Origin of the sequence: Sphingomonas astragali, from assembly GCF_051400615.1 — a bacterium.
Lineage (GTDB): Bacteria > Pseudomonadota > Alphaproteobacteria > Sphingomonadales > Sphingomonadaceae > Sphingomonas.
Genome location: NZ_JBLFFH010000002.1, coordinates 781,058 through 838,728 on the forward strand (window position 1 = coordinate 781,058; position 57,671 = coordinate 838,728).

A 57,671-nucleotide genomic window follows, 5' to 3' on the forward strand; every position below is an offset into this window, starting at 1 on the left:
GTCGGCGTCGGGGTCGGCGTCGGGGTCGGCGTCGGGGTCGGCGTCGGGGTCGGCGTCGGGGTCGGCGTCGGGGTCGGGGTCGGCGTCGGGGTCGGCGTCGGGGTCGGCGTCGGGGTCGGCGTCGGGGTCGGGGTCGGGGTCGGGGTCGGCGTCGGGGTCGGCGTCGGGGTCGGCGTCGGGGTCGGCGGGGCGTTCAGCGTGATTTTCAAATCGACTTGGTTCGTCTGGTGGTCAAGGCCCACGTTGAGGAACGCGGACTTGGATACCGCTTGCGCAAAAGTGCCGCTGATGCCGCCAGGTGCGGTCAGGATCGTATAGGTCTTGCCGTCCTGATAGCTGGTCGCAGGGTCGAGCGCGGTCACTTCGACGTTGACACCGTTGCCGATCAGCACGCCGCCCTGCAACGCGCCGGGCGTGCTGGTACCGACCGGAAGCACTCGGATGAGATCGCTGGCGCCGTTGCCGAGGACATCGACCTCGTAGATGGAATTGTCGCCGAACTCGAGCTGGCCCATCACGGTCAGCGTGCCGACCGAATTGTCGCCGGGCGAGATGACGGCATGCTTGCCGTTGCTGGAGTTGAATCCGTAGAGCCGCACCGTTCCCACGGTTCCGGTTCCGGCCAGGCGCCCGAAGGCGTTGGGATCCGTATCGCTCTGGCCGCGGACATAGACCCGGCTTGTATAGGACTGGTTGCCCAGGAAGTTGGTGAAGACATGGCCGGTCTCGCCGTTGACGACGAGCGTGCCGTTATCGACGATGATGAGCGCGTTTGGCCCGGAGCTCCCATATTCACTATCGCCGCTGGCATCAGTTCCGAAATTGCTGTTGAGGACCAATCGGCTGCCGCCCTTCACCGCCACACCGCCGGTTATGCTGTCGGTGCCGATGAATTTCGTCATGTCGCCCGACAGGATCGTCTCGCCCGCCAGGCTAACGATCGTTCCATCGCCCGAGATGGCGTTCTTGAACGCATAACCGGTGCCGGTGTGATTGAAGATGAGCTGGCCATCCTCCCCGGTGAAGGTGATGCGCGCGTCCTCGTTGAGCGTCCCGGCAGCCTCGGCAGCGACCGAGGTCGCTTCGTCGAAGACGTTGAAGTTCACCTTGCCGCCGAAGGTGAGCGCGCCGAGATTGGGGCTCGTGTTGCCGCCGAGCACGATCTCCTGCGCCGACAGGCTGGCGCCGTTCGCCACGACGAGATTGTGGTTGCTGTTGTCGCCGATCCGGATCTTGCCGGTCGCCGTGAACGCCGAACCGGCGCCGGTGACATAGGTCGTTGCCAGCGACGTGGACATGCCACGCAGCACCGCGTCCGCGGTGGTCAGCCTGCCGCCGTCCTGGACGGTCATGCTGCGGGAGTTGGTGAGCGTACCGCTGTTCGCCCACAGCGAGCCCTGCCCGGTGATCAGCGTCTGGTTCGCGGTGCTCGAATTGTCCGCCGGCGCCCCGTCCAGCTCGACGGTGATCGTGGCGATCTTGCCGCCGTTCTCGATCGTGATCGCGCCCGCGTCGTTGACGTCGTTGTCCCATGTGCGATTGCGCAGCGTATCGGCCGTGATCACGGACCCAGCGCCACTCACCTTGATGACACCGCCGCTGTTGTCGACCGTCGGGGTGCTCCCCATGACGATGTTGCGCACCGAGACCTGTCCGCCGCTCTCCACGTTCAGCGTGCCGAAGCCGCCTCCGCCGATCTCGAGCAGATTGTTGAGGATACTGTTGGTGCGCGTCACCTCCAGTTTCGAGCCGGCGCCCGAGACGGTGATCGTCCCCGACGATCCGCCGCGCTGGCCGATCGTCACCTGCTCGGCCACCACCACATCGGCGCCGTCGTTGATCGTGAGCGAGACGTTGGGCATCGTCTGCCCCACGATCAGTGCTTCGGTGATGGAGTGATCCGTAGACCAGGTCGTATTGCCGCTGTCGAGCACGGTATCCTGCGCGAGCGCGCTGCCGGGAGTCGCTATCAGAATAGCCGGTAGCGGCAGCAGCGCGGCGAGCGCCCGTCCATTACCAAGCGCCGTCGAAGCGCCAAGAGCCCGCCTGAAGCTCGCGATCGTCCTGATCATTCGAAAATCACCCCTAGCTGTTTAAGAAGAAGTCCATGATCCGAGCGCGGTGGGAACATGCCCGGGTCGGACCGAACAGGCGCGGGGTGGCATTTATCGAAAGTTATTTCACTAGAACATATGTACTATATCCTGAACACATCCCGGTCGATACCATACGAGATGCCATTATTGACTGCATTATAGTATCAACATGAAGTTTCGTGCGCACATGATCAATTATGCGCAAATTAACTTCGCACAATTTCGGAATATCGATGCGAATCGATCCCGTTTCCTTTTCGACATTCGATGATGCTTGGCGCGGCTGGATCGCGGAGAACCTGGCATTGGGCACGGCGCGAGACAGTCTTTTCCGGACACTGATCGACAACGGCTTTCACCCGGAAGAAGCGCGGCAGGAGCTCGATGCCGCCGATCGCAGCCCTTATCTACACGCCGCGAGACTGCTGGCGGGACGCGTCGCCAAACGCGACTGGAGCCTGGATGTGCAGCTGAGGACGAAGCGGCTGCGTGACGCCGGTCCGCGCGGGATCGACCGTCGCCACAGGCTGGGCCGCGAAGCGTTTCTGCGCGATTACTACAGCGCCAATCGCCCAGTCGTCATTACCGGCCGCATAGAGGATTGGCCGGCGATGCGCTGGACGCCCGAAGATCTCGCGGCGCGTTTCGCCGACCGGCTGGTCCAGGTGCAAACGAAACGCACCGGCCCCCTACCCTACGAGAGCGAAGTTCGACGCCATCACGAGGTGATGCGTTTCGCCGACTTCATGCGCCATGTGCTCGACGAAGGCGAGAGCAACGAAACCTACATGACCGCCAACAACGGAAGCGCGAACATGTCCGTGCTTCCCGAGCTATGGGACGATATCGTCCAGATCCCCGAGTATCTGGATAGTCGCGATCCGGCGAACCGCGGCTTCTTCTGGATCGGGCCCACCGGTACGATCACGCCGACTCATCACGATCTAACCAACAACTTCATGGCGCAGATTCTCGGTCGCAAGCGTGTCCACCTGGTCGATGGGCTCGACATCGCCCGCATGTACAATCGGCTGCACGTCTACAGCGAGGTCGATCTCGAGACCATCGACTATGCCCGGTTCCCGCTGATGCGCGATGTCGAGGTGCTGCAATATGACCTGCAGCCGGGCGAATTGCTGTTCCTGCCGGTGGGATGGTGGCATCAGGTCCGCGCGCTGGACGTGAGCGTGACGGTCACCTTCACCAACTTCCTGTTCGATAACGACTTTCATTCGGTCTATTCGACCTATCGGGAAGTCTGATGACCGCCGGTCGTTATCTGCTCCGGAGAGATCATTGGAACCGCGGCGACAGGCCGATGCTGATCGCCCTGGCTACGGCGGCCGCGCGTGTCTCGACACCCAGGTAGCGCAGAACGGCCGAAACATGAATCCGGACCGTAAACGGTGAGATATTGAGCGCGCGACCGATTTCCTTGTTCGACCTGCCCTCCGCGATCAGATCGAGAATCTCGCGCTGGCGCGGCGTCAATCCCTCGCCATGATCGGGCGGTGGCGAGGCCTGCTGACGATGAAGACCGCAATCCTGGCCCCGCAAGGCCACGCGCATCTCATCCGGCGTGGCCGATTTGCTGATGAACCCGTCAGCTCCGTTTGTCAGGACATTGGCGATTGTTCTGCGATCGCTCAGGGTGGAGACGAAGATGATCGACGCATTCGGAAACTCTCCGCGCAGCCAGCGCGCCGAGAAGACGGGATCGTAATCGGGACATAGGAAATCCAGCACGATCAGGTCGGGATCCACCCGACGCCGCGCCATCAAGCTGTCCAGATCGCTCGCGTCATACAACGATGCCTTGGGAAACACCTCCTCCGCAATGCGGAGCATCGCCTCCCTGAATATCGGCTGGCCGTCAGCAACGATGATTCTCTTCGGCGGAGAATCCGCAGCAGTCATGCTTGTCCCTTCCACGCCCGGCTGTCCTGTACACATGAGCTAAGCCAATTGACCTAGGAGCAAACTACCAGATGCTTGGCGATGCGCGAGACATTCTCAGCCAGTAATACATGTGCACTATGCGCATGACGCTTCGTGCCCGTTGTCGCGTGCGACGCAGGCAATGGCGTGACGGCCAAATGGCGGACGTCGGCAGCAAAGTCGCATAAACAGCATAATCCAAAGGCAGGCATCTGTCTCGGTCGACCTCGTCATGGAAGGAAAGGCATAGTGTGATTCAATATATCCGCGCCACGACGAGATATATCTCAGGAAAAATTAGATCGACTGATCGTAAATATGACACCGAACGCGGACAAGCGCTCGTTCGCCTTGTATTAATTCCTATCTATAGCCTGCACTTCTTAGTCGTCTCTATAATTAGCAGTTTTCTCCTATTTGACAATTTTTTATTTGTGTCGCTCTATATAATTTATCTAGCAACGTCTACCTGGATATTCATTTGGGTAACAAGAAATCCAGGATTCAACTTTCCTCGACGCCTGATCGCGTTTGGGGCTGACTACGTCATCATCACCGCCTCGCTCGCAGTGGGGGAGCATGTTCTGCTTCCGGTCTACGCCGTGCTGCTCTGGGTTACGGTCGGCTATGGCATTCGATACGGTTCCCGATACCTGGTTGCTGCCACCATCATTGCGCTTGGGTCGCTGACGATCACCGCTGTCTTGAATCCTTATTGGCGGGCGAACATCTACGTCCCGCTTACCCTGGCGCTGACCACGATACTCGTGCCGTCTTACATCCTGTCTCTGCTGAGCCGCCTGCAGGCCGCCTATGACGCCGCCCTCGAGGCGAATCTGGCGAAATCCCGCTTCTTGGCCCAGGCAAGCCATGATCTTCGTCAGCCGATCCACGCGATGAGCTTGTTCACCGCCATTCTTCGTGATGCTGGACTGAATGACGAGCAGCAGTCGCTCGTTGACAGCATCGACCGCTCGGTCGACAGCCTGGGTCGCCTGTTCAGGTCTCTGCTCGATATATCGACTCTGGATAGCGGGTCCGTGCAACCCAAACCGCAGGCGGTCGCGATCGGAGATATTCTCCGAGAGGTCGTTCACCAGAATGCACAGATGGCGCAATGGGCCGGCGTGGACCTGAGGCTTGTCCCGAACGGCTATCACGTTCAGACGGACCCGACGCTGGTGACCACGATCGTCCAGAACATTGTGTCCAACGCACTGAAATATGCCCCTGGAAGGCCCGTCCTGATCGGCTGCCGACGAAAGGGCGCGTCTCTGGCCATACAGGTCCATGATCGGGGTGATGGAATCGCGGCTCATCACCTCCCTCTGCTGTTCAATGAATTCTATCGTGTCCGGGAGAGGGGCGACAGGGACGTCGACGGAGTCGGACTCGGGCTGGCCATCGTCAAGCGCATGGCCGGTCTCATGGACCTGAACGTGACAATCGAATCGATACAGGGACGCGGCACGTCGGTCACGATCTCCGGCCTGCCGCTCGCCGAATCCGTCCATTCCGGGGAGATCGCGACGCGTGATCTGCCCGAGCGTCAGAAATCCCTCCTGGAAGGGATGCGTATCGTTCTGGTGGAGGATGACGTCGACGTTCTGGACGCGACATGTACGCTGCTGCAGAAATGGGGTTGCATCGTGCAGGCCGAGAAGGCGCTTCCCGCGACTGTGATGCCCTGCGATCTCATCATTACTGACTATGATCTGGGGAGCGGCATCACCGGCAGCGACTGCATCGCGCACCTGCGGTCGTTGGTCGGACACGAGGCGCCTGCGATCGTCCTGACGGGGCATGACGTCAGCCGTATCCGCGAAGACCTGAGCGATCAGGCAATACCGATCCTCTCCAAGCCGGTTCGCCCGACCGAGCTGCGCTTGAGCCTGATCGGAACGCGGCTGAAGGTCTCGCGACTTACGAGCCTAACGCGTCGGATCTCGCAGGCAGACTGACACGCGAGGACGGCGTTCGAGCATTGCGCTCGCGATCAAAGGCCGAACTCGGCCGCTTTCGCAGCCGCGCCCGAGCGCGTGGCGACGTTGAGGTTCTGGAGCAGCGCAGAGACGTGGATTCTCACGGTAAACGGAGAGATGTCGAGCTCTCGAGCAATTTCCTTGTTGGTCTTTCCGACGGCGATGAGGCGCAGAACGTCCAGCTGGCGCGACGTCAGCTCACCGAGCGGATCGGGCGGCTTGGTCGCGGAAATACCCGCGCCCGCAGTCCGCTGGATGACGAACTCGCCGTTCCTGATCGCCTGAAAGGCCGCCATCATCTCCTGAGGCGGAACCGCTTTGCCGATGAAACCGTTCGCTCCAGCAGCAATGATGTCCTCGATGTCATCCTCGCGATCGATCATGGAGATGACGATGATCGATGCCTGCCCGAACTCGTCGCGCAGGACCTCGATGGAGCTTGGTCCGGCACATCCGGGAAAGAGCAGGTCGAGGACGAAGATCGTTGGCGGCACGCCAGCCTTCGCGTTGACCAGAACTTCGTCCCAGGTGCTGGCTTCGATGATCTCGGCGTCGCGACAAAGGCGCTGAATGAGGCGCCGAACACCTTCGCGGAAGACCGGATGATCGTCGGCGATGATGATACGCTCGACCTCACGAGACACGATTGCCATCGGCGCCCATCCATGCACGAGCCGTCACGTTCGTTGACGGCCATATCCCGGAGCACATGCAGCGCCCGGCATCGGACGGCAATCGGCAACCGACTAGTACATATGCACTAGGAGCTGTGGGGGATTCATCGTGAGTTGATGACGGCGGCGGCGAGGTAGATGATGGCTTCGAAGCTGCGGTCGGTTTCAATGCCGCACGCCACGCCCGGTTGTTCGCGTTCCTGAGCGGCCTGCCGCGGAACGTGAACACATGGGTCACATGTCTGCCCCGTTGCCGGCCCAGCGCCGCCAGAGCCACGTCGTTCAGGGGTATGCCGAGCGCCTCCCCGTTCTTCGTGTCGCCATGCTCGATCGTCGTGATGCGGCGGTCATGTCGACCCTGTCCCATGAGAGACCGAGAATGTTGCCCTGGCGCAGCCCCGTCGCGAGCGCGAAGCGTACGACCTCCGCCTGGTGCGCCGGGAGACGTTCCAGGAGCGCCTTGGCCTGATCGTGCGTCAGATGCCGCACCCTGACCTTGTCGCCCCTCGAATAGGTCTTTGAACGCCGGAATATGCTCGAGCCATTCCCATTCGCGCATCGCCTTCCGGAAGATGGCGCGGATGAGCGCCACGTAGAGATCCTTCGTGCGATCGCTTCGACGGGCGAGATGACGCGATATGACCCACGCCGCGCGGTTTCCCGATGCGACCTCGCTCATCGAGATGGCCATGAAGGACGGTGACGTGCAGCCGGTGCTCGACATGGTGCGCGATCTCCAGCAGCGCAGCGATGTCGTCACCGAGACCTATGTCGATTTCCCGGTTCCGCTTTTTCGGCGGTCACGGCGATGGCAAAGAAGCCCATCCTCGGGGTTGCTGAGCACTTGACATCGTCCGGGATCAACCTGCGCACCTGCCTCGGCGCGCAGGAGGAGCGGGAGGAAGCCGCCGGTTTCGTTCGGGCCGCGCACGGCAAGGGCGTAGTGCTAGACACGCTGACGATCTGGCAACTGCGTGAGTTGGACCACTTGGCCGCTGCCAAGACTATTTCGGCCGTCTCTGCATCCCACGCTCTACCTTTGATGACTTTCTCGAAATGCGCGCGACGATCGAGGCCAACCGGGGCCGAGAGTTCATGACGATGGGATTCGACGGCGACCAGGCGTGGCGCCAGATCCACACTCCGGAGGATACCGAGGCGCTTCGCCGCCATCAATCGCCGACTTAGACACATATTGCGAGGTGCTGCCCGTCGAGGGCTCTGACGATGTCCGGCTTCACGCGGGAACGACTGTTCTCCGATATCTCGATGGCGGTGGACGCCTTTATGGATAATATCACAGACTGAGCGCCAAGAGGTTTAATTACCCAATAGTTGCCGATTAACGGCACGCCAGTTTAATGACTGCTTTTGGGGAGTTGCAGCCGCGCCGGAATGGCCGCAATGCGGGCGCTAAGCTGCCGGGCAGACGGGCCGCTCGTTATGACTTCCAACCGAAAGCGGCCATCATGATTTCGAAAAGACGCGTGTTGGAAAGAAAACCGCGCAACCTCTCGGCGCCGGGACCAGATGCGGCGGCGACCACTTCCTCGCCGGTGTGCGTGTCCTCAACGCTAATCAAGGGGCGGCTCTCGCCCGCTGTGCCAGCCTTCGACACCGCGGTATACTGTTCGGCGAACGGCGCGGTGCGCATCCCACCTTCCATTCTCAGGCCGAAGCTATGGTCGGCGACGAACAGGATCAGCGTGTCCTTGCCGGCGATGGCGCTCACGCGGCGGATCATATCGTCCATCTCGATCGCGTGCCGCAGTCCCTTCTCGGGCTGGTCGGTATGCATGTCCCACTCGACCATCAGGAAATAGCCCTTCCGGTTGCGATCGAGGCGGGCAATCGTCGCTTCCACGGCGGGAATGGCGGCGAAGTCGTCATTGCGAAGAATGGCGGAGCGCCCCAACCCACCGGTCAGCGCCGAAGGATCATCGCCGAACGAGTATCCGGCCTTGGCGAAGGCCTGCGCGGCGGTCATGCCGTTCTTAGCGAACGAAGCTTCCGCCTCCTTGCGGCCCTTGCCGATCAGGATGTCGACGCCGTCGCCGAAGCGCGGCGCCAGCATTTGCCGGAAGATCTCGTCCTTGTTGGAGCGGGCAGGCACGTGCGCGTAGCAGGCAGCCGGCGTCGCATCCCAGATCGGCATATTGGTGACGACGCCGGTGGAGAGGCCACGCTCCTCGGCATATTCGAGGATCGTCTTAACCGGCGTGACCCCCGCGCCATTGGCGGAGGGCACCACCGAAAGCCACGCATTGTTGGTCTTGTTGCCGGTGACGATCGCGGTCATCCCGGCCGCAGAATCCGTGACCCAGCGATTGAGCGACGAGGTGTCGGACAGCGCGATGTTGGGCATCGACTGGATGAACAGCGACTGCGGACGATCGTGCGCCAGGATGCCCGCGGCGCTCAGGGTCGGGAGGCCGCCCGCATCGCCCAGAAAGAGGATCACGTTGCGCGCGTGCCGTGCCTCGGCCGGCGCGCTGCCACAGATGGCGAGCGCGCCCGCCAGCAGGATGGCGGCGCGCAGCTCAGCCTTGGACTTGTGGGCAGCACAAGCGGGCTGGTGAGCGCGCTTCCCCATGCGTCCGCGCAGGGTCGTCTTCAGCCTGAACATCGAGTTGGTTCCTTCATGCGAGCGTGCATTCGAGCGAATTCCACGCGGCTTGCTCGAGCCGCGTCGTCGCCCGCTACCCGGGCCGCGTGCAATCGTAATGACATGCCCGACAACCCGGCACGAACCTCGAGCCGGCCGGCAACGAGCGCTCCGGCCGGCTCGAGGGTGCGGTTATCGGCTGATCGATTCACTTCTCTCCGGAACCGTCGGCCGCTGGCCCGGCTGCTGCGCCGGCGGCACCTGATTCGAGGTCGGCGCGATCGGCGGCGGCAGTGTCGCCACCTGCTGCTCGGCCAGCGCGAGCGCCGCATCCGCATCGGGCAATTGTGACGGCGCGGAAGCCGGATCCTGGAACCGAAACGCCGAGGTCAGATCGCCGAACGTCTGGCGGCGCCACGGCGTGACGTTCGATGCCCGCACGCCGGTCACCACCTCGAGGAACTGCAGGCACGAGGTATGGTCGAACGGCTCGCTGCACACCCATCCGCCCGCCGTCCAGGGCGAAACGATGATGCACGGCACGCGGAAGCCACCGCCGATCGGATAGCCCATGCCCGGAATGCCGGTCGGCGAATCGATGTAGACGAATTCACGGTCCGTGCCGGCAGGCGGCGTCGGCGGCGGGACATGGTCGAACAGCCCGTCATTCTCGTCATAGACGAGGATGAACACGGTCTTGGCCCAGACCTCGGGGTTGGCGGCGATCGCATCGATGGTGTCGGAGATGAACTTCGCGCCGGCGGCAGGCATCGACTCGTTGGGATGCTCGTTCTGCCCCGGGCCGGGCCACAGCCAGCTCACCGTAGCCAGCCTGTCGGCCATCGCGTCACGGGCGAACTGGTCGACCGCGACCTGGCGCGAATTCTTGTAGAGCGGCGATGAGGTGGAGGGGTTCTGGAAAGCGCTGAAATAGCGCGTGGCGCTCTGCATACCGCCGGGCACCTGGTAGAATTTCCAGCTCACGCCGGCGTCGGTCAGATCCTCGGCATAGGCGCGCCAACGGCGAACGCCGGGTTCGTTGCCGAGCAGCGGGCCTCCGCGGCCACCGGGCGGATTGATGGTGCCCGATTCCCAATAGATTCGGTTGGGCGAGGTCGGCCCCATCATCGAGCAGTGATAGCGGTCGCAGATGGTGAAGGCGTCGGCCAGCGCGCGGTGGAACGGCAGGTCCGTCTCGTCGTAATAGCCCATGATGAACGGCACGTTCTGCTTGTTCCGGTCATATTGGTAATGCGCCGGAAGCCAGCTATCCATCTTGCCGCCGTTCCATGCGGCATGCTGCACCAGCCAGCCGTGACCGGTCGACGGGATCTTCTGGGCAGAGGTGGTCTGGCTGTCCAAATGGAATGGAAGCAAATAGCCGTCGGGATTGGTGTCGGTGGGCTGGTAGAACACGCTCCGGCCCGTCGAGAGGGTGATCGCATTGGGGTCGGAGAAGCCGGCGACGCCCGACATCGTCCCGAAATAATGGTCGAACGAGCGGTTCTCCTGCATCAGCAGCACGACATGCTTGATGTCGCTGATCGAGGACTGCGCGCTCGGCGGCGGCGCCGCCAGCGCCTTGCGGACGTTCGGCGGCAGCACGATCAGTCCGGCGCCGCCGCCGCCCGAGCCGCCGGCGTCCAGCAACCCCGATGCCGCTGCCCAGGCGCCGGTCGCCAGGGCGGCACCACCTGTGGCGGCGGCACCCAGCAAACGGCGGCGCGTGTAGTTCTGCTTCGGCGTGCGCGTAGTCGTATCCGTCATCGATCCGATCCTTTCGTTTCCGGCACCTGGGACAGAGCGACGCCTGCCGGCGGGCGTTCTCGTTCGCGAAGATCAGGAGCGGCCATGCAGGCGCGCGGATCGCGCCCGCATGACCGGCGGCACCTCATCGGCGGACGCCGGCATCTCCTTCCCTGGGCACGCTCGGCCGCTTGCCCGGCGCCTGTTCCGGCGTCACTTGATGCGAAGTCGGGAAGACCACCGGCGACTGGGTCGCGACCGCCCGCTCGACCATATCCAGCGCCACGCTGGTGTCCGGCAGCTTCGGCGGACGTGCCGCTGGCTGGTCGAAGCGGAGCGCGGACGTGAAGTCGCCGAAGGTGTCGCGACGCCAGGCGCTGATGTTGGGCGCCTTCACCCCCGTCACCAACTCCAGCAGACGAAGGTTGGAGGTATGGTCGAACGGCTCGCTGCACACCCATCCGCCCACCGTCCAGGGCGAGACGATGATGCACGGCACGCGGAAACCCGCGCCGATCGGCCAACCGGCGGGATCGATCCCCTTCGGGGAGCGCTTGGTGGGAAATTCGTCCGGCGTTCCGGCCGGCGGCACCGGCGGCGGGACGTGGTCGAACAGTCCGTCATTTTCATCATAGACGATGACGAAGACGGTCTTGGCCCAAACCTCCGGGTTCGCGGCGATCGCATCGAGCTTGGAGGCGATAAAGCGTGCACCGGCGGCCGGCGTGGCGCTGGCGGGATGCTCGTTCTGGCCGGGGCCGGGATAGAGCCAGCTCACCGTGGGCAGGCGATCGTTCCGGGCGTCCACCTCGAACTGGTCGGCCGGCCCGACCTGCGAGTTGAGGAACAGCGGCGACCTGGAGTCGGCCTGCATGAACGACTGAAAGTATAGCGTCGAGGAGCGCATACCGCCTTCGACCCGGTAATGCTTCCAGCTGACGCCGGCATCGGTCAACTCCTCCGCATAGGCGCGCCACCTGCGGATCGCGACCTCGTTGGTGAGCAGAGGTCCGCCCTTCTCGCCATTGGGATCGATCGTGCCGGTCTCCCAATAGATGCGATTGGGCGAGGTCGGCCCCATCATCGAGCAGTGATAGCGGTCGCAGATGGTGAAGGCGTTGGCGAGCGCCCGATGGAACGGCAGGTCGGCCTCGTCGTAATAGCCCATCACATAGGGCACGTTCTCCTTGTGCCGGTCGTATTTGGCATGGGCGGTGAGCCAGCTGTCCATGGTGCCGTGGTTCCACGATGCATGCTGCACCACCCAGCCGTGGCCGGTGGACACGGTCCGCTGCGCCGAGGTCTTCCGGCTGTCCAGGCGGAACGGCAGCATATAGCCGTCTGAGGTAAGGTCGGTCGGCTGGTGGAACACGCTGCGTCCGGTCGGCAGCATGATCGCGTTCGGGTCCGAGAAGCCCATCACGCCCGACATCGTCCCGAAATAATGGTCGAACGAGCGATTCTCCTGCATCAGCAGCACGACGTGCTTGATGTCGCGCACCGACGGCTGGCTGCTGGGCGGCGGCGCGGCCAGCACCTTCTGCAAGTTGGGCGGCAACGCCGCTGCCATCATCGCGGTGGCGGCGCTGCCGAGGAAGCGGCGCCGGGTGGGCACGGCTGCAGTCGGGCGCGCATTACCGTCGGTCATCATTGCTCTCCTCGATCAGGAAATCAGAAGCGTCCGCGGACGCCGAACAGGAAGCGGCGGCCGGAGTCCTCGTAGATGTTGGGAGCATAGGTGCCGTAGAGCGACGTCAGGATCCGGGCCTGGTTCAGCAGGTTGCTGCCCTCGATCACCGCGGAGACATTCTTCGTCAGCCGAAACGTGATGTTGCCGTTCAACGCGCCATAGGCCAGCGATTGCGAGCCGTCGCCATATTGCCCGGTATCCGATCGCGCGAAAGCGTCCCGGAACGTGTAGGCTAGTCGCACGCTGAGCCGCCGGTCCTCATAATAGCCGGACAGGTTGAAGCTGTGCTTCGAAGAGTATGGAAGCCTCGCCCGGTTATTGTTCAGAACGAATGTGTAATTACCGATGAACCCGAAGCGGTCAAATGGCGTCGGAAGGAATGTGAACGGCTGCTGATAGCCGACTTCGACCCCCTTGATCGTCGCGCTCTCGCCGTTGATCGGCATCGTAACGGAGAAGTCCATTTGCGTAGGCGTCGTGCTGCCGTCGGCATTGATTTGATTGACCGTTACCGATTGGATTTTCGTCTGGTTGTAAATGAGGGAGTCGACATATTTGTAGAAGGCATTGACCGAAAGAAGCGAGCGCTTGCCGAAATACCATTCGAGGCCGACGTCGACATTGTTCGAAGTCCATGGATTGATGTACGGATTGGATCTCGTGATGGTCTGCATGTCGCCATTGGCGGACGAGGTCGGCGATATGACGTTGAGCGGCGGACGCGTTATCGTTCGCGAGGCGGACGCGCGGGCGACGAGGCCGTCCCCCAGGCTCCAGCGCAGATTCGCGCTGGGCAGGAAGTCCCAATAGCCGCGATTGATCTCCATCGTCCCGGCGGCGGGCACGGTGGTCTTTCCGGTTTCGGGATCATAGGTGATCGCCGTGAAGTCCGGCGAGATGCCGACCGAGCTCTGTTCGGTCCACACCGCCCGGATGCCGATGTTCCCGGACAGGCCGGCCTCGCGTCGCCCGAAGTCGAGCTGGACATAGCCGGCATAGGCGCGTTCCGTGATGTCATACCAGCCGGTCGGATCGTCCGTCGACGTCCCGGCGGCAACCAGTTGCGCTACGGAATAGCGGTCGAGGACCGCCTTGGTGTTCGAAGCGAGGAAGCTGCGGGGAAAGGTTGCCGGCCCGTCATAGGCGCCTAGGAAGTCGCCCCGCGACGCTGTGGCGACGCCAAGGAAGGACGCTGCGCTGACGGAGGTCGAGCCGAAGGCTGGCGAGGGGCCCAGAGCGCCGCCGTATAGATCGTCGAGCGCCGCGGCGGTGATGGTCAGCGCCGGGTTGTTCTGTTCGAACTTCGTTTCGGAGTAGCGGCCGCCGAACTGCAGCCGCCGCAGGACGCTGCCACTGAAATCATGACCGACGTCCAGTCGAGCCTCGATGCTCTGGACGACCGCCTTCTGGTCGACGATCCCGCTCATGTTCAGGACCCGGTAGTTGTTCGGGTCCATGATCGCCTGCGCATCATCGCCGCCGAAGAATATCGACGCCATCTCGCCGTCGGCGGTGGTGTCATATCCCACCGCGAACCGGCCCTGCGCGCTGAGGTTGAACTGGTTCAGCGTCTGCGTGGACCGCGAGAACGCCGCTTCGGCATCCACCGTCCAGCCATCGGTCCGATATCTTCCGCCCAGCGAGGCGGTGACCAGATCGCCTTTCCCCTCCATATAGACGTTCGAGGGCCGCACATCGACATTGTCGGCCAGCAACCTTACGGCGCGCACGGCATCGCGGCCCGGCGCGAGCGTGATCGAGGATGGATCGGTCGGTCCGGTGGCGGAGCTCCAACGGTACGCCATGACGCTCTGATCGTTCACGTCGTGCAGCCGGCTGTACATGCCCTCGGCCGTGAGGGTGAGCGTCTCCGTCGGACGGAACTGGATCGAAGCCAGCCCGCTCAAGCGATCGGTTTCCTCCTTCTGGATCTGGCGATTGGCGATCGCCGCATATTCGACCGTGTCATTGGTGATCCTGCCGTCGCCGTTGAGGTCGAGCTTCGCCGATCTCTCGGTGGCGCTGGTGAAGGCGTAGAAGCGCGCCAGATCGGTCTCCCGGACACGCCGGGTATAGGCGGCGCCCAGCGTGACGCCGATTTTGCCGTCGGCGAAGATGCCGGCGTACAGGCCGGAGATGCGGGGTGCGACGGACGCGGTATTGTCCTCCCACGCTCCTTGCGCGCTTAGCGACAGGATGGATTTGCCGATGTCGAGCGCACGCGGCGTGCGGACGATGACGGTGCCGGCCATGCCGCCTTCGGCCATGCTTGCTGTCGGCGTCTTGTAGACCTCGGCCCTGCGGACGAATTCCGCCGGCAGGATGCTGAAATTGAAGCTGCGGTCCACCTGCGCGGAATCGTTGATCGCCGAGGGCAGCACGCGACCGTTGAACTGGACCTGCACCTGACCGGCGCCGAGCCCGCGGATATTCACTTCCTGCGCCTCGCCGCGGACGCGCTCCACCTGGACGCCGGTCACGCGCTGCAGCGACTCCGCCACATTCTCGTCGGGAAACTTGCCGACGTCCTCCGAACCGACCGCGTCGACGATGGCGTCCGCGTCGCGCTTCGCCGCGATCGCCGTCTCGATCGACTGGCGAATGCCGGTCACAACGATGTCGTCGACCTGTTCGCCCGTCGAGGCGTGCGACGAATCCTGAGACACGGGATCCGCATGGGACACGGCGTTCGCGCGGCCGAGCGTGACGGTGTCGCCATTGTCGGTGACGATGCGGAGGCTGCTTCCGGCAATCAGGCGACGCAATGCCTCGCGCGACGGCATTCGGCCCTCCACGAGGGGCGAGCGCCGCTCGCGGATCGGCTCGCTCGGGAAGAAAATCTGCACCTTCGCCTGACGCGACCAGGTCGTCAGCGCGCTCGGCAGCGGCTGTGCCGGAATGTCGAACGAGCGATCCTGCGCCGCTGCGGGTACCGCGATCAGAACGCACGAAGAAAGCAGCGCCGCGGCCAGCCGCGGGCGAGGAAGGAAATCGATCATGTGCAACCTTGCGCCTTGTTGTCGGGCGTGGCTCACGCCCCCCAATCCATCAGACGAGCGTTGCCGGTCGCACCTCCAAGTGACCGTAAAATTTTTCGGTCGGCGGACGGAGGTCGTCAGCGATCGAGATGATAGCCGTCCGCGGCGGTGCGGACCCGGACACCCAGGCTGGCCGACACCGCGTGGAGGAAATCGGTCGGATCCGCGGACTGGAAGCGCCCGCCCACGCGGATGGCACCGACCGACGGGTTCTCGATCACGATCTTGCGCGACAAATAGCGATTATACTCGGCCGCTGCCTGCGCGAGCGGCGTGTCGAGAAACACGATCTCTCCAGCCTGCCACGCGAGCACTGCGTCGACCCCATCGATCGGAACCGGCTGAACGACAGGCCCCTTCTCCGTGAAGAGCAGGCGCTGGCGGCTATGCGCCCCCGCAGCCTCCGGCGCGTCCATGGTGCGATCCCAACTTCTCGCGTTGCCGCGCAGGACGATCAGGTCGAGCATCGTCCGGCGCAGCCGGGCGTTGAAACGCCCCTCGCCAAGCGCTGCTGCGCTGCTCCCGGTCTGCAAACGCGCGGCGGGCCCCGGCTGCAGGTCGAGAGCCACTTCCCCGCGATCCAGCCAAAGATCCCGGCGGTCATGCGAGAAGCGCCAGAACAATTTGGAGTCTGTGTTCAGCGCGGCCATGCTGCCGTCCGGAAGCCGCAGCTTGCGCGTCTCGCCCACGTCGGTGGACGCGCTGTTCCAGGCATAGGCGCGCGTCGCCACCAGGCCGCTGCCGGCTGCAAGCATCACGGCAGCGGCAGCCATGCCGCCCTGCATCAGGCGACGGCGAGTCGGCATCAGCGGTGCTTCAGCTGTCTCCGGAAGCGCCCCAGGAACAGCCGCGCTCTCCCAGGCCGCCGTCACGCGCGCGAACGCAAGCGCATGTGCCGGATCGGCATCGCGCCAGCGTGCGAACGCGGCCTCGTCAACGCTTCCGGTCTGCCATCGCGCGAACCATTCGGCCGCATGCTCGAGGTCGGCGTCTCGCCGTTGAGCGGAAAAGCGCTCAGACTCTCCATCCATCACTAGCGCTGATCCACCATCATCGTCACTTCACAGACGAACGAACAACATCCGACCGCCAAACCCTCGGCAAAATCTGTGCGGCAGCGCGGTCAGCCAGTCGCTCGGCTGTCGCCATCCAAGTCTGCATCGCCTTCATCCGATGTCTTATCGCCCGGATCAAACGCACGTGCGAGCAGATACATGGCTCGCGCTAGCCGCTTCTCGAAGGTCGACAGGCTGATACCAAGATCACTGGCGATCTCGCCCGGCGACTGGTCTCGAATACGCCTGCGAACGAAGACCGTCTTGCAGCGGTCCGGCAGCGCGTCAACCGCCCGATGCAGCCGCGCGATACTGTCGCGGCCGGCGGCAACTCGAAAGGGATCGGGCGCCTCGTCGCTCAGGTCCGACGTCTCGATCTCGGTCAACTGCTGAAACTCGACAACCTTCGCGCGCCGCATCCGCTCGATCGCGATGTTGTGAATGGCGCGAATGACATAAGCGGGCGGATTGGCGATCGCGGACCAACCGTCGAGCGCAAGCAGCCGTGCCAGCGATTCCTGGACGAGGTCCTCCGCCTCTTCCGGATTGCGCGTGAGCCGGCGCGCTACGGCAATATAGCGGCTCTCGTGCGGCAGCACTTCGTCGACGAACCAGCGGTCGATTGGACGGAGAGCGGGCATGATCCGGGAGATGCTGCAGGGTCGCGAGCCAACTAGGCGCTGCGGATGTCAGTTTCGCGACACGCGTAAACGATTGACCCGTAAAGCGATCAGCGACCGCACGCACCTTCTTATCTATATATTTCAGAAGCTTAGAAGCCGACACCCGTTACAGGATACGAATACCCGTTTTAAATCCGCTAGATAAGTCAATAACAAATGGTGGAGCCGAGGGAGATCAAACCCTCCAGCAAATCGCGGTGCATAATCCATCGAGTTGCAAGTGCGAGAACTTGACCGAACTGGTCGTTACCGGAACGGTGGCTTTCTGGGAAAATTCGAGATAGCCGTCACTGGCAATTCTCCATCGTGCGTCCAGGAACCATGCAATGGAAGGGGGGATGTACAAGGACTTACTGGGAAGCGCCGCCGATTGGGCGGCGATCCTGACGGCGGTTGTCGCAACGCTCGCTTATGGCCGCTACTGGCTTGCCAGTGCGCGCGCAGGCGAGCGTTGGAGACCTCCTGCGCGGGTCTGAGCCCATCGCACGCTTGCCCCTGCCAAACCTCCCCCGCGGTCCCGCCGCCCGACCTCGCCGACCTGTTTGCCGCGAAGGCATGTGACAATGGCGCGTTGCTTCGAGAAATCACGAGTCTGATTGGCGGCATCTTTCTCAAGCCTGTCTTGCGCACCCGGCCGGCGCCCGCAAACCCTAGCCTGATCGCCAGGTCCCGCATGCTCTAGGAGACATCGAACGATGCGCTATCGCGACTTCGTTAGAACGCAGGCCTATATCGACGGCGGTTGGTGCGACGCGGATGATGGCGCGACGCTGGACGTCGTCGATCCAGGCACGGGCGAGATGCTCGGCAGCGTGCCAAATATGGGTGCAGCAGAAACCCAGCGGGCGATCGATGCCGCTGCGCGGGCGCTTCCCGCATGGGCAGCGCGCCCGGCCGGTGACCGCGCTAAAGTTCTGCGGACATTCTTTGAGTTGATCATGGCGAACCAGGATGCGCTGGGGGAGTTGCTCTCCCGCGAGCAGGGCAAGCCCTTTGCCGAAGCAAAGGGCGAGATCGCTTACGGCGCCAGCTTCATTGAGTGGTTCGCCGAGGAGGGCAAGCGCGCCTACGGCGAGGTCGTTCCCTCGCATGCCACGGATCGTCGCATCGTGACGCTGCGACAGCCGATCGGTGTCGTCGGCGCGATCACGCCTTGGAACTTCCCCAACGCGATGATTACCCGAAAGATCGGACCGGCGCTCGCGGCCGGTTGCACGGTCGTCCTGAAACCTGCGTCCCAGACGCCCTTCTCCGCGCTGGCTCTCGCATTGCTGGCGGAACGCGCCGCCGTGCCGGCGGGAGTGTTCAACGTCGTCACGGGCAACGCGCGTGAAATCGGCGGCGAGCTGACGGCCAATCCGATCGTCCGGAAGATCAGCTTCACCGGTTCGACCGAGGTCGGCCGCGAGCTGATGCGGCAATCGGCCGACACGATCAAGAAGCTCAGCCTGGAACTTGGCGGCAACGCTCCGTTCCTCGTCTTCGACGATGCGGATGTCGACGCCGCGGTGGAGGGGGCACTCGTCTCCAAGTTCCGCAACGGCGGACAGACCTGTGTCTGCACCAACCGTTTCTACGTACAGGACGGGATCCATGACGCGTTCGTCGCCAAGCTGGCAGACCGCGTTAGCGCACTGAGGATCGGCTACGGGATGGACGAGGGTACCGCCATCGGCCCGCTGATCGACCAGCCCGCGGTTGCGAAAGTGCAGGAGCATCTCGACGACGCTGTCGCCAAGGGTGCGACCATCCTTGCCGGCGGCAGGCCGGCCGAGCGCGGCGGCACCTACTTCGAGCCGACCGTGCTGTCGGGCGTCACCGCTGACATGAAGGTCGCCTCGGAGGAAACCTTCGGCCCCCTGGCCGGCGTGATCCGCTTCACCGATGAAGCGGACGCCATTGCCCAGGCGAACGCCAGCGAGTTCGGCCTCGCCAGTTATTTCTACGCTCGGGACATCGGGCGCGTCTGGCGGGTCGCCGAGGCGCTCGAGGCGGGCATGGTCGGGATCAATACCGGTCTGATCTCGACCGAGGTAGCGCCGTTTGGCGGCGTCAAGCAGTCCGGGCTGGGGCGTGAAGGGTCCCGGCACGGATTGGAGGATTACATGGAAATCAAATATCTCTGCATGGGTGTCTGACCCACCGGCAATCGCGAGTGATCCGCCCGGACTGCACCGACGAGGAACCGTTATGACCGAAGCCTTTCTCTGCGATGCCGTCCGCACGCCGATTGGCCGCTACGCGGGAGCGCTGGCGGACGTGCGCGCCGACGATCTCGGTGCGATCCCGATGCGCGCACTGGTCGCGCGCGGTGCCTTCGACCCGGCGGCCATCGACGAGGTATTCTACGGATGTGCCAACCAATCGGGCGAGGACAATCGCAACGTCGCACGCATGAGCCTGCTGCTTGGCGGGCTCCCACACACGGTGCCTGGCGTGACGCTCAACCGGCTCTGCGCCTCGGGCCTCGAAGCGGTGGGTGCGGCGGCGCGTGCGATCCGCGATGGAGAGATGGCGCTCGCCATCGCGGGCGGGGTCGAAAGCATGACGCGCGCGCCTTTGGTGATGGGGAAGTCGGACAGCCGCTACGGACGCGACCAGAACCTGCAGGACACCACCATGGGGTGGCGGTTCATCAACCCCGCGCTCGATGCCGCCTACGGCACTGAGACGATGCCGCGCACCGGCGAGAATGTCGCTGCGGATTACGGCATCATCCGCGCCGATCAGGATGGCTTTGCACTACGGAGCCAACAACGCGCGGCCGCGGCGCAGGCGAACGGCTTCTTCGCCGAGGAGATCGTTCCCGTCGCCGTTCCAGGCCGCAAGCGGGGGGAGACGATCGTGGTCGCCGTCGACGAGCAGCTCCGCGCCGACACGACTCTCGAGGCGCTTGCCCGGCTGAAGCCGTTGTTCGGGCCGGACGGCACGGTCACGGCCGGGAACGCGTCAAGCATCAATGACGGCGCCGCCGCGATGCTGGTCGCCAGCGAGGCGGCTGTCCGCACGCATGGGCTCACCCCGCGCGCAAGAATTCTCGGCATGGCTTCAGCGGGGGTCGAACCACGTGTCATGGGGATCGGCCCGCTGCCCGCAACGCAGAAGCTGCTGGAACGGCTGCGCTTGCGGATCGAGGATTTCGACGCGATCGAACTGAACGAGGCCTTCGCCAGTCAGAGCTTGGCGGTGCTGCGCAGATTGGGCCTCCCCGACGACGCGCCCCATGTCAACGCCAACGGCGGCGCGATCGCTCTGGGGCATCCGCTCGGCATGTCGGGCGCTCGCCTGGCCATGACCTTGGTACATCGGTTGGAGAGAACCGGCGGCAGGCTCGGCCTTGCGACCTTGTGCATCGGCGTCGGTATGGGCCTGGCGCTCGCAGTCGAACGGACGTGAGGTCACGACAGTATCACATTTGCGAAAGGGCGCGGGCGCGCCGACATCGGTTTGCCGCGCTTGCCGCCCTCCGACAGGAGCGACACGCGCGGCATCCGCACTGTACCGCGTATGGAGAGGAGCGCCGATGATGGTCAGATTGCACACCTCCCTGGCCGTAATGTGCGCTTTGCTCGGACCGATGGCGCCTTTCGCCGCTTCGGCACAGCAGGCAGAGCAGGTACAAGATGCCGAGGCGCAGCCCAAGCCTGCCTCGCACGCGACGCTGCGCCACTATCAGCAGACCACCGCCACCCTACCATGGAACGACAAGGAGGATTTCGATCTGGCCTCCCGCGGCTTCATGGCGGAGATCCCAGGGCGCAAGATCCTCACGGCCGATGGACGCGTGATCCGCGATCTCGCCGAACTCGACATTTTCAAGGGTGAACGCCCGGGGACCGTCAACCCCAGCTTGTGGCGGAACGCGCAACTGCTCTCCCGCTCGGGGCTCTTCAAAGTGAGCGACCGTGTCTATCAGGTCCGCGGCATCGAACTGGCGAACCTGACCGTTGTCGTCGGCAAGACCGGGTATATTGTCGTCGACTGCCTGACGACGGTCGAGAGCGCGCGGGCGGCCATGGCCCTGATACGCGCCACACTGGGCGACAAGCCGGTTGCCGGCATCATCTACACCCACAGCCACATAGACCATTTCGGAGGCGCCGCGGGGGTCATCACGCCGGAGGAGGCTGCCGCTAGGGCGGTTCCGATCCTCGCGCCGGCCGGTTTCCTGAAAGAGGCGATTTCGGAGAACGTCATTGCCGGCCCGGCGATGACCCGCCGTGCGATCTACGCATTCGGCCATCTGATCGGCACCGGCCCCACCGCCGACATCAGCGACGGAATCGGACCGGCGTTCGACCGCGTCGGCAAGGCGACCGGCACTGTGCACATGCTGCCGCCCACGCGCGAGATCGGCAAGACGGGCGAGACCACCACGATCGATGGTGTCGACATCGAGTTCCAGTATCTGCCGGACACTGAAGCACCCGCCGAAATGGCGATCTACTTCCCGCAGCTGCGCGTCCTCGACATGGCGGAGGACGCAAACGGCTCACTCCATAATCTTCTGACGCTGCGCGGCGCCCAGGTGCGCGATTCCAAAGCGTGGGCGGATGGCCTGACCGAGTCGATCCGGCTGTTCGGCGAGCGGGCGGACACGCTGATTACCTCGCACTTCTGGCCGCGATGGGGACGGGCAAAGATTGTCGACTATCTCACCGCGCACCGTGACATGTACGCCTACCTGCACGACCAATCGGTGCGCATGATGAACGACGGGTTGAACGGCACGGAGATCGCGGAAGGGCTGCGCCTGCCCGAACCACTGGCGAAGCGCTGGTTCAACCAAGGCTATTACGGCACAGTCAGCCACAACGCCAAGGCGGTCTACCAGCGGTATCTGGGGTGGTACGACGGCAACCCCGCGCACCTCAACACGTTGCCGCCGGAGGCCGCGGGCGCGCGGTACGTCGAGGCGATGGGCGGGGCCGATGCGGTGCTCACGCAAGGTCGCGCGGCGATCGCGAGCGGCGAGTACCGCTGGGCGTCGGAAATCCTGTCGCATCTGGTGTTTGCACAGCCCGAGAACCGCGCGGCGAAGCTGGCGCTGGCGGACAGTCTGGAACAACAGGGCTACCAGGCGACCAGTTCGATGTGGCGCAACGCCTTTCTGTCGGGCGCGAAGGAACTGCGCGAAGGCGTGAAGACGTCCGGCTTCGATTCGGTTGCCGGCTCGATCCCGAACCTTCCTTTGTCGGAAATGCTGAACTTGCTCGCCGTCCGCCTATCCCCCGATCGCGCGCTAGCCGCGCCGATGTCGTTCAACCTCGTTGTCGACGGAGGCAAGGAGGCCGAGCATGTCGAAATCCGCAATGGCGTGCTGATTCATCAACCCGCCGGCACGGGCGTCCGCGCCGCCCCTACCCTGTCGCTGACGCGCGATCAGCTCGTCGCCGCGGTGCTGCGCAGGCCGCAGGCTGCGCCCCTTCCCGCAGGCGTCAGCGCACGGCTTCAGCGCTTCCTCGGCCTGTTCGATCCGCCGAAGGGTACCTTCGGCCTCGTCACGCCCGCACCGTGAAGCGGGCGGCCAAGGGAGAACGCGCGTGACGATCACCATGACCCGGCAGGAGGGGGTCGCAGTCATCGCCTTCGATCGGCCGGCTGCGAAGAATGCCTTCACGCTCGCCATGCGCGCCCAGTTCTGCGAGGCGTTCCGGGCGGTGGAGGACGACCGTTCGATCCGCGCCGTCATTCTCACCGGAACAGAAGGCGACTTCTGCTCAGGCGCCGACATCGCGGAGATGGGCGACACTCCGCCGGACCTGTTTCTCGATCGCATGCGGATGCTGCATTGTATGACCCGCGGCGTCGCAGCCTGCCGCGTGCCAGTCATCGCCGCGGTCGACGGATACTGCATCGGCGCCGCCTGGGGCTTCGCGATGGCGGCCGACATCGTGCTCGCCAGCACGCGCGCCCGCTTCGCCGCCACCTTCCGCCGGATTGGTTACGCCCCCGACGCCGGGCTGGTGTGGCAGCTGATGCGGACGATCAATCCGATGCGTGCACGCGAGATCGTCTACTCGGCCCGAACAGTCGACGCCGATGAGGCGCACTGCCTTGGCCTGGCCCTCGAAACGCTGCCGCCGGAAGGTCTGTTCCAGCGGGCACTGACGCTGGCGAACGACATCGCCGCAGGTCCGGTAACTGCGCTCCAACTCGCCCGCCGCCAGTTCCGCGCCGCCGCCGCTTCGAGCCTCGATGCCTTTCTGGAGGTCGAGGCGACGATGCAACCGCTGCTCGGCCAGACGGGCGACCATCGCGAAGCGGTCGCCGCCTTCCGCGAGAAGCGCCCGCCCCGTTTCAGCACCGGCGACGCCGAGCCGCCCGTCGCACGGAGTATCGCATGAGCATGGACTTCGCCTTCCAATACGGCCCGCGCGTCGTCAGCGGCGCGGGTGCATCGACGCAACTCGCGTCGCGCTTGCCCGACGGGCCCGTGCTGTTCGTCACTGACGAACAGATCGCGCGGCTCGGCCTCGCCGAGCCGGGGCTGGCCGCACTGCGGGGGGCCGGCCGTGCGGTGACCGTGGCCGACCGGGTCGAGGCGGACCCGTCGCGCGCCACTCTCGAGAGCGTCGTGGCACTGGGCCGCGATGCCGGCGTGGCGAGCGTGGTCGGCTTCGGCGGCGGCAGCCCGATGGATGTCGCCAAGCTGGCCGCCTATCTGCTCGGCTCCGGCGACCATCTCGACGCAATCTGGGGCGTCGGCAATGCGACCGGCACCGGCCTCCCGCTGATCCTCGTGCCGACCACGGCGGGAACCGGATCGGAGGCAACGCCGGTGTCGATCCTCACGCTGCCCGGCGACGAGAAGCGCGGCGTGTCTTCACCGGCCCTTATCGCCCATACCGCCATCCTGGATCCGGTGCTGACGCTCCGCCTCCCGCGGGCGGTGACGGCCGCCACCGGCATGGACGCGATGGTCCACGCGATCGAGGCCTATACCTCCGCTCACCTCAAGAACCCGTTGTCCGACCTCTTCGCGCGCGAGGCGTTGCGCCTGCTCGCCGCCAACCTGCTGACTGCCTGCACCGATCCCGGCAACCTCGCGGCGCGTGAGGCCATGCTGCTTGGCGCGCATCTGGCGGGTGTCGCCTTCGCCAATGCCCCCGTCGCCGGTGTCCACGCGCTCGCCTATCCGTTGGGTGGGCGCTTCCACGCACCGCATGGACTGTCGAACGTCCTTATGCTGCCGCACGTTCTGCGCTTCAACATGAGCGCCGCGATGCCGCTCTATGCCGAGCTCGCCCCCCTGGTCGACCCGGGACTCGAGAGCCTTGGCCAGCAGGCGCAGGCGCAAGGACTGCTGGAGGCGCTGCAGACGATGGCGGCGGATGCCGGCATGCCGTCGCGCCTGTCGGCTGTCGGCGTCAGGGCGGAGCACCTCGACCAACTGGCCGATGACGCCATGTTACAGCAGCGCCTGCTGCGCAACAACCCGCGTGAGATAACGCGCGACGACGCGCGCCGGCTCTACGGAGATGCGCTGTGAGCCGCGCGCCGTTTCGCCCGCGCGACACCTACCGTCATTTCGTTCCAGTTACGACGCGCTGGCACGACAATGACATGTACGGCCATGCCAACAATACCGTCTACTACGCCTGGTTCGACACGGCGGTGAACAGCTGGCTAATCGACAAGGGGCTGCTCGACGTCCCGGGCGGCACTCCCGTCGGACTGGTCGTCGAGACCGGTTGCCGGTACGCCGCCTCGGTCGGCTTTCCCCAGCGGCTGGAGATCGGCTTGGCCGTCGCGCGCCTTGGCACCAGCAGCGTTACGTATCACCTCGGCGTGTTCGTGTCGGGTGACGGCCAGGCAGCGGCGGAGGGGCACTTCACCCACGTTTACGTCGACGCGACCTCTCGCCGCCCGGTGGCGCTGCCTGCAGAGTGGCGGGCGATCCTCGAGACGATCGCCTGACGCTTACGCCGCTTCGGGCGCCTCGCGGGCTGCGAGGTACATCAGCAACGCGCCAAGCGGCCCCATCACCGCCGCGACACTCGACAGCGCCAGGTTCAGGCCGCTCGCCCCGAAGACGTGATCCGTGAGCAACCCGACGAGGACCGACCCGAACGCACCGCCAGTAAGGTTGACCAGTGCCATGTACAGCCCGGTGTACAGCCCTCGGAGGGTCGCCGGCACCGCCGCAACGATCAGCACGAACACGGATGCGACCGACATCGAGCTGACGAACATGTTGACATAAGCCATCAGGATCGCGAGCCCGACAGTCGGCATCAACGGTCCGACGATCGTCGTCACGCTCAGCACCGCCATTGACGACAAGCACAGGTAATAGGCGGACTTGCCTCCGCCGAAACGGCTCCGCAGCCACGAGTGATAGGGGTAAACCGCAAGGCACCCTGCGATTCCCGCGAACAGAAAAGCCGGCCCATAGGTTGTCGCCACCATGGACGGGGACATCGCGTAAGACCGCATGAGCATCGCCGGGTACCAGTTGAGCAGCCCGTAGTTGTTCATGCTCCACGCGACGACGCTTCCCATGAGCAGCATCAGCAGCTTGGCACGGCTGCGCATGAACGCAGTTGCCTCGCCCTTCTGCGCCCCGACCGCCACTGTCGCCGCGGCGCGCTTGTCGCGGACGGAGAGCTGCACCAGGACGGCGATGAACAGTCCAGGCACCGCGAGCAGTAGGAACACCGCCCGCCATGGTTCCAGTTCCCCCAGCAATGGAAAGCTGTAGCTGCCGGTTGCGGAGAATTGTGCCAGTAACCGCGCGCCGACCAGCATCGCCAGGCCGCCGCCCACGTAAAGCCCCGTTGTGAACAGCCCGATCGGCTTCTGCACCTGGTCCTGCGGAAACCGGCTGGAGATGATCCCGATCGCCGCTGGATTGAGCCCCGCCTCGCCCACGCCCACGAACATGCGCGCGGCGAAAAGGCTCAGGAACCCTGCGGCCAAGCCGCTCGCGGCGGTCGCCACCGACCAAATGAGGATGCAGGCGGCGAGGATCGTCACCCGCCGCCCGCGATCCAGCATCCGCCCGATCAACACGCCGCCGAAGACGTACAGGACGGCGAACGCCATGCCCGTCACCGCACCGAGCTCGGCATCGGTAAGGCTTAGGTCGGCCTTGATCGGCTCGATCAGGAAACTCAGGATCACCCGGTCGATGTAGCCGAGCACTGACACCAGGAAGAGGATGGCGACGACATACCAGTCATAGCCGCTGACCGCGCCCGGTGCGAACTGGCGCTGTGATTCAACCGTAGACGCGGTGCTCATGCCTCAGCGCCCTTTGAAGACTGGCTGCCGCTTCTCCTTGAAGGCGGCGATCGCCTCCCTGGCGTCCTCGGTTTTGGACAGAGCGAAGGTGTTGTTCTGTTCGTAGCGGTAGCCGTCGCGCAGCGTCATGTTCTCGATCGTCCGCATCGAGTCCTTGGCTAGTCGGGTGGCCAACGGGCTCTTCGAGGCGATCGTCTTCGCCATGTCCATGACCCAAGGCATCAGCTCGTCGGGCGGCAGGCACGCCTCGATCACGCCGCGGCGGTAGAGTTCGGCGGCGGGTGCGCGCCAGCCGGTCAGCATCATTCGCCGCACCATAGAATGCGGTAGTATGCGCGCTGCGTGCTTGCCCCCGCCCATCAGCCCGACGTCGACCTCCGGCAGGCCGAAGACCGCGGTTTCCGATGCCACGATGATATCGCAGCTGGCCGCGAGCCCAAGGCCGCCGCCCAGCGCAGCTCCGTTCACGGCGGCAATGACGGGCTTGTTGCACTCGATGATCGCATAGCTCGACTCCCGGACGGCCCGATTGCGCTTCCATGCCGAACCGGGGGCCGACATGTCCGGCCGGTTCTTCAGGTCGGCACCGGCGGAGAAGCACTTGCCGTGTCCCGTCAACACGGCAACCCGGACATCGTCACGATCACTGATCTCGTCGAACGCGTCGGCAAGGCCGTGGATCATGTCCATCGATTGTGCATTGACCGGCGGGTTGTCCAGCGTGACCACCGCGACGAAGTCGGCGACATCGAGTCGTACCATGCATCAGATCCTCTTCTGGCTATCGCATAGCGCAGGGGTATCGAACTCCCCGCCGGCCGAGCTCATCGCGTGAAACAATTGCATATGTGATGGACCGCAACTCACGCGGCATCGCCGAACGCCGCCCAGCCGCCGTCGACAGCGACGATGGCGCCGGTCATGTACGAAGACGCGTCGGACGCGAGAAAGGCAATCGCGTCGGCGATCTCCTCCGGCCGGCCGAGCCGACCCAGCGGGATGCGGCGCCGCACCGCCTCCAGAGACCGTTTGCCTGACCGTTCCAGCGCCGTTACGCCGGGCGTCGCGACATAGCCGGGGGCAACCGCGTTGACGCGGATCCCTACACTCGCCCACTCACAGGCCAGCGAGCGGGTCATCGCCTCGACCCCGGCCTTCGCGGCGCAGTAGCTGTTGCGCCGCGGCAGCCCGCCGCGTGCGGCGATCGACGAGATGTTCACGATCGCTCCGCCGCCTTGCGCAGACATCACCCGCGCCGCAGCCTGTGCGAGGTGGAACGGGGCGACCAAGTTGATCGCCAGGCTTCGCTCGAACGGCCCGGTCTCCTGCGCGATCGTGGGTACGAAGTCGTCGGCGACGGCGGCGTTGTTGACGAGGACGTCGATCCGGCCGTGTTGGGAGGCGATGACGGCGATGGCGCGCTCCACCGCCGCCGCGTCTGTCACGTCGGCGATCATACCATGTCCGCCGACCGGCTCGCGATCAAGAACGATCACCGTCGCGCCGCCCGCCTCGAACCGATCGACGGTCGCAGCCCCGATTCCACGGGCGCCGCCGGTGACGACGACCACCGGACTCTCGGGCAGGGCGCGTCGCGGCGCGACACCTGCCGCAGCCGCTTCCGACCCGCCGTAAGCGCCGTAGCCTCCGTCTACCTGGATCTCCGCTCCGGTGACGAACCCGGCGCCAGCGGCCCAGACGATCGCGCTGGCGATCTCGCCGGGATCGCCCATCCGCGCCAGTGGGGTGCGTGCCTGCACCACGCCCGGATCGACCTTTCCTTGCGCGATCAGCGCGCTGACCACCTCGGTCGCAACATAGCCGGGCAGAACGGCGTTGGCGCGCACTCCGTGTGCTGCCCACTCGCATGCGAGCGCGCGGGTGAACCCAGCAATCGCCGCCTTGGACATAGCATAGGGCGCGCGACCCGGAATCGCCCGAAGCGCGATGCCAGAGGACAGGTTGACGATCGCCCCTTCTCCGCGTGCGACCATCGCCCTGCCGACCTCACGGGCGACAAGGTAGCTTCCAGTCAGGTTGACCCGCAGGATATGGTCGACCGTGCCCAGGTCGACGTCCAGCGCCGGGGTGCCCGCTGGATCGACGACGCCGGCGTTGTTTACCAGCACGTCGATCCTGCCGTAGCACGACAGGACGTCCGCCACGCCGGAGCGCACGGTCGCCTCGTCCGCCACGTCCATCAGCAGCGCTCGGTGCGGTGCTCCCAATGCAGCACTTGCCTTTTCGGCTCGCCCGACGTCCCGGTCCGCCAGAATCACCAAGTCGCCCGCCGCGGCAAAGGCGTGCGCAGTCGCGCGCCCGATTCCGGTTGCCGCTCCGGTGACAAGGACGATCCTCTGTCCCCTGCCCATCGTTCCACTCCCGCCACTTGGGTGGCTCATGGGGCATAAGAGCAGCGTCGCCGTCGTTGCTCAACGGGGCCGGTGGCGCGCGGCAGCGTATCGCTTATGCGATAAGCGGGGCGGTTCCCTGCGCGATCTTGGGTGCGATCGGCCACGCACCATAAGGACCGTGCGCGACACGGAACGTTGGCGTAGGAGAGCAGGAGTGGCGGATCGACTTTCGGGACGCGTGGCCTTGGTGACGGGCGCTTCACGCGGACTGGGCCGCGCCATCGCCGAACTCTACGCCGCGAGCGGTGCCGCCGTGGCCGTCCTGGACCTCAAAGAGCATTGGGCCCAGTCCGTCGTGGACGGCATCGACGGCGCCGGCGGACGTGCGCTCGCGCTGGGCTGCGACGTTTCCAGCCGCGATGCGGTCCACGACGCGGTCGAGCGCACCGTCGCCGCCTTCGGTGGCCTCGACATCGTGGTCAGCAGCGCGATGTGGAACAGGTACGAGCCGATCGGGGACATCACACCCGAAACGCTCGCCCGCATGTCGGGGGTCGGCTTCGACGGCATCGTCTGGATGATCCAGGCGGCCGCCCCACACCTAGAGGCCCGGGGTGGTGGCGCAATCGTCAACATCGCCTCGGTGTCGGCCCTGAAGGGGATGAGCAACGCGCTGCTCTACTGCGGCATCAAGGCAGGTGTCGGCGGGCTGACCCGCGCCGCCTCGGTGGAACTGGGCAGGAAGGGGATCCGCGTCAACGCGATCGCTCCCGCGACGGTGGCGACGGAGGGCGTCAAGGCGATGCTCGACGCCGATGCGCTGGCGGAGCGCGCCGCGCGCATCCCGCTCGGCCGGCTTGGCGAGACCGCGGACATCGCCAATACTGCCCTGTGGCTCGCCTCCGACGACTCTGCCTTCGTCAACGGCCAGATGATCACCGTCGACGGCGGGCTGGCCAACGCGATCCTATAGCCCGTTGCGTCAGCCGGGGGCGCTCACTGCGCCAGCAGGACCAGCGCGTCGAGCGGTACCACCCCCTGCCCGGCAGGCAGCACCCGGATGGGGTTGATGTCCACCCCCGCTAGCGCACGGGCGTTCGCGGCGGCGAAGCGCGACAACGCGGCAAGTATCTCCGCCAGCGCGTCAACGTCAGCGGGCGCCTGGCCGCGCACGCCCTGCAGCATGGTGTGGGCGTGGGTCTCGGCGATCATCCTGCGCGCCTCGTCAGGCGAGAACGGCGCGCCCCGGAACGAAACGTCCTTCAGGACCTCGGCGAAGATGCCGCCGAGGCCGAACATGACCACGGGGCCAAGCGTCGGGTCGATGCTGATTCCCGCGATCACCTCCACGCCGCCGGTGATCATCGGCGCCACCAGCACGCCCTCCAGCCGCGCATCGGGCACGGCGGCGCGAGCGCGTTCCAGCAGCAGCGCGGTGCCGTCGCGCACCGCGTCAGCATCCTTCACTCCGACGAGGACGCCGCCGACCTCCGTCTTGTGCGCGATGTCGGGCGAGCAGATCTTGAGGACCACCGGCAGGCCGATCTCCTCCGCGGCTGCCACAGCCTCCTCGGGCGTGGTCGCGAGCCGCTCGTGTGGAAACGCCACCCCAGCCTCCGCCAGCAAGGCCTTCGCGCCTCGCTCGCTCAGCGCTCCCTTGGCAGCGAACGGCGTCGGCAGCGCCGCCTGCGTCTTCCCTGTCGCGGAGGCGCGCGCGAAGCTCTCGCCGAAAGCGCACAGGGCGCCGAGTGCCCGCGTCAGCGCCACGCTGTCTTCGAACACCAGGAAACCGCGCGCTTCGTAGGCGCGCACGACGTCCTTCGGCGCGGTCATCGTCACTGCCCGCACGATCGTCCCGTTGCCCGCTCCTGCCGCGTCCAGCGCGTCGGCGAGCCGTCCCGAATAGGATGGCAGGGCCGGCGTGGTGCCCAGGATCGCGACGAATAGATCGTAGCCGCCCTGCTCCAGCACGACCTGGATGTAGCGAGTGAGCAGCGTGAGATCGGTCATCGCCTGCGCGGTCGCGTCCACGGGATTGACGGGAGAGGCATAGGGTAGGAGCTGCTTCAGCTCGACCTGCGCGGTCGCGGGCATTGGCGCGATGTCGAGTCCCACCGCGTCGCCATCGTCCGCCATCTGGATGCCCAGCCCGCCCGACATGGAAAAGATTCCCAACTTGTTGCCGGCGGGCACGCCGGCGCGCGACATCGCGTAGGCGACGTCGATCTGCTCGGCCGTGCTGCGCGCGCGATGCACGCCGTACTGACGGCATATCGCGTCGAACACCGCGTCCGATCCGGCGAGCGCGGCGGTGTGGCTGCCGACCGCGTGCGCCCCTGCCTCCGACCGACCGACCTTCAGCATGACCACGGCCTTGCCTCGCTGCCGCGCAAGGTCGAGCGCCTCGAAGAACAGGTTCCGGTTCCGGACCCCCTCGGCATAGGCCATGACGACCGACACCTCGTCGCGATCGACGACCCACCGCAACGCTTCCGCCATGTCGACGTCGCATTCGTTGCCGGTGGTGATCCAGTGCCGGATACCGATCCCGCGCTGGCGCGCCAGCTGCGCGATATGCGATCCGTAGGCGCCGCTCTGCGACACGACCGCGACGTCCCCCGGAGCCAGGAAGCCGTCGTCCAACATCACCGAGAAGGTGCCGTAATATCCGCGGGCGGCATCCGCCGCACCCAGGCAGTTTGGCCCCAGCAGCCGCATCCCCGCGGACCGCGCGACGTCCATCAGGCCCGCCTGTTCGAGCTGGCCTTCCTCGCTCATCTCGGCAAAGCCCGCCGCGAAGATCGTCGCAGCCCGCACCCCGGCCGCCGCGCAGTCCTCGAGCGCCTGCCGCGTCGCCGCTGCCGGCACCGCCAGCAGCGCGAGGTCAGGCACCTCGGGCAGGTCACCCAGCCTCGCGTAGCATCGTTCGCCCTGAACGGTGGCGCGCTTGGGGTTGAGCGGATAAACGCCGCCTTCGAAGCCGCTGGCGCGCAGATACCGCAGCGGCCTCCCGCCGATCCGCGCCGGATCGTCGGAGGCGCCCACCAGCACGATCGAGCGTGGGGAGAACAGCGCGTCCAGATTGGACGTGGAGCGATCCCACGTCTGCGCGTTGGAAGGATGGCCCGCAGTCACGATTGCTTCCCCGTCTTGAACGATCCACCTAACGTGTCACGCGCCCCGGCCCTGCGCACGGCGAGGCGCGCGCCCGTCCGCCTATTCATATCCGTGATTTGCGCCTGCCCGCAGCGGCAGGCGCGGATATCAGAACCGTGATTATAGTCGCGCTAGCGGGTGCCAAATTGATACCCGCCCGCGAAGGTGGTGGGTTCGGCATCTCGGACGCGAACGGTCAAACCGCAGCGACAGGCGAGACAACGATAATCGGCACGCATAGCCGAGCCAGGAGAGGTGCAGAAATGAGCATTGTTGCCAACGCGAAGCGGGGACTGATCGCAACAACCGCCGTTATCGCAATCATTCCATCCGGTGCGGCGCTGGCGCAGACCACACCCGCGCCCGCTGCCGACCCACAGGATAAGCCGGCCCCGACGCAGGGCGCGGTGGCTGCCCAGCCGCCACTTGATGCGACATCGTCGCCCGACGACCCCGATGGCGCCGCTGGCGACGACAGCAGGGGCGGCTTCGAGGACATCGTCGTCACTGCCACCAAGCGCGGCGAACCGCAGAACGTCCAGGCAGTGCCCTTCGCCGTGACCGCATTCGGAAGCAAGCAGCTGGAGGAGTCGCATTTCACCAACCTCCAGAGTCTCAGCTACAAGATGCCCAACGTCAGTCTCGGCCAGGCCGGGACGACCCCGGGCTATGCCAACTTCTCAATCCGGGGCCTCGGTATCAACAGCTCCATTCCCTCGATCGACCCGACGGTAGGGGTGTTCGTCGATGGGACCTATCTCGGCGTCAGCGCCGGCCTCGTTTTCGGCAACTTCGATCTTGAAGGTCTGGAGGTTCTTCGTGGCCCCCAGGGTCTCTTGTTCGGTCGCAACGTGACCGGCGGTGCGGTGGTCCTGCGCACCACGACGCCCAGCAACACCTTCCACGCAGATCTGAGCGCCCAGATTTCGACCGGGCCCGAGTACCGCGCCACCGCGGTTGTCACCGGTCCGCTCGTCAAGGACATGGTGCAGGCGAAGATCGCGGTCTACTACAACAAGGACGAGGGCTACTTCCATAACGAGTTTAACGGCAACGATCATCTAGGGGAGAGCCGGACCTTCATCGTCCGCCCGGCGCTGCGTCTTTCGCCCGACGACCGTTTCGAGATGATCTTGCGCTACGAATTTGGCGAGTATGACGGTGACGGTGCTGTGGCGACCAACCATGGGCTCTACCCGATCGACAGCTTTGGCGTGAACATCGACAACGAGGGGTTCGCGCATAATCACTGGCATATGGCGTCGATAGAGACGAACGTGCCGGTTTCGATCGGCGATGGCACCATCACCAACATCATGTCGTATCGCAACTATTATTCACGAGTCAGTAACGACATCGATGCCTCGCCTGAGTTGCGCTTCAATGGTGGTAACACAACAGATCAACGACAGATGAGCGAGGAGCTTCGTTACGCTGGCACATTCAACAATCTCGATGTGACGACTGGTCTGTATTATTTCTACCAACAGATAGACTACGTCGAGGAACGCATTCTTAATCTAGGCGCCACGCACCTCGCAGGCGGGGGACGTCAGCGGCAGAACAGCTATGGCATCTTCGCCTCCTTCGACTGGCATTTCAGCCCGTCGCTGACACTCAACGTCGGCGGTCGCTATACCTACGAGACCAAGGCCGTAAGGGTTGCGAATCTAGTCGCAAATGGCTGCAATTATGCGCTTCTAACCTGCAATTTCACCTTCACTGACGATAACGGCTGGGGTGGATTCACGCCGCGCGTCGGCGTTCAATGGAAGCCGGACGATCAAACTCAGGTTTATGCCTTTTGGACGAAGGGCTTCCGCAGCGGCGGCTACAACTTCCGCAATGTCTTTCCCGCGGTGGCGCCCGGCCCGTTCGACGATGAAGTGCAGAGCTCTTACGAGATCGGTGTCAAGAAAGACGTAGGCCGAATCCTGCGGATCAATGCAGCGGCGTTCTGGAACCAGATCGACAATGTTCAACGCGAAATTCAGATCCCGGTTGTCGGGGTCGGCACCTCCCAGCAGATTGTCAACGCGGCGAACGCGCGCGTCCGCGGTGTCGAGGGTGAAGTGACGCTGCGGCCGGGCGCCGGGTTCACGATCAGCGGTCAGTTCGGCTATACCGAAGGCAACTACACCGACGTGTTGTTCGACTTGAACAACGACCGTGTCATCAATGAGCTCGACTTCGGGCTGCAGCTGCCGCGGCTGGCACCTTGGACCTACGGTGCTTCCTTGGGCTGGACGCACCAGTTCGACGATATCAACATCAGTGCAAACATCAGCATCAATCACAATGATGCGCAGTGGTACAACGACGCTAACACCGGCCGCTTGCGCGCGGCCGACATGCTTGACGCCAACCTCGCCCTGCGCCGCGGGCCGTACACGGTCTCCCTCTACGGCACCAACCTGCTCGACGTAGCGACCTACAGCGCGGAAGCGCCACTTGCCTTCTTCGCCGGCTCGACCTTTGCTCCACTCAACAAGGGGCGGGTGATCGGTGCATCGATCAGCGCAAAATTCTGATGCTTCCCGGCGCCGGCGTTCACCGGGTGCGCCGGCCGTTACAGCGAAAGGTGCGGCATGTTGTGATCGACGACAGCGTCCAGCAGGCGAGGCTGCACCTCCACCGCTGGCGCTCGCCCTATGACGCCGGGCGGTTCGGCTTCAACTTCCTCGAACGCTCCGGGCTGATGATCGCGACCGGTGCCAATGTGCCGACCGAGAACTACGCCTTCGTCACCTACGTCGATGCGCTCGACGGATCGAAATCGTCTAGGAACTGGTGCAGACGCCGCCTGCAAGGTGCGCCCTATTTACGGGCCAGCCGCACGCTCATACCCAACCCGGCACGCAAATAGGTCATCGACGATCGGACGGCGGGATTGAAGGCCGCCTCCGATGGCACTTTGCGCGTCGTCCTGTCCGCCACCCGGCCGAAGGACGTGCCGGAGGCGAACTGGCTACCAGTTTCCGCCGACCGCTTCGTGCTAGCCATACGCTCGCAGGGGCCGGATGCCCAGCTGCTGCGTGCCGAATGGAAGCCCGCCCCGATCCGGAAGGTCGCGCCCGTCGCGAGGTGACGCCGAAAAGGCCGCTCCGCCGAGCAACGGCCCCCCGCGCGTGCGACGATGCGCGTGTCAGGCCGCGATCGACTCCCCTGGGTTCCGCATCGGCTCGAACGTAATACCCCCATAGCCCGCCTCTGCCGCGGCACGGCACAGGTCGGCGTAGTTCTTGAAGCCGCCGGTGTACATCGTCAGCCCCGATGCCTTCCCGGCAATGTTGGTACCCGTGTACCAGGTCTTCGCCTTGGACAGGAGCGTGCCTTCCGCCAGAACCGCGATCATGTCCATCCACCCCTGCTGCGCGGCCGCGGTCGGTTCCATCGCGGTGGTACCGGCAGCCCGCATATGGGTGATCGCGTCCGCGATCCAGTTCACGTTCTGCTCGTTGATGGTGAAGATGTTGGCCAGGGCCGATGGTCCGTTCGGGCCGCAGATCATGAAGAGGTTGGGGAAACCTTCCATCATCAGTCCCAGGTACGACTGGGCGCCGCCCGCCCATTCGCGATTGATGGTGCGCCCGTTCCGCCCGACGACCTCGAATGCCATCAACGCGCCGGTCAGGCCGTCATAGCCAGTCGCGAGGATCAGCATGTCCAGTTCGATCTCGCGCTCGGACGTCCGTATGCCGTGCTCGCTTAGTCCCACGATCGGTTCCTTGAAGCAATCGACCAGTTGGACATGCGGTTCGTTGTACGTCTCGTAATAGTTGGTATCGAGGCAGGCGCGCCGCGCGAACACCGGGTAGCCGCGTGGCTTCAACGCTTCCGCTGTTTCGGGGTCGCTCACCACCTCACTGATCTTGCCGCGCAGGAACTCGGCCACCTGCTCGTTCGCCTCCGCGTTCTGAAGCAGGTCCGAGAACGAGCCCAGTACCGTGTGGCCGCCGTTCTTCCAGGCGTCTTCGAGGATCGACCGGCGCTGTTCCGGCGGCAGGCTGAAATAGGGGCGCGTGCCCGCCGGCCGGACCCCGCCAACGATGCTGTTCCTGGCATGAACCCGCATGCCGGGAAGGTTGCGCTTGATCTCGGCGACATACTCCGGCGTGTAGCGCTGGTTGCGCATCGGCATGGTGAAGCTGGGGGTGCGCTGAAAGACGAACAGCTCGCCTGCTTCCTGCGCGACGACGGGGACGATCTGGATCCCCGTCGACCCTACACCTACCACGCCGACGCGCTTGCCCGCGAAGCTGACCGGCTCCTTTGGCCAGCGGCCAGAGTAGTAGAGCTCGCCTTTGAAAACGTCCGTGTCGGCAAAGTCGGGTACCTTCGGCACCGACAGGGGGCCGGTCGCCATGATGGCGTAGGTCGCCTCGAACGCGTCACCCCGATCGGTGGTATATGTCCAGACCTGCCGCGCCTCGTCGTAGGCGGCGCGGTCGACACGCGTCTCGAAACGAAAGTTCTTGCGCAGATCATGCCGGTCCGCGACGAAGTTGATGTACTCGAGGATTTCGGGCTGCGCCGCGAACTGTTCCGACCACGACCATTCCGCATCCACCTCCGGCGAGAAGGTGTAGCAATAGTCGATCGTCAGCAGGTCACAGCGTGCGCCGGGGTAGCGGTTCCAGTACCACACGCCGCCGACATTGTCGCCGGCTTCGATGCCGAGCACCGACAGCCCCATCTCGCGCAGCTTGTAGACCGCGTAGAGGCCGCCGATGCCGGCGCCCACGATGATCGCGTCGAATTTCGCATCTACCATTTAGCCGTCTTTCCAAGGGCGCTTCGTCCCGAGCATCATGGATGAGGATGGGTGCAGCGACCCATCCGAAGCTGTTTTCCCCGTTAAAATCACATGCATGAGGATGTCAGGCGATCGCGGCCAAGCGTGCGAGGTGGTAATCCGCGGATCCGTGCGCGCAATCGAGCATCATCTGGCGCTTGAGGTGATGGCTGACGATCAGCTCGTCGCTGAACCCGACGCCGCCGTGCAGCTGCACCGCCTGTCGCGCGACGAACAGGCCGCACTGCCCCACCCGCGCCTTGGCCGCGGAGACGACGCGTTGTCGCTCCGCTGCCGGCAGGTGCAGGCTCAAGGTCGCCCGGTACGCCATCGACCGCGCCTCCTCCAGCGCGATCGCCATGTCCACGGCGCGGTGCTGCAGTGCCTGGAAGGTACCGATGGCCACGCCGAACTGCTTGCGGGTTCGAAGGTAGTCCAGCGTGGTCGTGAGCGTGGCGTCCATCGATCCCACCGCCTCGGCGAGATGTGCGCAGATCGCCCGGTCGACCGCCGCCTCGATCGTCGGCAGCGCATTGCCGCTGCCGATCCGAACGCCCTCGACTTTGTCGAAACGCAGCCGGGCGTGGCGGTGCTGGTCAATCGCGCGAAACCGCTGGATTTCGAGGCCGGACGCATGGGTGCAGACCAGAAACAGTCCGATGTCGTCCGCCACACGGGCGCTCACGACCAGCCGGTCGGCGAATCCGCCGTCCTCCACATGCAGCTTCTCGCCGGTGAGCCGCCAGCCCTCGCCGTCCATCTCCGCGGCCAACGTGACATGAGCGACGTCGTATCCGCCCTCCGGCTCCAGCAGCGCCGCGGCAGCGCGTGTGCTGCCCTCCCCTATGGCCGCGAGGAGATCGCGGCTCTCCTCGCTGCCGCCGATCAGTGCCGGCACCAGCACGCTCGCGGCTACGTAGGGTACCGGCATCAGATGCCGCCCAATTCCCTCCATCAGCGCCATCACGTTGACCGACGATCCGCCGAGCCCACCGTCCTCTTCGGCGATGGGCAGCATTAGCCAACCAAGTTCCGCCATCTGCGTCCAGGTGCGTGCCACTACCGCGTCCAGATCGCCCAGCAGCTTCAGCCTGTCCGCCATCGGCCACAGCTCCTTGCCGAGCCGGTCGGCGCCATCGGCCAACATGCGCTGTTCGTCGGAATATTCGAAGTTCATGGTACCCTCAAAGGCCCAGTGCGCGGCGGGCGATGATATTGTGCTGGATCTCGCTCGACCCGCCGTAGATCGAGGTGACGCGCGCGTAGAGCGCGCCCTGCATGGCGTACGGCATATCGGCCGCCTCCTCACCATCGAGCGGGCGGAAGTGCGCCGCCTCCGGCCCCAGCGCCTCCATCCACAGCGCCATTCCGCGCTGGTAGAGGTCGGACCAGCGCAGCTTGACCATGGACCCGCGCGGCCCGGAGTCGGCGCCCCCGGCAAGATCAGCGAGGAGGCGCAGCACCATCGTCTCCAGCGCCATTGCCTCGATTTCCAGTTGCGCGAGTTGCCGCCGGAAATGCGGCGTATTGATCAAGGGGACGCCGTCCACCGATCGCCTGCGCGCCGCGTCGCGCGCGCCATCGAGCACTTGCGGCAGGTGGATGGCGGTGGCCGACGAGACCATCCGCTCGCGATCGAGCAGCACCTTGCCATATTCCCAGCCGCGCCCCTCTTCCCCGACCAGATTCGTGACGGGAATGCGGACGTCGTCGAGGAACACCTCGTTGGTGTGGTATTTCTCGTCCATCGTCTCGATCTTGCGGATCTTGATCCCGGGCGTGTCCATGTCGGCGAGCAGTAGCGAGATGCCTTGCTGGCGCTTCGCTTCCCGCGACGTCCGCACCAGCAGGAACATGCGGTTCGCGACCTGCGCGTAGCTCGTCCACATCTTCTGGCCGTTGACGACGTAGTGGTCGCCGTCCCGCACCGCGGAGGTACTGAGCGAGGCGAGGTCGGAACCGGCGCCCGGTTCCGAATAGCCCTGGCACCACCAGTCGTCGGCACTGACGATTGCCGGGAGGTAGCGCGCCTTCTGCTCGGGCGATCCGTAGGTGAAGATGATCGGCCCGATCAGTTCGAGACCCTGGTGGAACTGGATCGGGGCACCAGCGCGCGCAGCCTCGCTCTCAAAGATATAGAGCTGGGCCGGGCTCCAGCCGGTGCCGCCATATTCCACCGGCCATGTCGGCGCGCCCCAGCCTCTGGCGGCGAGCGCCTTCTGGTAGCCGATCAGTTCGTCCGGTTCGAGCCGGAGCCCTGCCCGGACGCGAGTGAGCCAGCTGGCCGGCACGATGTCGGCAAGGACGTGGCGCACCTCCTCGCGAAAGGCCAGCTCTTCGGCAGAGAATTCGAGATCCATGGCCGCAAGATTGCACGTAACGGGCGTCGCGATGCCAGCGCCGCGCGGCCAAGGAGCCACTAATTCCGAGTGTGATTGTCGGGCGCGTACCGCGCCTCCTCGATTCCGCATGCGTTCAGACCAGTGATCGCCAGCATCCGTCCGGCATCGCGGTGATCGGACTGCAGTCGATGCCCTGAGTCCGCGATGGTCGTGACGTACAAGGTGCGCATGTCGGCCCCGCCGAACGCCGGGCAGGACGGATAGGGGACGGGCAGGTCGATAAGGTCGAGCAGTACTCCGTCAGCCGAGATGCAGGCGATCTGTCCGGTCAGCACCATCGCCACCCACAGCCGCCCGTCGGCATCCACCGTTGCACCGTCGGGCGCGAGTCCATGCGCCCCAGCGTCGAACAAGTCTGCGCGCACCCCGATGGCGCCGGTTACCACATCATAGGGATAGCGACGGATGACCGCCTCCAGCGTGTCGGCGAAATACATCCAGTCGCCCGTGGGCGAGAAACAGATGGCGTTCGACACCTTGTGCCCGTCGAGCAGCGGTGTCGCGGTACCATCGTGCTCCAGCCGCCACAGCGTCGCCAGCGCGGCCTGCTGCTCCCCGTGCTGCATCGTTCCTGCCAGAAAGCGTCCCTGGCGATCGGTCTTGCCATCGTTGAAGCGGATCGCTCCTGCGCCGATCCCGGGCGTCGCCAGCCGTCGAACGCAACCATTGCCGTCGATCAGCGCAAACCCGTCCGCGAACGCCGCTACCAGCCCTCCGTCGACGAGACCGATGGAGCCGGCCGGACGATCGAACCGCCAGTCCCGTTGCACCTCGCCGCGGGAATCCGCCGCGAGAATGCGATTCCGGCCGATGTCGACCCACCACAGCCAGCCGTGTTTCGCGTCCCAGACCGGGCTCTCGCCCAGCTTGTTGATGGTCGACCCAAACAGCGCGATGGCGGGGCCGCTCACGGTTTCGCCGCCACGCGCAAGATCGTCGGGATCCCTTCCGAACAGGCGTGCAGGCCCAAGTGGGCAACGAGCTGAAACACTTGCGCGATCTCCGCGGCGCTAGCGCCGCCGGCAAGCGCACGCCGCGTCTCCAAGCGGATGCCGTCCTGGTGGAGATGCGTCGGCGATACGGCGAGCGCCAGACGGATCAGCGTCCTTTCGATATCCGACAATCGTGACGTCCGATCCGACGTGGCGAGCAGGTTCCCGAGCGCCTCGACCCATGCGGGCGCAAGCGACGCCATCAGGGGCAACCAATCCGGCTGCTCGCCCGGCCAACGCGCAAGCGCCTCGGCCGCCCTGGCAGGGGCAGCCTCGCCGCTCGCCCCCGACATCTCTTCGGCCAGGATCCGCATGCCCACCGAGACGCTGTCCAGGCCCTGCAGCGTCGCGAGTTGCAGCACCTCGATGAGCTCGCCGGCACTGCACCCGACTTCGAGTGCCAGCGCGACATGCACCTCCAACCCCGCCTCGAACAGGTGGGTCGTTGACGCATCGACCGCGACGTAGATCAACTCGCGTAGCCGCGGCGACAGCGGACCGGTAAGCGCAGGGCACGAGGAGTAGTCGAGATACGCCTCGAGCCACTCCGGGCTATGCGCCAGCAATCCTTCGTTGAACTCGGCCCAGTACCCGCGCAGGGCAATATATCGGGCCTTGAACGCCGCCCGGTCCTGTTCCGACTGCATCTGCCCGCCTTTCTGAACCCATCCGCTGCTCTTCGCCTGCTACGATCGCGTGGCGCCGGCCATGCACAATGCGCGCACACCACGCGCGATGCGCGGCTACTCGGCGGCAACGGCGTAGTGGTGGGCTTCGCGGCGGGTGCGGAACTCGGCGATGCAGGCGCGCATCGTTCGGACGATGTCCTGCTGCGACTTGGAGATACGAGGCGCCAGTCCGCCAACGCCTATCGCCAGCGGGATCTCGTGGATCTTCTCCGCCAGCGGCATCGCTATAGCCGATACCTCCGAGTGCGGCTTGTTCGCCATGAAGACATATCCCGTCTGCCGGGCCCAGCGCACGTCGCGCATCAGCTGCGTTGAGTCGAACCGACGTCCCTCCGCCAGCTGATAGTAGTTCGAGTAGCGGCACAGCTTGTCGATCTCGCTGTCCTTCATCTCGCTCATCAGAGCAAGGCCCGCTGCCGAATCGACCAGCAAGCGCATCGTGCCTGTCGGCGGGACCATCTTGAACTCGTGCTCGGGGGCCCTGAGCAAGACGTACTGGACGAACAGATCGTTCTGCGTGATCAGCGCGACCGTCTCGTCCGTTCGACGCTGAAGCTCCTCGACCAGCCAGCGATAATCGTCGTCGGCGTAGATGTAGCCCGGGAGCCAGCTGCCCAAGGCGCCGACGCGCATCGTCGGCAGATAGGTCCGCGTCGCCCGGTTATAGTTGACGTAGCCGGTGACAACGAGACTTTTCAGAAGGTTCGTTGCGCTCGATTGCGGATAGTCGAGCGCGGTATAGATCTCGTGCAACCGCAACGGCCGGCGCTGCTCGGCAAAGAGTTCAAACACTTCAAGCGTGCGCGACGCCGATTTCACAGTGCGTCGAAGCATGACGACGGCTCTCCTATCGACGGGGTCTCCGCCCCGATCCGCCGGACACAATAACTGAACCGAGACCTCGGGAGTCATTCGCGCCAAACTATCACATATGTGATGCGCGCTGCCATCCTGGGTCAACCCTGCTGCCAGCGCGCGACTATTCCCTGCGTGATATTGCCCGCACAGCTTTCGGGCGAATTGAAGCCGCTCCGGCAGTGTCGCAGCAGATGACAGCCGGTTTGCGGACAGCACGGCTGAAAGAAGCGTGGGAGAGCGTCGCTAATGATGGGTCTGATGCAATTCCGGCCGCTGACGACGGGATCGATCCTCGACTATGCTGCGCGCAACCATGGAATGACGGAGGTCGTCTCGCGGCGCGTCGATGGGACGATCGAGCGCGTCAGCTGGGCGTGGATCTCGGACCGGGCACGTCGACTCGCGCGTGCGCTCGAAACGCTCGGTGCACGGCCCGGAGATCGCATCGCGAGCCTCGCTTGGAACCGGGCCGCGCACCTCGAACTCTACTACGGCGTGTCGGCGTCGGGGCGAGTGCTGCACACGCTCAATCCGCGCCTGTTCGACGAACAGCTCGCCTTTGTCTTCGCAGAGGGCGGCGCCCGCATCCTGTGCGTCGACCCCGACCTGCTGCCGCTCGCCCAACGGCTGCTCGCCTTGCACCACGAACCTGTCACCGTGGTTGTGCTGTGCGCAGAAGACGCAGTGCCCGCCTCGGCGATCCCGGAGCCAATCGCTTACGAGAAGCTTCTCACGCAGGTCGAGCCGCTTGCGGCCTGGCCTGATCTCGACGAGAACACGGCGGCGACGCTTTGTTACACCTCCGGCACCACTGGCAATCCGAAGGGCGTGCTCTACAGCCATCGCTCCACCGTTCTGCACGCCATGTCGGCCTGCACCGCGGATTCCATGGCGCTATCGTCGCGCGATGCGATCCTGCTCCTGCCGCCGATGTTCCACGTCAACGCCTGGGGCATCCCCTTCGCGGCTGCGATGTGCGGCGCGAAGCTCGTCCTTCCGGGCAACGCCCTCGACGGCGCCTCGCTTCACGACTTGTTGCGCGATGAGGAGATCACTTTTTCGCTTGGCGTCCCGACGGTCTGGTTCTCGCTCCTCGATCATATCGAAGCGCATTCCACTCCTGCTGATCGGCAAGCGCTGAGACTGGAGCGCGTGTTCATGGGCGGCGCATCGACGCCGCGCACGTTGATCCAACGTTTCCGCGATCTACTCGGGGTCGACACGATGCAAGCCTGGGGGATGACTGAGACCAGCCCGGTGGTCGCGGTCTGCCGCCCGATGGGGCGACATCGCGATTTGGAGCCGGAGGAGCAACTCGATCTGCGGGCAAAGGCCGGCCGCTGCCTGTTCGGTTCGGAAGTCGCCGTCGCCGCGCCGGATGGCACCATGACCGGCCCCGGCGCCGACACGGTCGGTCCGTTGCTGGTGCGCGGCCACTGGACCCTGCACAGCTACTATGGCAAACCCGCCGCCGCAGTGGACGACGATGGCTGGTTCGACACCGGCGACGTCTCCCGGATCGACGCGGACGGCTTCGTGCAGATCACCGATCGATCCAAGGACGTCATTAAGTCCGGCGGCGAGTGGATCTCCTCGATCGACCTGGAGAATGCCGCGGTCGCGCACCCCGCCGTCAGGGAAGCGGCGGTTATCGGCGTGCCGCATCCGCGCTGGCAGGAGCGCCCGCTGCTGCTGCTGCAGGTCCACCCTGGAAAGTCGGTCACCGACGAGGAGATGCTCGCGCATCTCTCCGCCCATGTCGCCAAATGGTGGCTGCCGGACGCGATCATCCGCCTGGCGGAACTCCCGCATACCGGATCCGGCAAGCTTATGAAGGCGGAATTGCGTGCCGCCTACGCTCAGATCCTGCTTGAGTAGCCGCCCGACCACGGGGCCAACTCGTGCCAGTCTTGGGAGGTCGGCGATCCGCCGCCTCCATCAGGCCGCCGCTACGCAGTTCCTCGACGCGCTTCTCGATCGGGATGCGGCGCCGTCCGAGCCAGAGATAGAGGCCGGTCACCAGCACGATGATCGCGGCGATATCGAGCCGCCGCCATCTCGGCCAGTTCGTCCATTTGCCAGATCATCGTGATCGGCAGGGTCATGGTGATGATGAACCCGGTGAGCCCCACCACGCTGACCCAGCCGAGCGTGACGATGCCGACCATGTTGTGCGTGTCGAGCCTTTTCACGCGCCCGCTGCGATCCTTGCGGACCGTGCCGAATGATGAGCAGCCGTCGGATGGTGCGCTCTCCCATCTTCGAGATACTGCCGAGCCGCTGCTTGCCGCCCGTCGAATGCTGTCGCGGCGCGAGCCCGAGCCACGCCGCGAAATCGCGGCTCTTGGCGACCGGCATCGAGCGCCAGCATTTCGTCAACGGCTGGGACTTCAGCGTGCCGCTTCGGCAGCTGAGGCGCCCTCCGCAGCTGAAAGGACGCTGCGCGCGAGGCAAGGACTCGGCGCCGGCCGCCCCGAGTTGGCGCCAAGCTTTCTTCTGGCGAAAACTAGAAATCCTGATATATTCACGGCGCTCTCTGGAGTCGTTCTCCAGATGTTCAAGCCTTGAGTTTTCACGATTATATTTGTGGACTCAACTATCGCACCTGAACGATAGTTTTCTGACAGGGGGACGTCGTCATGGCGAAGGTTCTGCGGATTCTGGCTTTTGCCGGCGCGATCGGTGCCGGCATTCTATGCATCGTGCTTGCGGTCACCCAACGCACGCCTGCGCTCTATGCATGGGCGGCGGTGGCGTTCTTCGGCGGCATCACCGGCTTCATCTTCGGAACCGGCGGCGAGCCGAGCGGCAGCATCGATCCGCCCAAGCTCGGCGGCAAGTTCACCGGCCTGCCGGACTGGCTGACGGTGACCGACATGATCCTGGTGGTCATCGCGTTCGTTATCAGCTTCGTCCTGTAAGCGAGCGCGCGTCCGGATGTTCGCCTGGCCGGTACTGCGCCCGTGGATCGTCTGGATCAGCGCGGCGCTGTTCCTGATGGGCCTGTTCCTGCTGTTCGCCTACGACATCGGCTGGCCCACGACCCGCGACAGCTGCATCGGCGAGGACCAGTGCTATTGCGAATGGTTCGATGTCGCGCTCGTCGATCGTGGCGCCGAGGGTACCCGCCAGCCGGTCAATACCTGGTCGAACCTCTATGTGTTCCTGACCATTCCCTTCATCGCGTTCATGATCTCGCGCGATCGCTATCGCGGCAATCCGATCAACCAGATGCAGGCGGTCGGCATCTTCCCGGAGGTCTACGCCGTCGTCGCGCTGTTCCTGGGGCTCGGCAGCATGTGGTTCCATGCCTCGATCGCCAAGCACGTCTCCTGGATGGACGGCATGTCGATGTACGTCTTCGCCGGCTTCCTCGTCTTCTACACCCTCGACCGCATCTTCGTCGCCAACATGGTGAGCAGGGCCGTGCGCATGGTCTTCTTCATCGTCGCCTACCCGTTGGTCGTAATCTGGTTCACGCGATTCGGCGCACGCGGCACCAATTCGGAGATCCTCATCGGGATACTGGTCGCGACCTATGTCCTGCTCGAGCTGCTGCCGCGCAATGTGCGTTTTTGGCAATCGGGCTGGAGCTGGTGGCCGATGAACTTCATCTGGCTCCGCGACGGATGGGCCGCATTGTTCTGGTGGGTCGGTCTCGGCTGCTTCGGATTCGCCACGCTGGCGCGCGCGCTCTCCGCGAAGGAAGGCGCCCCCTGGTGCGACCCGAACAGCGCGTTTCAGCCGCACGGGCTGCTCTGGCATACCTTTTGCGGCGTGATGGCGGTGATGCTCTATCTCTATTGGCGCCGCGAGAACGTCGCCGACCGTCCCGCCACCACTGCAGCGGCGGCGCCCAGCACCGAACGCTGGACGTGACCCCGGCCATGCTGCGCTGATGGACCGGCTGCGCGTTCCCGTCTTCCTGCTCGCCTGCTGGCTGCTGCTGCTGGCGCTGCTGATCGAGCTGGGATCGAGCTGGGCGCTGGCGAAGGCGGCGGGCGAGTTCGAGACGCCGGGGATCGCGATCGGCTATCTCGCAATCATCGACGTGATGATCCTCCACACCGTCGCGCTGATGGCGCTGCAGCTCGTCGTGCCGCGCAACGTGATGGGGCGGCTGCAGGGACCGGTGACGCTGGTGCTGTCCATCATCGGCATCCTGGTCGTGCTATTCGCGTTGGTGCTGGGATCGTTCATGCTGCTGATGCTGATGCTGACGCTGCTGCTGGCGGTGCCGTTCGGCACGATCGCCTATCTCGCCGCCTGGGGGCATTTCGCGGTCAAGGCGGCCGCGGCGACGCTGCTGATCCTGATGCTGCTCAAGATCGGCTTCGTGATCCTGCTGCCGCTCGCGCATCAGCGCTTCCTGCAGAACAAGGGGCTGCTGTTCATCGCCGCGGCGTCGATCGGCTTCACCTGGGTGGTCGGGTTCCTCCATGCCCTCATTCCGGGATTCCTGGTCAGTATCGTCGATGCGCTGGCGGCGCTGGTCATCGCGGTGATCGGCCTCGTCTGGCTGATCCTTCTGTTCATCGGATCCGTGATCGCGACCATCAAAGCGATCCGCAGCAGCGTCCGCTTCAGCTAGCCGGAAGCGGTCATGACGCTTCCTGGGGAACGGTTGCCGCGGTCTAATGCTCCGGCTGCGCCACCGTCGCTGGATCGCCGAGCGCATGGAAGCGCACCTGCCCGCCATCCGGATCGAGCACGATCGCCCCCTGGCCGTCGTCCTCGCCGCACAGGAGCGCGCCACCGGCGGCTCGGCGGTGCGCAACCCAGCCCTCGCCGCACGCCTCCATCACGCCCGCGTCGAGCTCACCGCCGGGACGGCACAGGCAAAGCGCCTGGTCGCCATGGCGGATCAGCATCGGCCCACCCGCGCGCCACTCGAACGGTGCGAGCCGCATCTCTCCCGCCGGCTCGTCGCGCTTTCCCGGCGGAGCAGGCGGCGCATCCTCGGTGGCATCGACCCCACCGTGCGGCGCAGCGACCGGCTGCGAGAGGAAATAGGTCCGCGGCCCGAACCTGCGGGTGATGCCGGCAAGCAGGCCGGGCGGATCGCGGCACCAGTCCTCGATCGCGTCCCTGTCGACCTCGCCGTCCTTCATCGGCGGCGGCGACGCGCAGCTCGTGCTTGGCGCGGTAGTCGCGGGCCCGGCGGGGCGGACCAGCGCATAGGTCGCCACCACGACGAAGCTGGCGCCGACCAGCAGCAGGATGACGATCAGGATGCGCATCGGACCGGCGCGCGCCTATTGATCCGCCTTCGCCTTGTACTTCTCCGCGAAATCGACCCCCTGCGCCTTGAGCACATCAATGGCGACATTCGTCGCCGCGCCGCCGATGAAGCGGCCGAGGCAGATGGGAATGTTCTCGTTCGTCGGCAAGGTTAGCCGGACACCTGAATTCTTGGCGACCCGCTGGGGATAGGTGGGCGACTGACCGGTGATCCTCCCCGTGGGCGGTCCGATGAAGTCGGCCGGCTTGCAATAGCTCAGGCTCACCTTGCCCGAGGCAAGCCCGGCGGCGGCCGCGGGAGTCGATCCGACGAAATTGGGCAGGCTCACGCCGGGGTCGTAGAGGACGATGACCGTGTTGGGAGCATCCCCTGCCGCGGTCGACAGCGTCGCCGAGATGACGTGGCCGGGAACGAGGCCCGTCGGGATGTCCGCCGCCCGGGCCTTGGGCGTATAACCGAGCGCGCCGAGGAAGCCCTCGACGAATTCGCGGGGCTTGTCCTTGAGGGCCGCCTCCGAGAACGGCGGCAGCGGCGTCGCGGTGGACGTCGGGCTCACGGTCGGGGTGGGAGTCGGCGTGGGATCGGGGCCGTCCTTGAGGAGGAAGCCCGGCCAGACGAAGGCGGTGATCAGAACGACGACCACCGCCAGCGCCGCGACGGCCGCCACGACGATCCACCATGGAAAGCCTCCCTCGGCCGGCTTGTCCGGCGGGGTGACCGTCACCGTCCCGATCGGGCTTTCCATATGGTCGTTGTCGGGATCGTTGACCGCCAGCACCCGCAGGCGGAACTTGTGCTCGCCTGCAGGTGCGTCCGAAGGCACCTTGATCGAGACGTTGACGGTCTGCGTCTCCCCCGGCGCGAACGGCCGCTCGCGCTCGCCTTCGACGATGAACCACTCGCTCTTGGTGTCCCCGGTCACCTGGACACCGATGCGACCGGTGATCGCTCCCGGGCTCTTGTTGGTGACGCCGTAGACGGCATTGCCGGTCAGCGGATCCTGCGGCGTCGCGCCGGGGGTCAGCTTCACATTGGCGGGACCATCGGGAATTTCGAAGCTCGGCATGTGCGATTCCTCCGATCAGATCAGGTCGTCACCTTTCGATTCCACCATTCTCAGCCGCATTGCGCCGCAAAGGCGTCGGCGCTGCCGTCGCCGTCGAAGTCGCCGATCCCCAGCTCGCCGTAGCCGGGGCCGATGGCGAGATTCTGGTAGTTGCTGTTCGCCGCCGACGAATATTTCCACTGATAGTTGCCGTCGCCCATCGCATAGGTGGCGAGCGTATCGGTCTTGCCGTCCCCGTCGAAGTCTCCGAAGCGCAGCAGATTGGTCTGGTCGCCGTCCGCGGTCTTGCGCGGCGGCTCGCTGCCCTTGAACGCGATCATCCAGGCATAGGCAGGCGGCGGATAGAGCGTGGACGGCACCGAATAGAAGATGTCGGTGGTCCCGTCGCCGTCGAAGTCGCCGAACCGCAGCTCGGACAGCTCAGGCCCGGTCGCCAGCACGCGGGCATTGCGCCGGCCGCCCGGATAATATTGCCAGCGATAGGTGCCGGCGCCGGTCGGCGCGGCGGTGAAGACGTCGGTGGTACCGTCGCCGTCGAAATCGCCGAAGCCCACCTGCTTCGGATCCGGGCCGAGCCTCAAGTCCTGGAGCGCGCCGGCACCGCCGGGCGAAAAGCGCCACTGGAACGATCCGCCCTCGGCGGGGGTGCCGGTGAAGACATCGGTCTTGCCGTCGCCGTCGAAGTCGCCGAAGCCGAGCGCGGCGAGATCGGGACCGCTTCCCAGCGGCCGGAACGGCGCCGCGCCGCCGGGCGAGAAGAACCATTGGAACAGGTTGTTGCCTTTGGCGACGCTGGTGAAGGCATCGGTCTTGCCGTCCCCGTCGAAATCGCCGAACCGCAGGCGATAAAGCGGCGGCCCCTTGATGAGGTCGCGGAAGTTGCTCCGGGCGCGCGCCGAATAGTGCCAGCGACAATCGGTGCCGGGCATCGCCGTCACGGCGGCGGCCGGCGTCGGCGCCGGCTCGTCAGCGGGAGCGGTCGGCACCGGCCTGGGTGTGGGAGATGCCTGGGGTTTCGGGCGCAGATAGCCCGGCCACACGAACAGGGCGAGGAGCAGCGCAGCCAGCGCCAGCGCTCCCAGCGCCGCGATCAGGATCCACCACGGGAACTTGCTTGCGCCGCGGGACGGCACGGTGAACGTGCCGATCGGGCTTTCCATGTGATCATTGTCGGGGTCGTTGACCGCCACCACCCGCAGCCGGAATTTGTGGTCACCGGAAGGCGTATTCGGCGGCACGCTGATCGCCACCTCGATCGTCTGGCTCTCGCCCGGCGCGAACTGGCGCACGGCCTCGCCCTTGATCGTGAACCATTCGGCCTTTGCGGTGCCGGTCACCTGCACGCTTGGCCGGCCGGAGACCGGATGCGGAGACTTGTTGGTGACTGCATAGACGGCGGTGCCGCTGTACGGCGACTGTCCGTCACCGGACGTCAGCGCCACGGTGGCGGGGCCGTCCGGGATCTCGAAGCTCGACATGCTCGCTCCTCCGTCTCTAGGCTGGCTGCGGTTGGTAGGCGATTTCGTAGGTGGCGTAGGCCGGTCGCTCGGCATCGACGATGCGTGCGACCAGATCGGCGTAGCGACGCGCTTCCGCGGGAAGGTTCACCCGCAGGTGGAAGGAGCGCGGGCGCCCGGCGGCGTCAGGGATGGCATCCTCGATCATGATCCCCGACAGCCCGATCGCCACCGCCAGGAAGCGCTCGAGCGTCCGACGCGACCCGCGGCTCCGCGCGAGCTGCGCCGCTTCCGCCACTAGCAGCCGCAGCCGGCCCGTGCCCGCGGCGAAGCTCGGCACGCCGGCACCGGGCCGCCCCCCGGACCAGTCGAGATAGCCGGCCAGCCCGAGCCAGTCGGCGAGCATGAACACGAACGGCTCTTCGGCGCGGAGCGGATCGATCTCCGCGTCGAGCGCATCGAGCCGCGCCTCGGCGGGGGCATGGAGCGCCTCCATCGCCGCCAGCACCGCTGCGAGCGGATTGTCGCGCCGGATCGCGCTCTGGTAGCTTTCGGGCAGCAGCCGGGCGATGCGCTCGCGCTCCATGTCAGCGCCACGCCTCCTCGTCGCTCGCCACCTGGATGTCGTGCGTATCGGCGCAGTAGAGCCAGCCCGGCGGCAGCGGGATGCGCTCGGTGAACACCGTCGCCGACGACAAGGTGAAGCGGTCGCCGCCATCGCTGCTGCGGTGAACGCCGATCGGCCCGGCGCTCAGCACCAGCGGCGCCCCACCGGGCTGCGGCGCCGCCGCCACCGCGGCGACGACGTGGAGCAGCCGCTCCGTGTCGCGGATCGGCAGCCCGGCGTCGAGCCGCACCGCCGTCCAGCTCGGCTTGCTCGCCATGCCGTCCATCCACAGCACGCCGGCGCGGTTCGATCCGGCGAACACGGTGGTGTCGGCGAAGGCGAGCGCCTGGCAGCTCCCGCCCTGCCAACCGACGTTGAACGGCTGGAAGCCGTCGGGATCGTTGGCGCCGTCGGCGCGCAGCTCGGTGCGATAGGCGCCCTCGCCTTGCTCGCCGGCCTCCGCGGCGAGGCCCGCCCACAGGAAGGCGCGGGCACTGGCGTGCTGGACGGCGAGCACGCGCACGTCCTTGCCCTTCAGCCCGATCGAGCGGAACGTCTCGGAGACGCCGCCGGCCGCGGACAGATGGACGCCGCCCTCCTCACGCGCCGCTACCGCCACCGAGATCACCCCGGACGGCGATGTCGTGCTCGCCACCGCGTAGAAGCCCTTGGTGTCGATCGCCTTGTCGACCGAAACCGGCACCGGCCCGGCGGTGCCGCGCGGGGCGAGCTGGCGCAGGCCCTGCGCGGTGGCGATCAACAGCAGCGGCTGACCGTCGCGCTCGATCCAGTCGGCATCGAACACCTCGACGTCGAACGCCGCGGCATTCTCCTGCCAGGTCTCGCCGAGATCGTAGGAGACGTGGACCGCGCCGCCCTTGGCACGCGCGATGCCGACCGCGATCACGCCCGCACGCCCGGAGTGGGGCGCCACGAAGCGCACCGCCTCCCCTTCTTTGGCCAGCACCGTCGCCCAGCTGTCGGCGTCGTCGAGGCTACGGTAAAGTCCGGTCGCGCCACCCGCGAACCAGCAGCCCGGCTGGTGCGGATCGCGCACAAGCGCTGCGATATCCCGGTCCGGCGCCTCGCCGATCGTGAAGCGCAACTGGTCCGCATAACGCACGCCTGCCTGATTCATGATCGCCTCGTAGACGTCGGCGGCGCGCAGCTCGTGGCCGAACGGCAGGTCGCGCAGCGGCGAGAGCAGCGCGTTGATCCGCTCGCGCACCGCCTGGGCGGCGGTCGTCCGGTCGATCTCGCGCCCGACCACGATCCGTGCCGCGACCGCCACCGGCCGCACCCGCGCCCACACCACCGCGGTGCGCACTCCGAGCGGCCGGCGTTCGTCCAGCGCGGCGGCGACACGCTGACGCAGCTCCTCGCGGCGATGCTCCCCGATCACCGGCGCCGTCACCGCCCTGTCGGGCAGGCCGGCGACGTCGATCGACGGGATGATCTGCACCTCGACCACGCCCGGATCGGCATGGCTCCACGCCTGCGCCTGGGCATAGGCGCGCGCACGGGCGACGCCGCCGGTCGAGAGCGCGACATGCTCATAGTCGCGCGCAGTCACCGCGCAGCGCAGCGACGACAGCGCGATCGGCCCGCGCGTCAGCGCGTCCTCCAGCGTCTCCGCGTCGGCGCCACCGGCGGCGCGGTGGGCATTGGCCACGGTCACGCCCGCCGGCGCGTTCTTGAGCAGCTTGAGCGCACCGGCCGAGACGTTGCCCGCGCTGCCGCCGCCGGTGCGATACCAGGCACGGATTTCGCGGCCGGCCGGCGGCAGCGCCGCGACCGCGCGCGCGCCGGTGCCGGTCTCGTCGATCGCCGGGGCGAACTGGACGCGCCCCTGGGCGCGGTCGAGTCGATAGACCCGCGCGTCGGGATCGACGTCGGCGAAGCTCTCCGCCTCGCTCCAGATGCGATAGGTCTTATCCCCGACACCGAAGCTGCGGTCGTTCTCCAGATCCTCGCCCTCGGCCGCCTCGACCGCGAGAATGAAGTCGAGCCCGTCGCCGCTCGGCGCGATCACCGGCGGACGGCGGACCGCCAGCGACTGTCCTGGCTGTCCGCTGGACGTACCGATCAACTCGGCCTCGGCCACCGCACAGTGCAGCGCCGGCACGTCGACGCTGTCGGCGCCCTTCTCCAGCGTCGCCGCGGCGGCGGTGGCGAACACAACCGATCCGTCGCCGGTCGCCACCTGGGTGCCGGCCGGGATCGTCACCGCCGCGTCGGAGGACCCGCCGCGGCTGAACGTCAGCGTCGTCGCCGCGGCGCTCGGCGGGCGCAGCTCGACGCCGGCGAGATTGAGCAGCGCGACATAGAGCTTGGCCGGCACCCGGTTCAGCCGGTAGAGCATCGCCTCGGTAAGGTAGGCGAACAGTTCGAGCAGCGTCCGGCCGGGATCGGCGGGATTGTGGTCGGTCCATTCGGGACAGGTCGCGCTGGCCTGCGCCAACGCCTGGTCGACGAGCTGCTTGAAGGTCCGATCGTCGAGGCGCGGCGACGGCAGCGGCATCAACCGGCTCCCTGCAGGTCGACCGCCACCGTCAGGCTGTCGGCCCGGTCGGTGCGCCTCAGGCGATAGACCAGCTCGATCAGCAGCCGGCCGGCGGAATCGTCGTCCGGGCCGGCATCGAGCCGCACGATCTCGACCCGCGGCTCCCAGCGGCGGATCGCCTCGCGGACGTAGTGGATCGCCAGGCCCGCAGTGGTGGCGTCGTTGGGCGCAAACATCAGCCGGTGCAGCGGACAGCCATAGTCCGGCAGCATCACCCGCTCTCCCGGCGTGGTGGTGAGCAGCATCAGGATCGCCTGGCGCACCGCCTCGTGATCGTCGACCATCGCGAGGCGTCCCGTGGGCGTCACCGTCAGGCCATCGAACGGGCCGCTGCCGGTCCCGAGCAGGCCGCCCTCGAAGCGGAAGCCGCGGATCGGGCGCAGGCTCATGCGTTCGCCTTCAACAGATCCTGGCCCGGCTCGACCACCTTGTAGTTGACGATGCCTGGCGGCGTCCCGTCGGTCAGCCCGGTGACCGTGTCGAGGCAGACGGCGTGGCCGTCGATGCGGATGAAGCCGGAATAGCCCTGCTTAACCTTGAGCGTGGTCTTGCAGGGACGCAGGCCGATCACCGGGTTGATGTTCGGACAGAACTTGATGTCGCGGCCCTCTGGATCGGTGGCGACCAGCACCTCGCGGCCTTCGATCCGCACCAGCTTCTGGGTGAATTCCACCTCGACGCGGCCGCCGTGCTCGCAGATCATCGTCGCGTCGCGGGTGAGCCAGCGCATCGGTCAGCCCCGCTCGAAATCGATCGCAGCGGCGCGCAGCACCATGCGCCGGCCGGGCGCCTCGATCACCAGATTCCGCGTCGCGCTGAGGCGCGCGCCGGTGGGGCCGAACTCGAGCACGTCGCCGGCGCCGGTCTCCAGCCGGCAGAGCTTGTCCGATCCGTGCAGGGTCAGCTTCTGCCCACCCGGCGCATGAAGCACATAGCCGCGCGGCACGCCCTGCCAGGCGAGTCCGTCCTCGACATCGCCGGCGCCGTAGAGTCCGCCGAGGATCAGGCCGCGCGCCGGATCGCCGTCGGGCAGCAGCACCAGCGCGTCGTCACCCACCTCGGGCAGCATGATCGCGCCCTTGCCCGATCCGGCGCCGAGCGACATCACCGGCATCCAGCCGGTCTCGACCTCGCCGAAGCTCGGCAGCATCGCGCGGGCACGGCCGAGACGCTGGGGATCGTCGACCTCGATGATCTGTGCGATCGCCACTGCCGGTGCCTTCGCCCGCGCCGCGCGCGGCGGCGGAGCGGTCGAAAGCTCGACGACATAGCCGCCCGCCTCGTCGAAGCGGTGCAGCGTGGTCGTCGGCACGAAATCGCCGTCGATCGCTTCGGCGAGGCCGCTCACCGCGATGACGCGGCCCGGAAGCAGCGTCGGATCGCCGGCGGCGGTCGCCTCCAGCACTAGCTGCTGCGCGATCGATCGGTCCATGTCGGCCTGCGCGAGTCCTTCGGCCTCCCCGCGATCGGCGCCGATCCGGTTGGTGAGAATGCGCTCACCGAGATCCGGGAACGCGCTGATGCCGATATCGCGGAACTCCACCGCGTCCTGCCGCGCCAGTCCGACGGTGGCATCGACGCTCGCGAGCGTGATCGGGTCCCATGCACGCGCCGAGGTCGACTTGCGCAGCGTCTCGGCATTGGCGGTGGCGCGGGCGGCGAGCAGCCCGGCGCCGAGCGCGAGCGGGATTGCCGGTTCACCGCCACCGGCAAGGCTGCAGGCGTCGAGCGTCCCGTCCTGCAGCCGCAGGTACAGGCCCGACGCGCCGGCAAGATCGGCGATCAGGTCGAAATCGCTCTGGTCGTGCTGGATCAGCAGCGGCCGTCTCGGCGCGTCCGGAATTGAGGCGGTGGAGGCGCCGATGTCTGCCGCTGCCTCGACGATCAGCGTGGCCAGGGTGACGTCGCTCAGCGCGCGCGGGCGCTGGCGCTTGCGCAGGCGGTGCAGCCTGTCATAGGCGCGCGCGCGGACGATCCGGCCGCCGCTTCCGTCGGCCTCGTGCTCTATCGCGGTGATCTCGCCGTCGAACAGCCATTCGCCCGATCGGAGCCGGAGCTCGACCGTCGCGCCGATCCGCACCGCGACGAGATGCGCGGGATCGGGATCGGCGAAAGCGATCTCCGCCAGCGCCGGCGCACCCAGCGCGTGGCGCACCGCGACCGAGACGGCGCATGCCGCCAGCGCCGCCTTGGCCGGTTCGCCATCCAGGCGCAGGTCGGGGACACGGCGGGGCGGATGCTCGGTCATACGTACTGCGCCAGCACGCTGGCCGGCGGCAGCATCAGCGTGCCGCCCCTCGGCATCCGCAGCATGTCGTCGAGCCCATTGAACCGCGCGATCGCGCGGGCATAGGATGGATCGCCGAAGCGCTCCGCCGCTATCAGGTAGAGCCGGTTGAGCAGCACGCCTTGCTCGTCGGCCGCGACGGTAACCGAATCATACTCGATCGCTCCATCGCTCTCGGCGGGCGCGGCGAGGGCAGGCGTCTCGAACTGGGGGCTGGTCGGCGCGGCGGCGGGCGGCAGCGGCGCGCGCTCCTCGACCCGCCGCAGGCGAAGGCTGAGCCACGATCGCTGCGGCGTGCCGGCAGCGTCGAACTGCTCGAGCCGCTCGGCGACCGCGGTGACCACCCCGGCAACATTCCATGCCTTGCCCCAGATGAAGCGCACCGTCGGTGGTGCGCTCGATCCTCCGCCCTCCGCGGCATTCTCGCTCAGGTTCCACAGCGGCCTTGTCAGCTCACGCACGTCCTGGCTGCCGAGCACGGGCGCGCTGGCCCGCGGCCGTACCGAAACCGCCTCCCGCGCCACCTCGGTGTCGAACAGCAGGTAGAGGTCGTATTCGGTGGTGCCGCCGCCGGTCGCGATCAGCGGATCGTCGGTGCGCGCGCCGCCCATCACCACCCCGCCCGCGCCGCTGCGGCGCCTGAGGCCGGAGGCGCGGCGCATCTCCAGGCTCTCGGGGTTGAGCAGCGCCGATATGCGGTCGCCGGTCGCTTCCAGCACGAAGGTCACCCGCTCCACCGGCCACTCTCCTGCTCGGCGGCGAGCTCGGCGAACCGGGGGGGCGGCGTCCCCGCGTCATCGAGCTCTACCGCCAATGGCGGCAGCGCCGGCCAGCGGGGATGCAGCGACAGGCCGCTCTCGACCGGAGACGGCATGGTCTGGCCGGCCGCCGATACCCAGCGCGTGGGCTCGCCGGCAACCGGGTCCTCGCGATCGAAGCTCGTGGGCCGACATCGCGCCGCCGGCAACGGCAACCACTCCGGGCGAGGTGTCGCGCGCGGCGCATCCCTCTCCCGCCAGCGTATCGGCGTCACCGGCTTCTCTTCCCGCGGCGGGAAGTCGGGCGACACGGAATTGCTCCGCTCCGTCGTGGAGAAGATCGGCGAGTCCCGCCGGGGCCCATGCTCGGACCATCCCTGGCCACTCGGTCGATGTTCGGCGCGGTGACGCTCGCCGAAGACCGTCGCCGACCGATTGCGCCGGACGGTCGGCGGCCATGTCGACGGGCGCTCGCTCGCCGCTCGCTCGACGTATCCGGGCCGGACACGCGCGCGGCGGCGCCATCCCTTCCAGCGAAACACCGGCGTCGGCCGATCCCGAAGCTCAGGCGGCGCTGGATCGGAAACGGGAGATGGCGCTCGGACATACGCGAGGGAATCCATTGTCGCTGCCGGGCGTGAGGTCCGCGGCCGCATCGCGGAGCGGAACGGCGGCGGTGCCGCGCCGCGTAGCGGCTCGTCCGCGGGCGCCGTCTCGGCCAGGTGCGGCGCGCGTTCGGCGATCATGCGCAACCAATGGTCCGGTGCGCCCGGAAAACGCTCGCGCAGCCCTATCATCGCACGCTCGACTGGCGCGGAAGGCGCCACCGAACGCTCGAGCGCGTCGGCGATGATGCGCGCGAACGACGCGATCGCCGTCAGCCACCAGCCGACCCATCGTCGCAGCCAGCGCACCGGATCAGCCTCGATCGAGCGAGTCGAAGGCGAGATGCAGTTCCTCGATCGCCGTCTCGCGGCCGAGCGCGTCGAGCGGGGCGCCGCTCCACTGGCACGGCCAGGCGTTGATCAGGTTCCAGCGCATCGCCTCGCGCACGCCGTCGCTTTCGAGCATCACGATCGAGACGTGGCGGCGCTGCACGGTGCCGCGCGCACCCTGCAGCAGCCAATTCCACAGATCGATCGAGCTGGTGAGGCCGTAGCGCAGCGTCACCTCGGCATATTCGACCGGCCCGGGTAGCGCGCGCACGATCTGCCCGGCGCCGGATTCGCGGTAGCGGATCGGGTGGATGCGCATACCGAGCCCCATGCACTCGGTGAAGCGCGCCTCCGCCACGTCTTGGATGGTGAGCAGGAAGTTATAGTTGCGATAGGGATCGACCGGGGCGCCTACGCGGGCCTGCTGCGCTCCGGATTCCGGTTGCTGATCGGCCATCGGACCATCTCCTTCGGGTCAGTCGGTCAGGCGAGCTCGACGGTCGCCCCCACGGCGCTCTGGCCGATACGGAAGATCACGAACTCGGCAGGCTTCATCGGCGCGATGCCGATCAGCGCCACCACCTGGCCGGCGTCGACCACCTCCGGCGGGTTGGTCTCGGCGTCGCAGCGCACGAAGAACGCCTGCTCGGGACTCGCTCCGGCCAGCGCGCCCTGCCGCCACAACAGGGTCAGGAAGGCGTCGACGTCGCGCTTGATCGACTTCCACAACGGCCGGTCGTTGGGCTCGAACACCACC

At 66.0% G+C, this 57,671-nt stretch carries 49 protein-coding genes and 1 pseudogene (1 of these 50 cut by a window edge); 17 read left to right on the plus strand and 33 right to left on the minus strand.

The annotated features are described in order from the left end of the window. On the minus strand, positions 1-2,072 hold a 2,072-nt coding region (locus tag ACMGER_RS12065), incomplete at its 3' end, for a hypothetical protein (RefSeq protein ID WP_436812380.1). Between the two features lie 257 nt (positions 2,073-2,329). Here ACMGER_RS12065 and ACMGER_RS12070 point away from each other — a divergent pair. Continuing rightward, the gene (locus tag ACMGER_RS12070; protein ID WP_436812381.1) at positions 2,330-3,358 is read left to right on the plus strand and encodes a cupin-like domain-containing protein; all 1,029 of its coding nucleotides are present in this window, start codon (positions 2,330-2,332) and stop codon (positions 3,356-3,358) included. A gap of 31 nt (positions 3,359-3,389) precedes the next feature. Here ACMGER_RS12070 and ACMGER_RS12075 read toward each other — a convergent pair whose 3' ends face one another. Continuing rightward, a complete protein-coding gene (locus ACMGER_RS12075; protein WP_436812382.1) occupies positions 3,390-4,013 on the minus strand; it encodes a LuxR C-terminal-related transcriptional regulator in 624 nt (207 codons plus the stop codon). A gap of 272 nt (positions 4,014-4,285) precedes the next feature. Between ACMGER_RS12075 and ACMGER_RS12080 the strand changes: the two genes are divergently transcribed. Next, positions 4,286-5,995 (plus strand): hybrid sensor histidine kinase/response regulator, encoded by a 1,710-nt coding sequence (locus ACMGER_RS12080; RefSeq protein WP_436812383.1) that lies wholly within the window; start codon positions 4,286-4,288, stop codon positions 5,993-5,995. 35 nt (positions 5,996-6,030) lie between these two features. On the opposite strand, the gene ACMGER_RS12085 is transcribed toward ACMGER_RS12080, so the two are convergent. Next, positions 6,031-6,669 carry a LuxR C-terminal-related transcriptional regulator gene (locus tag ACMGER_RS12085; RefSeq protein ID WP_436812384.1) on the minus strand — a complete coding sequence of 213 codons (639 nt, stop codon included), beginning with the start codon at positions 6,667-6,669 and terminating at the stop codon, positions 6,031-6,033. Between the two features lie 659 nt (positions 6,670-7,328). On the opposite strand from ACMGER_RS12085, the gene ACMGER_RS12090 reads away from it, so the two are divergent. After that, positions 7,329-7,538 (plus strand): hypothetical protein, encoded by a 210-nt coding sequence (locus tag ACMGER_RS12090; RefSeq protein ID WP_436812385.1) that lies wholly within the window; start codon positions 7,329-7,331, stop codon positions 7,536-7,538. A 593-nt stretch (positions 7,539-8,131) separates the two neighbouring features. On the opposite strand, the gene ACMGER_RS12100 is transcribed toward ACMGER_RS12090, so the two are convergent. From ACMGER_RS12100 to ACMGER_RS12125, 6 genes are all read right to left on the minus strand, one after another. After that, the gene (locus ACMGER_RS12100; RefSeq protein ID WP_436812386.1) at positions 8,132-9,316 is read right to left on the minus strand and encodes an alkaline phosphatase; all 1,185 of its coding nucleotides are present in this window, start codon (positions 9,314-9,316) and stop codon (positions 8,132-8,134) included. Positions 9,317-9,487: 171 nt separating this feature from the next. Next, the gene (locus tag ACMGER_RS12105) at positions 9,488-11,062 is read right to left on the minus strand and encodes an alkaline phosphatase family protein (protein WP_436812387.1); all 1,575 of its coding nucleotides are present in this window, start codon (positions 11,060-11,062) and stop codon (positions 9,488-9,490) included. 124 nt (positions 11,063-11,186) lie between these two features. Beyond that, positions 11,187-12,689, minus strand: a complete 1,503-nt coding sequence (locus tag ACMGER_RS12110) for an alkaline phosphatase family protein (protein ID WP_436812388.1) — start codon at positions 12,687-12,689, stop codon at positions 11,187-11,189. 23 nt (positions 12,690-12,712) lie between these two features. Continuing rightward, positions 12,713-15,730 (minus strand): TonB-dependent receptor, encoded by a 3,018-nt coding sequence (locus ACMGER_RS12115; RefSeq protein ID WP_436812389.1) that lies wholly within the window; start codon positions 15,728-15,730, stop codon positions 12,713-12,715. Positions 15,731-15,846: 116 nt separating this feature from the next. After that, positions 15,847-16,800 (minus strand): FecR family protein, encoded by a 954-nt coding sequence (locus ACMGER_RS12120; protein WP_436812390.1) that lies wholly within the window; start codon positions 16,798-16,800, stop codon positions 15,847-15,849. Positions 16,801-16,892: 92 nt separating this feature from the next. Next, entirely contained in the window at positions 16,893-17,465 is a 573-nt protein-coding gene (locus ACMGER_RS12125) for an RNA polymerase sigma factor (RefSeq protein ID WP_436812391.1), read from the minus strand. Between the two features lie 737 nt (positions 17,466-18,202). Here ACMGER_RS12125 and ACMGER_RS12130 point away from each other — a divergent pair. From ACMGER_RS12130 to ACMGER_RS12155, 6 genes are all read left to right on the plus strand, one after another. Further along, positions 18,203-19,645, plus strand: a complete 1,443-nt coding sequence (locus ACMGER_RS12130; RefSeq protein WP_436812392.1) for an NAD-dependent succinate-semialdehyde dehydrogenase — start codon at positions 18,203-18,205, stop codon at positions 19,643-19,645. Positions 19,646-19,697: 52 nt separating this feature from the next. Next, positions 19,698-20,903 carry a 3-oxoadipyl-CoA thiolase gene (pcaF, locus tag ACMGER_RS12135; protein ID WP_436812393.1) on the plus strand — a complete coding sequence of 402 codons (1,206 nt, stop codon included), beginning with the start codon at positions 19,698-19,700 and terminating at the stop codon, positions 20,901-20,903. A gap of 130 nt (positions 20,904-21,033) precedes the next feature. After that, positions 21,034-23,025 carry an alkyl/aryl-sulfatase gene (locus tag ACMGER_RS12140; RefSeq protein ID WP_436812394.1) on the plus strand — a complete coding sequence of 664 codons (1,992 nt, stop codon included), beginning with the start codon at positions 21,034-21,036 and terminating at the stop codon, positions 23,023-23,025. Positions 23,026-23,050: 25 nt separating this feature from the next. After that, a complete protein-coding gene (locus ACMGER_RS12145) occupies positions 23,051-23,854 on the plus strand; it encodes an enoyl-CoA hydratase/isomerase family protein (protein WP_436812395.1) in 804 nt (267 codons plus the stop codon). After that, a complete protein-coding gene (locus ACMGER_RS12150; RefSeq protein WP_436812396.1) occupies positions 23,851-24,999 on the plus strand; it encodes an iron-containing alcohol dehydrogenase in 1,149 nt (382 codons plus the stop codon). The genes ACMGER_RS12145 and ACMGER_RS12150 overlap by 4 nt, the downstream gene beginning before the upstream one ends. Continuing rightward, positions 24,996-25,427, plus strand: coding sequence for an acyl-CoA thioesterase (locus ACMGER_RS12155; protein ID WP_436812397.1), 432 nt, complete (start codon positions 24,996-24,998; stop codon positions 25,425-25,427). Before ACMGER_RS12150 ends, ACMGER_RS12155 begins: the two co-directional genes overlap by 4 nt. A gap of 3 nt (positions 25,428-25,430) precedes the next feature. Here ACMGER_RS12155 and ACMGER_RS12160 read toward each other — a convergent pair whose 3' ends face one another. From ACMGER_RS12160 to ACMGER_RS12170, 3 genes are all read right to left on the minus strand, one after another. Then, entirely contained in the window at positions 25,431-26,753 is a 1,323-nt protein-coding gene (locus tag ACMGER_RS12160) for an MFS transporter (protein ID WP_436812398.1), read from the minus strand. Positions 26,754-26,756: 3 nt separating this feature from the next. After that, positions 26,757-27,515, minus strand: coding sequence for an enoyl-CoA hydratase/isomerase family protein (locus ACMGER_RS12165; RefSeq protein WP_436812399.1), 759 nt, complete (start codon positions 27,513-27,515; stop codon positions 26,757-26,759). A 101-nt stretch (positions 27,516-27,616) separates the two neighbouring features. Beyond that, positions 27,617-29,155 carry an SDR family oxidoreductase gene (locus tag ACMGER_RS12170; protein ID WP_436812400.1) on the minus strand — a complete coding sequence of 513 codons (1,539 nt, stop codon included), beginning with the start codon at positions 29,153-29,155 and terminating at the stop codon, positions 27,617-27,619. Between the two features lie 166 nt (positions 29,156-29,321). Here ACMGER_RS12170 and ACMGER_RS12175 point away from each other — a divergent pair, with 166 nt between their 5' ends. Beyond that, positions 29,322-30,080 (plus strand): SDR family NAD(P)-dependent oxidoreductase, encoded by a 759-nt coding sequence (locus tag ACMGER_RS12175; protein ID WP_436812401.1) that lies wholly within the window; start codon positions 29,322-29,324, stop codon positions 30,078-30,080. Positions 30,081-30,103: 23 nt separating this feature from the next. Here ACMGER_RS12175 and ACMGER_RS12180 read toward each other — a convergent pair whose 3' ends face one another. Next, positions 30,104-32,242, minus strand: coding sequence for an acetate--CoA ligase family protein (locus tag ACMGER_RS12180; RefSeq protein WP_436812402.1), 2,139 nt, complete (start codon positions 32,240-32,242; stop codon positions 30,104-30,106). A gap of 284 nt (positions 32,243-32,526) precedes the next feature. On the opposite strand from ACMGER_RS12180, the gene ACMGER_RS12185 reads away from it, so the two are divergent. The 3 genes from ACMGER_RS12185 to ACMGER_RS12195 all read left to right on the plus strand — a co-directional run bounded on the left by ACMGER_RS12185 (position 32,527) and on the right by ACMGER_RS12195 (position 35,351). Then, entirely contained in the window at positions 32,527-34,794 is a 2,268-nt protein-coding gene (locus tag ACMGER_RS12185; protein WP_436812403.1) for a TonB-dependent receptor, read from the plus strand. Between the two features lie 62 nt (positions 34,795-34,856). Further along, positions 34,857-35,129 (plus strand): hypothetical protein, encoded by a 273-nt coding sequence (locus ACMGER_RS12190; protein WP_436812404.1) that lies wholly within the window; start codon positions 34,857-34,859, stop codon positions 35,127-35,129. A gap of 3 nt (positions 35,130-35,132) precedes the next feature. Continuing rightward, entirely contained in the window at positions 35,133-35,351 is a 219-nt protein-coding gene (locus tag ACMGER_RS12195) for a DUF1214 domain-containing protein (protein ID WP_436812873.1), read from the plus strand. Positions 35,352-35,408: 57 nt separating this feature from the next. On the opposite strand, the gene ACMGER_RS12200 is transcribed toward ACMGER_RS12195, so the two are convergent. From ACMGER_RS12200 to ACMGER_RS12225, 6 genes are all read right to left on the minus strand, one after another. Continuing rightward, entirely contained in the window at positions 35,409-37,037 is a 1,629-nt protein-coding gene (locus ACMGER_RS12200) for a flavin-containing monooxygenase (protein WP_436812405.1), read from the minus strand. A gap of 106 nt (positions 37,038-37,143) precedes the next feature. Further along, complete coding sequence (locus ACMGER_RS12205) at positions 37,144-38,235, minus strand: acyl-CoA dehydrogenase family protein (protein ID WP_436812406.1); 1,092 nt, start codon at positions 38,233-38,235, stop codon at positions 37,144-37,146. 7 nt (positions 38,236-38,242) lie between these two features. Then, positions 38,243-39,418 (minus strand): acyl-CoA dehydrogenase family protein, encoded by a 1,176-nt coding sequence (locus tag ACMGER_RS12210; protein WP_436812407.1) that lies wholly within the window; start codon positions 39,416-39,418, stop codon positions 38,243-38,245. Positions 39,419-39,477: 59 nt separating this feature from the next. Further along, a complete protein-coding gene (locus ACMGER_RS12215; protein ID WP_436812408.1) occupies positions 39,478-40,371 on the minus strand; it encodes an SMP-30/gluconolactonase/LRE family protein in 894 nt (297 codons plus the stop codon). Then, a complete protein-coding gene (locus ACMGER_RS12220; RefSeq protein ID WP_436812409.1) occupies positions 40,368-41,099 on the minus strand; it encodes a carboxymuconolactone decarboxylase family protein in 732 nt (243 codons plus the stop codon). Before ACMGER_RS12220 ends, ACMGER_RS12215 begins: the two co-directional genes overlap by 4 nt. Before the next feature lie 96 nt (positions 41,100-41,195). Beyond that, on the minus strand, positions 41,196-42,053 hold the full coding sequence (locus ACMGER_RS12225) for an IclR family transcriptional regulator (RefSeq protein WP_436812410.1): 858 nt from the start codon (positions 42,051-42,053) through the stop codon (positions 41,196-41,198). A gap of 192 nt (positions 42,054-42,245) precedes the next feature. Here ACMGER_RS12225 and ACMGER_RS12230 point away from each other — a divergent pair, with 192 nt between their 5' ends. Next, a complete protein-coding gene (locus tag ACMGER_RS12230) occupies positions 42,246-43,877 on the plus strand; it encodes a long-chain fatty acid--CoA ligase (RefSeq protein ID WP_436812411.1) in 1,632 nt (543 codons plus the stop codon). A gap of 71 nt (positions 43,878-43,948) precedes the next feature. Here ACMGER_RS12230 and ACMGER_RS12235 read toward each other — a convergent pair whose 3' ends face one another. Beyond that, complete coding sequence (locus tag ACMGER_RS12235) at positions 43,949-44,191, minus strand: hypothetical protein (RefSeq protein ID WP_436812412.1); 243 nt, start codon at positions 44,189-44,191, stop codon at positions 43,949-43,951. 31 nt (positions 44,192-44,222) lie between these two features. Next, positions 44,223-44,345, minus strand: a pseudogene (locus ACMGER_RS12240) (transposase); the annotation flags it as partial. Between the two features lie 293 nt (positions 44,346-44,638). Here ACMGER_RS12240 and ACMGER_RS12245 point away from each other — a divergent pair. The 3 genes from ACMGER_RS12245 to ACMGER_RS12255 are packed head-to-tail and all read left to right on the plus strand — an operon-like array spanning position 44,639 to position 46,590. Next, the gene (locus tag ACMGER_RS12245; protein WP_436812413.1) at positions 44,639-44,920 is read left to right on the plus strand and encodes a hypothetical protein; all 282 of its coding nucleotides are present in this window, start codon (positions 44,639-44,641) and stop codon (positions 44,918-44,920) included. 16 nt (positions 44,921-44,936) lie between these two features. Then, positions 44,937-45,878 (plus strand): hypothetical protein, encoded by a 942-nt coding sequence (locus tag ACMGER_RS12250; protein WP_436812414.1) that lies wholly within the window; start codon positions 44,937-44,939, stop codon positions 45,876-45,878. A 19-nt stretch (positions 45,879-45,897) separates the two neighbouring features. Continuing rightward, entirely contained in the window at positions 45,898-46,590 is a 693-nt protein-coding gene (locus tag ACMGER_RS12255; RefSeq protein ID WP_436812415.1) for a hypothetical protein, read from the plus strand. A gap of 43 nt (positions 46,591-46,633) precedes the next feature. Here the strand turns inward: ACMGER_RS12255 and ACMGER_RS12260 are convergent, their stop codons facing one another. The 12 genes in view from ACMGER_RS12260 to ACMGER_RS12315 are tightly spaced (at most 50 nt apart) and all read right to left on the minus strand, a layout consistent with a single transcriptional unit that may run on beyond the window. After that, a complete protein-coding gene (locus ACMGER_RS12260; RefSeq protein ID WP_436812416.1) occupies positions 46,634-47,239 on the minus strand; it encodes a hypothetical protein in 606 nt (201 codons plus the stop codon). Between the two features lie 15 nt (positions 47,240-47,254). After that, positions 47,255-48,307, minus strand: a complete 1,053-nt coding sequence (locus tag ACMGER_RS12265) for a COG1470 family protein (RefSeq protein ID WP_436812417.1) — start codon at positions 48,305-48,307, stop codon at positions 47,255-47,257. Positions 48,308-48,357: 50 nt separating this feature from the next. Further along, positions 48,358-49,785 carry an FG-GAP-like repeat-containing protein gene (locus tag ACMGER_RS12270; RefSeq protein ID WP_436812418.1) on the minus strand — a complete coding sequence of 476 codons (1,428 nt, stop codon included), beginning with the start codon at positions 49,783-49,785 and terminating at the stop codon, positions 48,358-48,360. 16 nt (positions 49,786-49,801) lie between these two features. Then, positions 49,802-50,350: a hypothetical protein gene (locus ACMGER_RS12275; RefSeq protein WP_436812419.1), complete on the minus strand. Its 549-nt coding sequence runs from the start codon at positions 50,348-50,350 to the stop codon at positions 49,802-49,804. A 1-nt stretch (position 50,351) separates the two neighbouring features. Further along, entirely contained in the window at positions 50,352-52,892 is a 2,541-nt protein-coding gene (locus ACMGER_RS12280; RefSeq protein ID WP_436812420.1) for a baseplate J/gp47 family protein, read from the minus strand. Further along, the gene (locus tag ACMGER_RS12285; protein ID WP_436812421.1) at positions 52,892-53,323 is read right to left on the minus strand and encodes a GPW/gp25 family protein; all 432 of its coding nucleotides are present in this window, start codon (positions 53,321-53,323) and stop codon (positions 52,892-52,894) included. Before ACMGER_RS12285 ends, ACMGER_RS12280 begins: the two co-directional genes overlap by 1 nt. Further along, entirely contained in the window at positions 53,320-53,664 is a 345-nt protein-coding gene (locus ACMGER_RS12290; RefSeq protein WP_436812422.1) for a hypothetical protein, read from the minus strand. The genes ACMGER_RS12285 and ACMGER_RS12290 overlap by 4 nt, the downstream gene beginning before the upstream one ends. 3 nt (positions 53,665-53,667) lie before the next feature. After that, positions 53,668-55,182 (minus strand): phage baseplate assembly protein V, encoded by a 1,515-nt coding sequence (locus ACMGER_RS12295; protein ID WP_436812423.1) that lies wholly within the window; start codon positions 55,180-55,182, stop codon positions 53,668-53,670. Beyond that, a complete protein-coding gene (locus ACMGER_RS12300; RefSeq protein ID WP_436812424.1) occupies positions 55,179-55,958 on the minus strand; it encodes a CIS tube protein in 780 nt (259 codons plus the stop codon). Before ACMGER_RS12300 ends, ACMGER_RS12295 begins: the two co-directional genes overlap by 4 nt. Then, positions 55,946-56,893: a hypothetical protein gene (locus tag ACMGER_RS12305; protein WP_436812425.1), complete on the minus strand. Its 948-nt coding sequence runs from the start codon at positions 56,891-56,893 to the stop codon at positions 55,946-55,948. Before ACMGER_RS12305 ends, ACMGER_RS12300 begins: the two co-directional genes overlap by 13 nt. A 4-nt stretch (positions 56,894-56,897) precedes the next feature. Beyond that, on the minus strand, positions 56,898-57,371 hold the full coding sequence (locus ACMGER_RS12310; protein ID WP_436812426.1) for a phage tail protein: 474 nt from the start codon (positions 57,369-57,371) through the stop codon (positions 56,898-56,900). 26 nt (positions 57,372-57,397) lie between these two features. Beyond that, positions 57,398-57,671 carry the end of a phage tail sheath family protein gene (locus tag ACMGER_RS12315; RefSeq protein ID WP_436812427.1) on the minus strand. It continues 941 nt past the right edge of the window, so only the last 274 of its 1,215 coding nucleotides appear in the window; its start codon lies beyond the right edge, outside the window — the gene reads right to left on this strand; the stop codon is at positions 57,398-57,400.

Excerpts from the sequence above, each read along its gene's own strand:
- ACMGER_RS12160 (WP_436812398.1), bottom strand. The coding sequence starts at position 26,753 with ATGAGCACCGCGTCTACGGTTGAATCACAGCGCCAGTTCGCACCGGGC.
- ACMGER_RS12115 (WP_436812389.1), bottom strand. The coding sequence starts at position 15,730 with ATGATCGATTTCCTTCCTCGCCCGCGGCTGGCCGCGGCGCTGCTTTCT.
- ACMGER_RS12105 (WP_436812387.1), bottom strand. The coding sequence starts at position 11,062 with ATGACGGATACGACTACGCGCACGCCGAAGCAGAACTACACGCGCCGC.
- pcaF (WP_436812393.1), top strand. The coding sequence starts at position 19,698 with ATGACCGAAGCCTTTCTCTGCGATGCCGTCCGCACGCCGATTGGCCGC.
- ACMGER_RS12210 (WP_436812407.1), bottom strand. The coding sequence starts at position 39,418 with ATGGATCTCGAATTCTCTGCCGAAGAGCTGGCCTTTCGCGAGGAGGTG.
- ACMGER_RS12165 (WP_436812399.1), bottom strand. The coding sequence starts at position 27,515 with ATGGTACGACTCGATGTCGCCGACTTCGTCGCGGTGGTCACGCTGGAC.
- ACMGER_RS12275 (WP_436812419.1), bottom strand. The coding sequence starts at position 50,350 with ATGGAGCGCGAGCGCATCGCCCGGCTGCTGCCCGAAAGCTACCAGAGC.
- ACMGER_RS12290 (WP_436812422.1), bottom strand. The coding sequence starts at position 53,664 with ATGCGCTGGCTCACCCGCGACGCGACGATGATCTGCGAGCACGGCGGC.
- ACMGER_RS12225 (WP_436812410.1), bottom strand. The coding sequence starts at position 42,053 with ATGACTCCCGAGGTCTCGGTTCAGTTATTGTGTCCGGCGGATCGGGGC.
- ACMGER_RS12130 (WP_436812392.1), top strand. The coding sequence starts at position 18,203 with ATGCGCTATCGCGACTTCGTTAGAACGCAGGCCTATATCGACGGCGGT.
- ACMGER_RS12200 (WP_436812405.1), bottom strand. The coding sequence starts at position 37,037 with ATGGTAGATGCGAAATTCGACGCGATCATCGTGGGCGCCGGCATCGGC.
- ACMGER_RS12170 (WP_436812400.1), bottom strand. The coding sequence starts at position 29,155 with ATGAGCCACCCAAGTGGCGGGAGTGGAACGATGGGCAGGGGACAGAGG.
- ACMGER_RS12085 (WP_436812384.1), bottom strand. The coding sequence starts at position 6,669 with ATGGCAATCGTGTCTCGTGAGGTCGAGCGTATCATCATCGCCGACGAT.
- ACMGER_RS12090 (WP_436812385.1), top strand. The coding sequence starts at position 7,329 with ATGACCCACGCCGCGCGGTTTCCCGATGCGACCTCGCTCATCGAGATG.
- ACMGER_RS12230 (WP_436812411.1), top strand. The coding sequence starts at position 42,246 with ATGATGGGTCTGATGCAATTCCGGCCGCTGACGACGGGATCGATCCTC.
- ACMGER_RS12100 (WP_436812386.1), bottom strand. The coding sequence starts at position 9,316 with ATGTTCAGGCTGAAGACGACCCTGCGCGGACGCATGGGGAAGCGCGCT.
- ACMGER_RS12280 (WP_436812420.1), bottom strand. The coding sequence starts at position 52,892 with ATGCCGCTGCCGTCGCCGCGCCTCGACGATCGGACCTTCAAGCAGCTC.
- ACMGER_RS12285 (WP_436812421.1), bottom strand. The coding sequence starts at position 53,323 with ATGAGCCTGCGCCCGATCCGCGGCTTCCGCTTCGAGGGCGGCCTGCTC.
- ACMGER_RS12265 (WP_436812417.1), bottom strand. The coding sequence starts at position 48,307 with ATGCCGAGCTTCGAAATTCCCGATGGTCCCGCCAATGTGAAGCTGACC.
- ACMGER_RS12110 (WP_436812388.1), bottom strand. The coding sequence starts at position 12,689 with ATGACCGACGGTAATGCGCGCCCGACTGCAGCCGTGCCCACCCGGCGC.
- ACMGER_RS12295 (WP_436812423.1), bottom strand. The coding sequence starts at position 55,182 with ATGACCGAGCATCCGCCCCGCCGTGTCCCCGACCTGCGCCTGGATGGC.
- ACMGER_RS12075 (WP_436812382.1), bottom strand. The coding sequence starts at position 4,013 with ATGACTGCTGCGGATTCTCCGCCGAAGAGAATCATCGTTGCTGACGGC.
- ACMGER_RS12120 (WP_436812390.1), bottom strand. The coding sequence starts at position 16,800 with ATGGATGGAGAGTCTGAGCGCTTTTCCGCTCAACGGCGAGACGCCGAC.
- ACMGER_RS12205 (WP_436812406.1), bottom strand. The coding sequence starts at position 38,235 with ATGAACTTCGAATATTCCGACGAACAGCGCATGTTGGCCGATGGCGCC.
- ACMGER_RS12220 (WP_436812409.1), bottom strand. The coding sequence starts at position 41,099 with ATGCAGTCGGAACAGGACCGGGCGGCGTTCAAGGCCCGATATATTGCC.
- ACMGER_RS12270 (WP_436812418.1), bottom strand. The coding sequence starts at position 49,785 with ATGTCGAGCTTCGAGATCCCGGACGGCCCCGCCACCGTGGCGCTGACG.
- ACMGER_RS12140 (WP_436812394.1), top strand. The coding sequence starts at position 21,034 with ATGGTCAGATTGCACACCTCCCTGGCCGTAATGTGCGCTTTGCTCGGA.
- ACMGER_RS12245 (WP_436812413.1), top strand. The coding sequence starts at position 44,639 with ATGGCGAAGGTTCTGCGGATTCTGGCTTTTGCCGGCGCGATCGGTGCC.
- ACMGER_RS12185 (WP_436812403.1), top strand. The coding sequence starts at position 32,527 with ATGAGCATTGTTGCCAACGCGAAGCGGGGACTGATCGCAACAACCGCC.
- ACMGER_RS12255 (WP_436812415.1), top strand. The coding sequence starts at position 45,898 with ATGGACCGGCTGCGCGTTCCCGTCTTCCTGCTCGCCTGCTGGCTGCTG.
- ACMGER_RS12260 (WP_436812416.1), bottom strand. The coding sequence starts at position 47,239 with ATGCGCATCCTGATCGTCATCCTGCTGCTGGTCGGCGCCAGCTTCGTC.
- ACMGER_RS12150 (WP_436812396.1), top strand. The coding sequence starts at position 23,851 with ATGAGCATGGACTTCGCCTTCCAATACGGCCCGCGCGTCGTCAGCGGC.
- ACMGER_RS12310 (WP_436812426.1), bottom strand. The coding sequence starts at position 57,371 with ATGGCCGATCAGCAACCGGAATCCGGAGCGCAGCAGGCCCGCGTAGGC.
- ACMGER_RS12250 (WP_436812414.1), top strand. The coding sequence starts at position 44,937 with ATGTTCGCCTGGCCGGTACTGCGCCCGTGGATCGTCTGGATCAGCGCG.
- ACMGER_RS12125 (WP_436812391.1), bottom strand. The coding sequence starts at position 17,465 with ATGCCCGCTCTCCGTCCAATCGACCGCTGGTTCGTCGACGAAGTGCTG.
- ACMGER_RS12070 (WP_436812381.1), top strand. The coding sequence starts at position 2,330 with ATGCGAATCGATCCCGTTTCCTTTTCGACATTCGATGATGCTTGGCGC.